The organism is Streptomyces sp. NPDC044063, assembly GCF_056434285.1.
Map to the genome: position 1 here is coordinate 1 of NZ_JBWKFM010000042.1, position 55,748 is coordinate 55,748.

Below are 55,748 nucleotides of genomic sequence, written 5' to 3' on the forward strand. Positions count from 1 at the left end.
CCCCCCCCCCCCCCCCCCCCCCCCCCCCCCCCCCCCCCCCCCCCCCCCCCCCCCCCCCCCCCCCCCCCCCCCCCCCCCCCCCCCCCCCCCCCCCCGCCACCGGCCGTTCGTCACCGGCCGTTCGTCACCGGCCGTTCGTCACCGGCCGTTCGTCACCGGCCGTTCGTCACCGGCCCGGCGGTGTCACCAGCCGCGCTCGCGCCACTCCGCGAGGTGGGGGCGCTCGGCGCCCAGCGTCGTGTCGTTGCCGTGGCCCGGGTAGACCCAGGTCTCGTCGGACAGCTCGCCGAAGATCTTGGTCTCGACGTCGTGGAGGAGGCTGGCGAAGGCCTTGGGGTCGTCGTGGGTGTTGCCCACGCCGCCCGGGAAGAGGCAGTCGCCGGTGAAGACGTGCGCGTGACCGTGCGGGTCGTCGTACACCAGGGCGATGCTGCCCGGGGTGTGGCCGACCAGGTGGCGGGCCGTCAGTTCCACATTGCCCACGCGGATCGTGTCCCCGTCGTCGACCAGTACGTCGGTCGGCACCGGGATGCCCTCGGCGTCGTGCCGGCCAGCGTACGTGCGCGCTCCGGTGGTGTCCACGACCTCGCGCAGCGCGCCCCAGTGGTCCGCGTGCTGATGGGTCGTGACCACCGAGGCGATGCCGCCGTCGCCGATCAGGGAGAGCAGGGTGTGCGGCTCGGCGGCGGCGTCGACGAGCAGCTGCTCGTCCGTCGCGCGGCAGCGCAGCAGATAGGCGTTGTTGTTCATCGGTCCGACCGCGACCTTGGAGATCATCAGATCGGCCAACTCGTGTACGTCCGCAGGTCCGCCGACCTCGACCGCTCCGCTGTACGTCATGGAGATCACCCTATAGCGCGGGCAGGACGGGCAGCGGAGCGCCACCCGTTTCCAGTCCCGCGCCGTCGCGCCGGCCCGCCAGCCAGCCCAGCAGGTCGGCCGGGGTGCCGCCGACCGTCACCGGGTCGCCCTCCGTGCCCCCGGTGCGCCACTGGTGGCCGTCGGTCGCGACCAGCCGGATCACGGGGAGGGAGGCGTCGCCGGAGAAGCGGTCGGCGAGGAACGCGATCTCGCGGCCGGTGAAGTCGGCCGGCAGGTCCTCCAGTTCGTAGCCGACGCCGAGGTCGACGTGGTGCAGCTCGACCTCGATGAGGCGGCGGAAGGGGATGCGGGAGGCGAGCTCGATCACGCCGTTGCGCATCTCGACGCGGCGGTCGGGGTCGCCGGGCCGGCCGGCCGTGCGCAGCAGGGCCTCGGTGCTCTCGCGCAGGTCGGCGACGTGCGTGGCGAGGGAGCGGGGGGCGTCGCGCTCGATGTCGGCCTCGCGGGCCTCGGCGCTCGCGTACATCGGGCGGCCCTCGAGGACGTTCACCAAGGCGTCGGCGTTGCGCGCGAGGTGGGCCAGGACGTGGCCACGGGTCCAGCCGGGAAGCCGTGACGGCCCGGCCACGACGGCGTTGTCCAGGTCGTCCACGCCGGCGAGCGAGGAGAGCAGCCGGTCCGTCGCCTCACGTACGGCGTTCAGGTCGTGCACATGATCACTCATGCCGCCGACGATAGCCCCGCCACTCCTTCGGGTGAAGGAGTCGGCTCACCGCCGTAAATCGAATATGCGTGCTATAGGCTCGTGAGTGGGCCTCGCCGCCGCCATCCGGGTGGCCCGTGGTTGTCAGAGGCTCCCCGTACTCTGGATCGAGGGGCGCGGCTCCACCCCCCAAGCGCTCTCCAGAGCCGACTCTCACGAAAGGTGCCGACCCGCGTGACCGACCGTCTCATCGTCCGTGGCGCTCGCGAGCACAACCTCAAGAACGTCTCGCTCGACCTCCCGCGCGACTCCCTGATCGTCTTCACGGGGCTCTCGGGATCGGGCAAGTCGTCGCTCGCGTTCGACACGATCTTCGCGGAGGGGCAGCGCCGTTACGTCGAGTCGCTCTCCTCCTACGCACGGCAGTTCCTCGGGCAGATGGACAAGCCCGACGTGGACTTCATCGAGGGCCTGTCCCCGGCCGTCTCCATCGACCAGAAGTCGACCTCGCGCAACCCGCGCTCGACGGTCGGCACGATCACCGAGGTCTACGACTACCTCCGCCTGCTCTTCGCCCGGATCGGCAAGCCGCACTGCCCCGAGTGCGCGCGGCCGATCTCCCGCCAGTCGCCGCAGGCCATCGTGGACCGGGTGCTGGAGCTGCCCGAGGGCAGCCGCTTCCAGGTGCTCTCCCCGCTGGTGCGCGAGCGCAAGGGCGAGTTCGTCGATCTCTTCGCCGACCTCCAGACCAAGGGGTACAGCCGGGCCCGGGTCGACGGTGAGACGATCCAGCTCACCGACCCGCCGAAGCTGAAGAAGCAGGAGAAGCACACCATCGAGGTGGTCGTCGACCGCCTCACCGTCAAGGAGAGCGCCAAGCGCCGGCTGACCGACTCGGTCGAGACCGCCCTGGGCCTGTCCGGCGGCATGGTCGTCCTCGACTTCGTCGACCTCCCCGAGGACGACCCCGAGCGTGAGCGGATGTTCTCCGAGCACCTCTACTGCCCGTACGACGACCTGTCCTTCGAGGAGCTCGAGCCGCGCTCGTTCTCCTTCAACTCGCCCTTCGGCGCCTGCCCCGACTGCACCGGCATCGGCACGCGCATGGAGGTCGACCCCGAGCTGATCGTCCCGGACGAGGACAAGTCCCTCGACGAGGGCGCGATCAGCCCCTGGTCGCACGGCCACACCAAGGACTACTTCGGCCGGCTGGTCGGCGCCCTCGCCGACGCGCTCGGCTTCCGCACCGACATCCCCTGGGCCGGGCTGCCCCAGCGGGCCAGGAAGGCCCTGCTCCACGGCCACAAGACCCAGATCGAGGTCCGCTACCGCAACCGCTACGGCCGCGAGCGCGCCTACACCACCGCCTTCGAGGGCGCGGTGCCCTTCGTCAAGCGGCGCCACTCCGAGGCCGAGAGCGACGCCAGCCGCGAGCGCTTCGAGGGCTACATGCGTGAGGTGAACTGCCCCACCTGCGAGGGCACCCGCCTCAAGCCGATCGTCCTCGCCGTCACCGTGCAGGGCCGCTCGATCGCGGAGGTCTCCGCGATGTCGATCAGCGACTGCGCCGACTTCCTGCGCGACATGAAGCTCACCGGCCGCGAGAAGAAGATCGCCGAGCGGGTGCTCAAGGAGGTCAACGAGCGGCTGCGCTTCCTGGTCGACGTCGGCCTGGACTACCTCTCGCTCAACCGCGCGGCCGGCACGCTCTCCGGCGGCGAGGCCCAGCGCATCCGCCTGGCCACCCAGATCGGCTCCGGCCTGGTGGGCGTGCTGTACGTCCTCGACGAGCCCTCCATCGGCCTCCACCAGCGCGACAACCACCGCCTGATCGAGACCCTCGTCCGGCTGCGCGACATGGGCAACACCCTGATCGTCGTCGAGCACGACGAGGACACCATCAAGGTCGCCGACTGGGTCGTCGACATCGGCCCCGGCGCCGGCGAGCACGGCGGCAAGGTCGTCCACAGCGGCCCCCTCACGGAGCTGCTGAGCAGCGAGGCCTCCATGACCGGGCAGTACCTGTCCGGCCGGAAGTCCATCGCCACGCCCGACGTGCGCCGCCCGGTGGACCCGACGCGCCGGCTGACCGTGCGCGGGGCCCGGGAGAACAACCTCCGCGACATCGACGTGTCCTTCCCCCTCGGGGTGCTCACGGCCGTCACGGGCGTCTCCGGTTCCGGCAAGTCGACGCTGGTCAACGACATCCTCTACACCCACCTCGCGCGGGAGCTCAACGCCGCCCGCGCCGTGCCCGGCCGGCACACCCGGGTGGACGGCGACGACCTGGTCGACAAGGTCGTCCACGTCGACCAGTCGCCCATCGGCCGCACCCCGCGCTCCAACCCGGCCACGTACACCGGCGTCTTCGACCACGTCCGCAAGCTGTTCGCCGAGACCATGGAGGCGAAGGTCCGGGGCTATCTGCCCGGTCGCTTCTCCTTCAACGTCAAGGGCGGCCGCTGCGAGAACTGCTCCGGCGACGGCACCATCAAGATCGAGATGAACTTCCTGCCGGACGTGTACGTCCCGTGCGAGGTCTGCCACGGAGCGCGCTACAACCGGGAGACCCTGGAGGTCCACTACAAGGGCAAGTCCATCGCCGAGGTGCTGGACATGCCGATCGAGGAGGCGCTCGAGTTCTTCGAGGCCGTGCCCACGATCGCCCGCCACCTGCGCACCCTCCACGAGGTCGGCCTGGGCTACGTCCGCCTCGGCCAGTCCGCGCCGACGCTCTCCGGCGGCGAGGCCCAGCGCGTCAAGCTCGCCAGCGAGCTGCAGAAGCGTTCGACCGGGCGGACGGTCTACGTCCTCGACGAGCCGACGACCGGTCTGCACTTCGAGGACATCAGCAAGCTGATCTCCGTGCTGTCCGGCCTGGTCGACAAGGGCAACACCGTGATCGTGATCGAGCACAACCTCGACGTGATCAAGACCGCCGACTGGGTCGTCGACATGGGCCCCGAGGGCGGCTCGGGCGGTGGCCTCGTCGTCGCCGAGGGCACACCGGAGGACGTCGCCTCGGTCCCCGCCAGCCACACCGGCAAGTTCCTGCGGGACATCCTGGGCGACCGCGTCAGCGACGCGGCCCCGGCCACGGTGCCGGCGGCGCGCAAGCCCGCCAGGAAGGCCGCCGCGACGAAGGCCGTGACGACGAAGGCCGTGACGGCCAAGTCCGCGACCGCGAAGTCCGGGGCCAAGGCGGCGGCGAAGAAGACCGTGGCGAAGAAGACGGCCGCCCCCGCCAAGAAGGCCACGGCGCGGGCACGCAAGGCCTAGCGGAAGCATCGCACCGGGGGCCGGGCCACCAGCGGCCCGGCCCCCGTCAGCCGGCCAGCTCGCTCGCGTACGGCGGTTCCGCCCCCGGGCGGGTGCAGGTCAGGGCGGCGGCGCGGGCCGCGAAGGCCAGGACGTCCGTCCAGGCGGCGCCGTCCAGGGCGGCCAGCCCGGCCCGGGAGAGCGCGCCCTCCGCCGCCAGCCGGTGCAGCAGCGCCGCGTTCACGGTGTCGCCCGCCCCGATGGTGTCCACCACGTCCACGGCCTCGGCCGGCACGGCGTGGGAGCGGCCCCCGGGAAGGTGCACCGACAGCCCCTCGCCGCCTCGGGTCACCACCACGGCCGCCGGGCCCCGCTCCGCCCACGCCTCGGCCGGCCCGCCCAGCCACGCGGCGTCCTCGGCCGACAGCTTCAGCAGGGTGACGTCCGGCAGCCAGGAGCGGAAGCGCTCGCGGTGGGCGGCGGCGTCCGGGATGATGCCCGGCCGGATGTTCGGGTCGAGCAGGGTGAAGACCCCGCGCCGGGCCTCCCGGCGCAGCAGCGCCTCGTAGGCGCCGGCACCCGGCTCCAGGACCAGCGAGCAGGTCCCCAGGCACAGGGCCGGGGCGGCCTCCGGCAGCGGGCCCGGCAGCTCGAAGAGGCGGTCGGCCGTGCCGCCCGCGTAGAAGCCGTAGCCCGCCGAACCGTCCGGGCCGACGGCCGCCACCGCGAGCGTCGTCGGCTCCGGGCCCCGCTGGACCAGCGAGACGTCCACCCCCGCGTCCCGCAGCCCGTCCAGCAGCGCCTCGCCGAAGCCGTCCGACGACACCCGGGAGCAGAACGCGGCCGGGGTGCCGAGCCGGCCCAGGGCCACCGCCGTGTTGTACGGGCCCCCGCCGCGCCGGGGCAGCAGCGCGGGCAGGCCGTCGTCACCCCCGGGGCCGCCGGGTACGAGGTCGATCAGTGCTTCACCGGCGACGACGATCACAGGAACGGTCCTTTCGACGGGCGAGGTGGGCGAGCGGACGAGGCGGGTCCGGCGGGCCGGACGGGGCGGTGGGCGGAACATGCCCTCCCGGTATTGTCGCTACGTCCTCGCGACGTCCGTGCGCCCGATCCACCCCGCTGGAGCTCCCCATGTCCTCGCCCGCTGTTCCCCCGGCTCCCTCGGCGTCCCGCCGCACCGTGCTGCGCGGTGCCGCCCTGGCCGGGGCCGCCGGGCTCGGCGCCACCGCCTGCGGCGGCGCGACGGGGGCCAAGGGCCCGGCCACCCCGACGGCGCCGGTGGACCTCGGCGCGGTGGGTGACGTACCGGTCGGCGGCGCGCGGCTCTACCGCGAGCAGAAGCTGATCGTCGCCCAGCCCGCCAAGGGCGAGTACAAGGCGTTCAGCGCCGTGTGCACCCACGCCGGCTGCGTGGTCGACAAGGTCGAGGACGGCAAGGTCGTCTGCCCCTGCCACAAGAGCATGTTCGAGGCCGCCACGGGCAAGGTCGTCCAGGGCCCGGCCGGCGCCCCGCTGCCGTCCGTGCCCGTCAAGGCCGAGGGCGGCAAGCTGATCGCCGGCCCCGACGCCTGACCCGCCGGCCCGGCGCGGCGCCGTCCGGCTCCTCAGCACCAGTCCCACGCGATCCCCAGGATTCCCGGCCGCACCCCCTGCTCCACCAGGTGCACCCCCCGGTGGTGCCCCGACAGGGTCAGCTCCTGCTGTCCGCACCGGGGCGCGCCCGCCCCGGCCCGGTGGAAGCGGCGGCAGCGCACCGGCAGGGCGTCGTCGTCGAAGCGCACCTGGAGCACGTACTGCCCGCCCGCGAAGCTGAAGCCCCGGACGTACTCGCTGCTGACGCCGCCCGTGCCGTCGTCGAAGCCGTAGCCGAAGACATAGGTCTCCCCGGCCCGCAGCCGGGTGTCGAAGAGCAGCTCGGTCACCAGCACCCCGGACGCCGTGTGCCACCGCACGCGCCCCACCCGGCAGTTCTCGCCCGCCCGCACGGTCACCCGGGCCGGGTCGCAGCCCGGGTCCCCGTGGTGGATGGCCACGTAGCGGTCCACGCCGTCGCGGTGGGCGCGCACCACGTGATGGGAGTCGCGGCCGCGCATCTCGCGCCCGGCGCCGATGGAGACGCGCTCCAGCTGGCAGACGGTGTGGAGCCCGCCGTCGGCCGGCGACTCCAGCTCGGCCAGCAGCCGTTCCACCGTGCCCGCCTCCTCCACCAGGGAGCGGAACGAGCGCGCGGCCGGCCGGTCCGGGCGGGTGCGGAGCGGCGCCTCGGGGAGTAACCGGGTCAGGGCCTGCGCGGGCAGGTCCAGCACCTCCTCCAGCACCCGTACGGCCCGCAGCGACTCCGCCCGCATGGGCCGCCGGACGCCCTGCTGCCAGTAACTCAGGCTCGTCACCCCGACCTTGACCCCGCGCTGGGCCAGCCGGTGCTGCACCCGGTGCAGGGCGAGGCCGCGCGCCGACAGCGCCGTGCGCAGGGCCAGGTGGAACGGGCCCGTGCGCAGCGCCTGGGCCAGTTCGGCCTCGGCGGCGCGAGTGCTGCTGCGTGCCATCCGCTCGCTCCTCTTGTGCGGGTGAATATTCACGAACGGTGGAAAGGGCCGGGGCGGCCGGGCGTGCCGCATTCCCTTCCGGGCGGGCACCGCGTGTTCACATCCGATTCGATCCGTTCACAGCGTGCTCTTACGCGGTATTGAAGCTGGTTGACCAGTCCCCGACAACACCCGATGCTCCTCACACGCGTCCGGACGCGCTCCTCCACCACAACCCCCCGCCACGGGAGGAACGCGATAATGACCCGTGCTTCGGCATCGGCTCCCACAGGAAAAACCCGCATACGGGGCAGACGGCTGTCCCTCGCGGCACTCGTCGCCTCCGTCCTGCTCTCCGTCCCCACCACGGCGAGCGCGGCCACCGGCGACCAGGCGCCTCTGCGTGCGGCGAAGCGCCTGAACATCACCATGCAGGCCCAGCAGAACAGCAATTGGTGCTGGGCCGCCTCCGGAAACACCATCGCGACCTGGTTCGGCCGCAATTACAGCCAGAACCAGTTCTGCAATGCCGCCTTCAACCGCCAGCAGGGCACCACGTGCCCCAACAACCAGGCCACGCTGGGCAATGTGCAGAACGCCCTCGGCTGGGCCGGTATCAACCAGGGCTCCTATGTGAGCGGATGGCTGCGCTACGCGACCGTGCAGAGTGAAATCAACGCGGGGCGCCCGATCGAGACCCGTATCCAGTGGTCCTCCGGCGGCGGCCACATGCACGTCGTCTACGGCTACGACGACGCGAACGGAATGGTCTACTGGGGCGATCCCTGGCCCTCCAGCAACCGCTACAACTGGGCGTCCCACAACTGGTACGTGAACAACAACGAGTTCGCGTGGACCCACTCGCTCTACCGGATCGGAGCGTGAGGGCGATGACCGACCGCCGTACCGTCTCCCGCGCGGCAGCCACGGGCGCCCTGACCGCCGCCCTCCTCGGGCTCGCGCCCCTCGCGCACGCCGCACCACCCCCGGTGGCCCCCACACCCCCGCCCGCCGCGGGCGTCGCCGCCGCCCACGAGGCGGCCGCCGCCCCCGGCACGCTCGACACCCTCTCCCGCTTCTTCGCCCGCGACGGCGCGCTCGCCGCGAACACGGCGCGCCCGCGGATCGAGGGCGACACGGTGCCCGTGTACACCCTCTCGCCGCGCTTCGTGGCGGGCGCCGAGGGCGCCGCGATCGCCGAGCTCGACTTCCTGGCCAGCGCGGCCGTCGCCGCCGACGGCGGCAAGGCGTCGGTGTGGACGGCGCGCACCGGGGACGCGTGGAAGGTCGTCAACATCGCCACCGGCGACGACGAGACCCGCTACGCCGCCGAGGGCGCGCGCCGGCTCGGCGGCGGCACGGTCTTCCGCGAGCCCCAGATCAACGCCTGGTACGTGCAGCGCGGCGAGCGGGTGCTGCCGCTCGACGAGGACGCCGTCCGCGCGATCGGCGACAAGGGCACCACCGTCGACGCGTACCGGGCCCGGGTGCGCAAGGCCTACGCCGACAAGCTGCCCGGCTCCGCCTACGCCAGGAAGGGCGCGGCCGGCGGCTTCGGCGAGGACGCCGCCGCGGCCGGCGGCGGGGCGGACCGTCCGGCGACCGCGGCGCCGTCGGGCGACGCCGGCCCGCCGGTCACCGCCACCACGGCGACGGCCGGCGGGGCGGCGGCCCTGGGCCTGGGTCTCGCGGTCGTGGCGGCCCGCAGGCTGCGGCGCCGCTGACCCCGGCCGGACCGGCCGCGGCCCCGGTGGGCGAGGAGCCCGCCGGGGCCGCGGTCACGCCCGGACCCCGCCCGGCTGGACGATGGAGTTGTCACTGCCCGCAAGTAGGGTGTGTGACATGGCCGACCCCAGCAGCTACCGACCCAAGCCGGGACAGATCCCCGACTCGCCGGGGGTCTACAGATTCCGGGACGAGCACGGCCGCGTGATCTACGTCGGGAAGGCGAAGAGCCTGCGCCAGCGGCTCTCCTCGTACTTCCAGGACCTCGCCGGCCTCCATCCCCGCACCCGGACCATGGTCACCACGGCCGCCTCCGTGGAGTGGACCGTGGTCTCCACCGAGGTCGAGGCGCTGCAGCTGGAGTACTCCTGGATCAAGGAGTACGACCCCCGCTTCAATGTGAAGTACCGCGACGACAAGAGCTACCCCTCGCTCGCCGTCACGCTGAACGAGGAGTTCCCGCGCGTCCAGGTCATGCGCGGCCCCAAGAAGAAGGGCGTGCGCTACTTCGGCCCGTACGCCCACGCCTGGGCCATCCGCGAGACCGTCGACCTGATGCTGCGCGTCTTCCCCGTCCGCACCTGCTCCGCCGGGGTGTTCAAGCGCTCCGCCCAGATCGGCCGTCCCTGCCTGCTGGGCTACATCGGCAAGTGCTCGGCGCCCTGCGTCGGCCGGGTCAGCGCCGAGGAGCACCGCGAACTCGCCGAAGAGTTCTGCGACTTCATGGCCGGCCGTACCGGCGCGTACATCCGCCGTTTGGAACGGGGGATGCACGATGCCGCCGAGGAGATGGAGTACGAGAAGGCGGCCCGGCTGCGTGACGACATAGAGGCGCTCAAGCGCGCCATGGAGAAGAACGCCGTCGTGCTGGCCGACGCCACCGACGCCGACCTGATCGCGGTCGCCGAGGACGAACTCGAGGCGGCCGTGCAGATCTTCCATGTCCGCGGCGGCCGGGTGCGCGGCCAGCGCGGCTGGGTCACCGACAAGGTCGAGGCCGTCGACACCGCCGGCCTCGTCGAGCACGCCCTGCAGCAGCTGTACGGCGAGGAGAGCGGCGACGCGGTCCCCAGGGAGGTCCTCGTCCCCGCGCTGCCCGAGCCGGTGGAGCCGGTCGTGCAGTGGCTCACCGGGCGCCGGGGCGCGCGGGTCGACCTGCGCATCCCGCAGCGCGGCGACAAGAAGGACCTGATGGCCACGGTCCAGCGCAACGCCCAGCAGGCCCTCGTCCTCCACAAGACGAAGCGCGCCTCCGACCTGACCACCCGCTCCCGCGCCCTGGAGGAGATCGCCGAGGCCCTCGACCTGGACTCCGCGCCGCTGCGCATCGAGTGCTTCGACATCTCCCACCTCCAGGGACAGGACGTCGTGGCGTCCATGGTCGTCTTCGAGGACGGCCTGGCCCGCAAGAGCGAGTACCGCCGCTTCCAGATCAAGAGCTTCGAGGGCCAGGACGACGTCCGCTCGATGCACGAGGTCGTCTCCCGCCGCTTCCGCCGCTATGTGCGGGAGAAGCTGAAGACGGGGGAGTGGGCCGAGGAGGCCCCGGGCGACGAGCACGGCGGCGAGGTCCCCGCCGAGGTCCCCGAGGGGAACGGCGACCGGCCCAAGCGCTTCGCCTACCCCCCGCAGCTGGTGGTCGTCGACGGCGGGCAGCCGCAGGTCGCCGCCGCCCAGCGGGCGCTGGACGAGCTCGGGATCACCGACGTGGCCGTCTGCGGCCTGGCCAAGCGCCTGGAGGAGGTCTGGCTGCCCGGCGAGGACGACCCCGTCGTCCTGCCCCGCACCAGCGAGGGCCTCTACCTCCTGCAGCGGGTCCGTGACGAGGCGCACCGCTTCGCGATCACCTACCAGCGCGGCAAGCGGAGCAAGGCGCTGCGGGCCGGGCCCCTCGACGCGGTCCCCGGCCTCGGCGAGACCCGCAAGCAGGCCCTGCTGAAGCACTTCGGCTCGCTGAAGAAGCTGCGGGCCGCCACCGTCGAGCAGATCTGCGAGACGCCCGGCATCGGCCGGAAGACGGCCGAGACGATCGCCGCGGCGCTGGCCGGCGCGGAGCGGCCCGCACCGGCTGTCAACATGGCCACGGGCGAGATCATGGACGACGCGGAGGAATGATGGACCTGGCCGAACGGGAAGCCGAACGGGAACCGGGCCCGCCGAGGCCGCAGTATGGAAGACGGGACGGCGCCCCGGGCGTCGTCGGCAGAACGGGGGAAAGCGCATGAACGTGACCGAGCGGGACGGAGCACAGGTGAGTACGGGCACGACGACGGCGGACGCCGGCGCCGAGGCGGCGGGCATCCCCGAGCTGGTGATCATCTCCGGCATGTCCGGGGCGGGGCGCAGCACCGCCGCGAAATGTCTGGAGGACCTCGGCTGGTTCGTGGTGGACAATCTGCCGCCCGCCCTGATCCCCACCATGGTGGACCTCGGCGCCCGCTCCCAGGGCAACGTGGCCCGCATCGCGGTCGTCGTGGACGTCCGCGGCCGGCGCTTCTTCGACAACCTCCGCGAGTCGCTCGCCGACCTGGAGGCCAAGAAGGTCAAGCGGCGGGTGATCTTCCTGGAGGCGTCCGACGACGCCCTCGTGCGCCGCTTCGAGTCGGTGCGCCGCCCCCACCCCCTCCAGGGCTCCGGGCGCATCGTCGACGGCATCGCCGCCGAGCGCGACCTGCTCCGCGAGCTGCGCGGCGACGCCGACCTGGTCATCGACACCTCCAGCCTCAACGTCCACGAGCTGCGCGCCAAGCTGGACGCCCAGTTCGCCGGCGAGGAGGAGCCCGAGCTGCGGGCCACCGTGATGTCCTTCGGCTTCAAGTACGGCCTGCCCGTCGACGCCGACCTCGTCGTGGACTGCCGCTTCCTGCCCAACCCGCACTGGGTGCCGGAGCTGCGCCCCTTCACGGGCCTCAACGAGGAGGTGTCCGGCTACGTCTTCAACCAGCCCGGCGCCAAGGAGTTCCTCGACCGCTACACCGAGCTGCTCCAGCTCATCGCCGCCGGCTACCGCCGCGAGGGCAAGCGCTACGTGACGATCGCGGTCGGCTGCACCGGCGGCAAGCACCGCTCCGTCGCCATGTCCGAGAAGCTCGCCCACCGCCTCGTCTCGGAGGGCGTCGAGACGGTCGTCGTGCACCGTGACATGGGGCGCGAGTGACCGGCCGCACCTTCCGGATGCGCCGCGTCCGCAAGCTGGTGCCCGGCCGTGGGAACGGCCGGGCCGCCGGCCGTGCGCGGCGCGGCGCACAGCCCAAGGTCGTGGCCCTCGGCGGCGGCCACGGGCTGTCCGCCTCGCTCGCGGCCCTGCGCCGCATCACCGGCGACCTCACCGCGGTCGTCACCGTCGCCGACGACGGCGGCTCCAGCGGCCGGCTCCGCGACGAGCTGGGCGTGCTGCCCCCCGGTGACCTGCGCAAGGCGCTGGCCGCGCTGTGCGGCGACGACGAGTGGGGCCAGACCTGGTCCCGAGTGATCAAGCACCGTTTCGAGAGCCGTGGCGACCTCCACGACCACGCCGTCGGCAATCTGCTGATCGTCGCCCTCTGGGAACAGCTGGGCGACCACGTCCAGGCCCTGGACCTGGTCGGCAAGCTGCTCGGCGCGCACGGCCGGGTGCTGCCCATGTCGGCGGTCCCGCTGGAGCTCCAGGCGCTCGTCAAGGGCCACGACCCGGCCGCCCCCGACGCCGTCGGCACCGTGCGCGGCCAGGCCACCGTGGCGCTCACCCCGGGCGAGGTGCAGTCCGTGCACGTCGTCCCCGAGGACCCGCCGGCCGTGCCGGAGGCCGTCGAGGCCGTGCTGGACGCGGACTGGGTGGTGCTCGGCCCCGGCTCCTGGTTCTCCTCCGTCATCCCCCACCTGCTCGTGCCCGAGCTCCTCCAGGCCCTGCAGGAGACCAAGGCGCGCCGGGTGCTGTCGTTGAATCTCGCGCCGCAGCCCGGGGAAACCGATGGGTTCTCTCCGCAGCGTCATTTGGAGGTTTTGGCCCGACACGCCCCTAAACTCGCCCTGGACGTGGTGCTGGCCGACGAGGCCGCCGTGCCCGACCGGCAGAGCCTCACCGACGCCGCCAAGCGGCTGGGGGCCACGGTCGAGCTGGCGCCGGTCGCCTCGCCCGACGGCTCCCCGACGCACGATCCGGAGCTGTTGGCCGCCGCGTACGACCGTATTTTTCGGATGCATGGAAGGATCGGCCCATGGCGATGACGGCAGCGGTGAAGGACGAGATCTCCCGGCTTCCCGTCACCCGGACCTGCTGCCGGAAAGCGGAGGTCTCGGCGATCCTGCGCTTCGCGGGCGGTCTGCACCTGGTCAGCGGACGCATCGTGATCGAGGCGGAGCTGGACACCGGGATCGCCGCCCGGAGGCTGCGCAAGGACATCCTGGAGATCTTCGGTCATGCCTCCGACCTGGTGGTGATGGCCCCCGGCGGGCTGCGCCGCGGCAGCAGGTACGTGGTGCGGGTGGTGGCGGGCGGTGACCAGCTGGCGCGCCAGACCGGCCTGGTCGACGGCCGCGGCCGGCCGATCCGCGGGCTGCCCCCGCAGGTCGTCTCGGGTGCCACCTGCGACGCGGAGGCCGCCTGGCGCGGGGCCTTCCTGGCGCACGGTTCGCTCACCGAGCCCGGCCGTTCCTCCTCCCTGGAGGTGACCTGCCCCGGCCCGGAGGCGGCGCTGGCGCTGGTCGGCGCGGCCCGCCGACTGCAGATCGCGGCCAAGGCCCGGGAGGTCCGCGGAGTGGACCGGGTCGTCGTCCGGGACGGTGATGCCATCGGCGCGCTGTTGACGCGCCTGGGTGCCCACGAGTCCGTGCTGGCCTGGGAGGAGCGGCGGATGCGCCGCGAGGTGCGGGCCACCGCCAACCGCCTGGCCAATTTCGACGACGCCAACCTCCGCCGCTCGGCGCGCGCCGCCGTCGCGGCGGGCGCGCGCGTGCAGCGGGCGCTGGAGATCCTCGGCGAGGAGGTCCCCGAGCACCTCGCGGCCGCCGGCCGGCTGCGCATGGAGCACAAGCAGGCCTCCCTGGAGGAGCTGGGCGCCCTCGCGGACCCGCCGCTGACCAAGGACGCCGTCGCCGGGCGGATCCGCCGCCTGCTGGCCATGGCCGACAAGCGGGCCCAGGACCTGGGCATCCCCGGCACCGAGTCCAACCTCTCCGACATCGCGGACCTCTCCGAGGAGATGGCCGAGAACATGGCCGGCTGAGCGCCGCCGTCCGCACCTCCCGTCCGCCCCCGTCGCCCGCTCCAGGGCGGCGGGGGCGTCGTCGTGCCGTACGGGCCGCCCGGCGCGAAAGGCGTCGTTGACATGATCATGATGGGTTACCAGGCTGGCGGCCACGCACGCACGTGGCAGACAACAGCAAGGGGGGCTCATGAGACGCAGAACGGGTTCCGTTCTCGCGGTGGCTTCGCTGTTCCTCGGCGGACTCGCCGCCACGCCGTACGCCCACGCGTCGCCGGCCGCTCCACCGGCCCGGCCGGCGGCCCCGCCGGCCGCCTCCGACGACGCCCTGTCCGTCTGGACCGCCGAGGTCACCGCGGCCCAGGTCCCGCTGCTGCTCAGGGCCGGCATCGACGGTCACGAACTGGGCGAGCGCGTCACCGGGGGCAGGACGGTCACCGTCGAACTCCACCTCACCGCCGGCCAGGCCCGGGAGCTGCGCGGCCAGGGCGTGGACCTCACCGAGAAGCGCCCCCGCCGCGGGCTCGCCGCCCAGCCCGCCGGCGACGGCGTCTTCCGCCCGTACAGCGGGCCGAAGGGGCTCCAGCGGGAGATCAGGGACACCGCCCGCGCCCACCCGGACCTGACCAAGGTCGTCAGCATCGGCAGGACCGTACGGGGCCAGGACATCCTCGCCCTGAAGGTGTCCCGGAACGCCGCGCGCGCCGCCGACGGCTCCCGGCCCGCCGTGCTCTACATGTCCAACCAGCACGCGCGCGAGTGGATCACGCCGGAGACGACCCGCCGGCTGATGCACCACTACCTCGACCGCTACGGCAAGGACGACCGCGTCACGCGGATCGTGGACTCCACCGAGCTGTGGTTCGTCCTCTCCGCCAACCCCGACGGCTACGACTACACCTTCACCGGCCCCGACACCCGGCTCTGGCGCAAGAACCTCCGCGACAACAACGGCGACGGCCGGATCACCCCCGGCGACGGCGTGGACCTCAACCGCAACTTCCCCTACAAGTGGGGCTACGACAACGAGGGTTCGTCCCCCCGGCCGGCCTCGGAGACCTACCGCGGACCGGCCCCCGCCTCCGAGCCGGAGACGAAGGCGCTGGACGCCTTCGAGAAGCGCGTCGGCTTCCGCTACGCCGTCAACTACCACTCCGCGGCCGAGCTGATCCTCTACGGCGTGGGCTGGCAGGTGGCCACCCCCACCCCCGACGACGTCCTCTACCGGGCGCTCGCCGGGACGCCCGACAAGCCCGCGATCCCCGGCTACCGCCCGCAGCTCTCCTCCGAGCTCTACACCACCAACGGCGAGGCCGACGGCCACGCGGGCAACGTCAACGGCGTCATGATGTTCACCCCCGAGATGTCGACCTGCCAGACCGCCTCCAAGGCCGACCCGAACGACCGCTGGGACCCCGCCGACTGCCGTTCCTCGTTCATCTTCCCCGACGACGAGAAACTGATCCGGCAGGAGTTCGAGAAGAACATCCCCTTCGCCCTCTCCGTCGCCGAGACCGCGGCCCGGGGCGACGTCCCCGTCTCCTCCGTCGGCCTGAGCGCCCCCGACTTCACCCCGCACGCGTTCCCCACCTCCTCCGCGCGCGGCGGGGCGCAGACCGTGGCCGTCACCGCCCGCAAGAGCGTCCGCGACAAGCGTCTCAACTACCGGATCGACGGCGGGCGCACGCGCACCGAGGAACTGCGGGCCTGGGACGGCGGCGACCGCTTCGGCGGCGAGGACAACATCCGCTTCGACCAGTACCGCGCCAGGGTCGAGGGCGCCCGCCCCGGCTCCACCGTCACCGTCTGGTTCACCGGCCGCACCCGCGAGGGCCGGGCGACCGCGAGCGAGCCCTTCACCTACACCGTGGCCACGACGCCCCGCGCCGACACCCTGGTGATCGCCGACGAGGGCGGCAAGGCGCCCGCGCGCGACGCCGCCGCCTACACCAAGGCGCTCGCCGACAACGGCCGCAGGGCCGCCGTCTGGGACGTGGCACGGCAGGGCGCGCCCTCCGCGCTGGGCGTGCTCTCCCACTACGACACCGTGCTGTGGTACTCCGGCACCGCCGCCCCCGACGGCGCCACCCTGCTGGCCGTCCGCGACTTCGTCAACGAGGGCGGCAAGCTGATCACCGCCGGCACCAGGGCGGGCGGCGACGTACGGATCGGCGAGGCCGACACCGACGACTTCGCCCAGTACTACCTGGGCGCGGGCGCCCGTACCTCGTTCGCCCGGGCCGCGCGCTTCACCGGCACGGGAGAGCTCACGGGCACCACGGCCGCCCTCGGCGCCGGTGGAGCCCCGCTGGCGCTCGCCGGGGCCTACCGCCCGATCTCGGACGAACTGCCACCCGGGACCTTCCCGCGGTTCCGCAGCGCAGCCGCCGGCGAGTACCGCGCGCCGGTGACGCAGGGTGACGACGGCGGGGCGCCGCGAGCCCCCACCGCCGCGGCCGTCACCACCCGGGACACCGTCCTTCTGGGCTTCGGTCTCGAGCACGTGTCCGACCCCCGCGAGCGGGCCGGGCTGGTCGGTGCCGCATTGCGCGCGATCGGCGGCTGACCTGCAGCTGAGCGCGTCCGAGCACGGCTGAGCGCGCCCAAGAAGCCCCCGCCGCCAATGTCACGTACCTCCCTTGTTAGAGGTAGGGTCGGTGGTGGTCGGGGACATCCCAATACAGCCGCCGGCGGACAGCCCGGCACACCAACGAGGAGATCGGTTCGTGACGATCCGCGTAGGCATCAACGGCTTTGGCCGTATCGGTCGTAACTACTTCCGTGCGCTCCTGGAGCAGGGTGCGGACATCGAGATCGTCGGTGTCAACGACCTGACCGACAACGCCACCCTGGTGCACCTGCTGAAGTACGACTCGATCCTGGGTCGTCTGAAGCAGGAGGTCAGCCACACCGACGACACGATCACCGTCGGCAACATGACCTTCAGGACGATGGCCGAGCGCGACCCGGCCGCCCTTCCGTGGGGCGAGCTCGGTGCCGACATCGTCATCGAGTCCACGGGTATCTTCACCAAGCGTGAGGACGCGGCCAAGCACCTGGCCGCGGGTGCCAAGAAGGTCCTCATCTCGGCTCCGGCCAAGAACGAGGACATCACCATCGTGATGGGCGTCAACCAGGACAAGTACGACGCGGCCAACCACCACGTCATCTCCAACGCCTCCTGCACCACCAACTGCGTGGCGCCGATGGCCAAGGTCCTCGACGAGACCTTCGGCATCGTCAAGGGCATGATGACGACGGTCCACGCGTACACCAACGACCAGCGCATCCTGGACTTCCCGCACTCCGACCTGCGTCGCGCCCGCGCCGCCGCGGAGAACATCATCCCGACCTCCACCGGTGCCGCCAAGGCCACCGCCCTGGTCCTCCCGCAGCTGAAGGGCAAGCTGGACGGCATCGCCATGCGCGTCCCGGTCCCGACCGGCTCGGTCACCGACCTGGTCCTGGAGCTCGAGCGCGAGACGACCAGGGAAGAGATCAACGCCGCCTTCCAGAAGGCCGCGGAGAGCCAGCTGAAGGGCATCCTCGAGTACACCGAGGACCCGATCGTCTCCTCGGACATCGTCAACTGGCCGGCCTCCTGCACCTTCGACTCGCAGCTGACGATGGTCCAGGGCAAGCAGGTCAAGGTCGTCGGCTGGTACGACAACGAGTGGGGCTACTCCAACCGCCTGGTCGACCTGACGGTTTTCGTCGGCGGCCAGCTCTGATCGCTGCCTGACGCGACGGTCGCAGCAGGTATCGAGATGCAGGGGACGGGGCTCGTACGACGCGAAGAAGCGTTGTACGGGCCCCGTCCCGTGACCATCTCCCAGCCCCCGCTGGGAGAGGCCCCCACCACGGAAGTCCACCGGAGAGTCACTGCATGAAGACGATCGACGAACTCATCGAGGACGGCATCGAGGGCAAGCGGGTCTTCGTCCGCGCCGACCTGAACGTCCCGCTCGACGGCACCACCATCACCGACGACGGCCGCATCCGCGCCGTCGCGCCGACGATCGCCAAGCTCGCCGCGGCGGGCGCCAAGGTGATCGTCGCCTCCCACCTGGGCCGTCCCAAGGGCGCGCCGGACCCGAAGTTCTCCCTCGCCCCCGCCGCGAAGCGGCTCGGCGAGATCCTGGGCAGGAACGTCTCGTTCGCCACCGACACGGTCGGTGACAGCGCGAAGGCCACCGTCGCCGCACTGGCGAACGGCGAGGTCACGCTGCTGGAGAACCTCCGTTTCAACGCGGGCGAGACCAGCAAGGACGACGCCGAGCGCGGCGCGTTCGCCGATGCCCTCGCGTCGCTCGCCGACCTCTACGTCGGCGACGGCTTCGGCGCGGTGCACCGCAAGCACGCCTCGGTCTTCGACCTCCCGGCGCGCCTGCCGCACGCCGCCGGCGACCTGATCGCCACCGAGGTCGGCGTCCTGAGGAAGCTCACCGACGACGTCCAGCGCCCCTACGTGGTGGTGCTCGGCGGCGCCAAGGTCTCCGACAAGCTGGGTGTCATCGACAACCTGCTCAAGAAGGCCGACCGCATCCTCATCGGCGGCGGCATGTCGTACACCTTCCTGGCCGCCAAGGGCCACGAGGTCGGCATCTCGCTGCTGCAGGAGGACCAGAAGGGGAAGTGCCTGGAGTACCTGGCCGAGGCGGAGAAGCGGGGCGTCGAGTTCGTCCTGCCCGTCGACGTCCTGGTCTCCGCCGACTTCCCGGACCTGAAGACCAAGGCCCCGGCCAACCCCGACACCGTCTCCTCGGACGCCATCCCGGCGGACAAGGAGGGTCTCGACATCGGCCCGAAGACCCGTGAGCTCTACGCCGCGAAGCTCGCCGACGCGGGCACGGTCTTCTGGAACGGCCCCATGGGCGTCTTCGAGCACCCCGACTACGCGAACGGCACCAAGGCCGTCGCGCAGGCCCTGCTGGACTCGCCGGGCTTCACCGTCGTCGGTGGTGGCGACTCGGCCGCGGCCGTGCGCACCCTGGGCTTCGACGAGAACGCTTTCGGCCACATTTCGACCGGCGGTGGCGCCAGCCTCGAGTACCTCGAGGGCAAGACGCTCCCCGGCCTCGCCGCACTGGAGGACTGAACCACTGTGAGTGCACGCACCCCGCTGATGGCGGGCAACTGGAAGATGAACCTCAACCACCTCGAGGCCATCGCCCACGTCCAGAAGCTCGCCTTCGCGCTCGCCGACAAGGACTACGAGGGCACCGAGGTCGCGGTCCTGGTGCCCTTCACCGACCTGCGCTCGGTGCAGACCCTGGTCGACGGCGACAAGCTGAAGATCAAGTACGGCGCCCAGGACATCTCGGCGTACGACTCCGGCGCCTACACCGGCGAGATCTCCGGCCTGATGCTCTCCAAGCTGAAGTGCTCCTACGTGGCCGTCGGCCACTCCGAGCGCCGCCAGTACCACGGCGAGACGGACGAGCTCTGCAACGCCAAGGTCAAGGCCGCCTTCAAGCACGGCATCACCCCGATCCTGTGCGTCGGCGAGGGCTTGGACGTCCGCAAGGCCGGCAACCAGGTCGCGTACACCCTCGCCCAGGTCGAGGGCGGTCTGCAGGGCCTCCCGGCCGACCAGGCCGAGACCATCGTGATCGCCTACGAGCCCGTGTGGGCCATCGGCACCGGCGAGGTCGCCACCCCCGAGGACGCCCAGGAGGTCTGCGGGGCCATCCGCGGCAAGCTGGCCGAGCTCTACGGCCAGGAGGTCGCCGACAAGGTCCGCATCCAGTACGGCGGCTCGGTCAAGTCCGGCAACATCGCGGCGATCATGGCCCAGCCCGACGTGGACGGCGCCCTGATCGGCGGCGCCGCGCTGGACGCGGACGACTTCGTCAAGATCGTCCGCTTCCGCGACCAGTAGCAACTATGACGACGGCCCCGCGCCGTCGTACCCTGTCGGGGCCGGGACCGGCGTGAACGCGCCCCCCGGCCCCGCAGCATTGTCCATCCGAGTCAGTCCGAGAGAGTTGGTCCAGCCGTGGTCATCGGGTTCTCGATCGCCCTCATCGTCTTCAGCCTGCTGATGATGATGCTGGTGCTCATGCACAAGGGGAAGGGCGGCGGTCTCTCCGACATGTTCGGCGGCGGCATGCAGTCCTCCGTCGGCGGTTCCTCGGTCGCCGAGCGCAACCTGGACCGGATCACGATCGTGATCGGCCTGCTCTGGTTCGCCTGCATCATCGTGCTCGGCCTGCTGATGAAGCTCGACAGCTGACGTACCGTCGTATCAGCCGCCTATGATGGAGGCTTGCGTCCGGTCGGCCGGTCTGTAACTCCTGCCACTGGACGCGCGTTGGGCCTTACGTAGACTGGGGCGCCCGCGGCGGAGCCGAGCGACGACTCCCGCGGCGCAGCCGCTATCCGGCACAGTGCAGCACCATCACGCAGGGAGTTACGACCGTGGCAAGTGGCAACGCGATCCGGGGAAGCCGGGTCGGGGCGGGGCCGATGGGTGAGGCCGAGCGGGGCGAGTCAGCGCCGCGCCTGCGCATCTCCTTCTGGTGCTCCAACGGGCACGAGACGCAGCCGAGCTTCGCCAGTGACGCACAGGTGCCGGACACCTGGGACTGCCCGCGCTGCGGCTTCCCGGCCGGCCAGGACCGGGACAATCCGCCGGACCCGCCGCGTACCGAGCCCTACAAGACGCACCTGGCGTACGTCCGTGAGCGGCGCAGCGACGCGGACGGCGAGGCCATCCTCGCCGAGGCGCTCGCCAAGCTCCGCGGGGAGATCTGAGCGCGGGACGACAACGACACACCGTCAGCGGCCCGGCCGCGCACCCTTTCCGGGGTGTGCGGCCGGGCCGTCGCGCTGCCCGCCGGTACCCGGAATCGACGGCGGCTCCATTAGGTTGTAGATCAGCGGGGCCGTTATACGAGAAGAAGTGGGCTGATGTCCGAGATGAACGCAGAGGGCCGCACCCGGCTGGACCGGACTCCCGAGTGGAACGCGCTCGCCAAGCACCGGGACGAACTGGGGGAGGTGCGCCTGCGGGAGCTGTTCGCCGCCGACCCGGACCGGGCCGGGAAGTACGCCCTCACGGTCGGCGACCTCCACCTCGACTACTCCAAGCACCTCGTCACCGACGAGACGCTGCGCCTGCTGCGCGAGCTGGCCGCCTCCACCGGCGTGGCGGCGCTGCGGGACGCCATGTTCCGCGGCGAGCGGATCAACACCACCGAGGACCGCGCCGTGCTGCACACCGCGCTGCGCGCCCCCGAGTCGGCGGTGGTCGAGGTGGACGGCGAGAACGTCGTGCCCGCCGTCCACGCGGTGCTGCGCAAGATGCAGGTCTTCAGCGACCGCGTCCGTTCGGGTGATTGGAAGGGCCACACCGGACGGCGTATCAGGAACGTCGTCAACATCGGCATCGGCGGGTCCGACCTGGGCCCCGCGATGGCCTACGAGGCGTTGCGCGCCTACACCGAGCGCGACATGACGTTCCGTTTCGTCTCCAACGTGGACGGCGCCGACCTCCACGAGGCGCTGCGCGACCTGGACCCCGCCGAGACGCTCTTCATCGTGGCCTCGAAGACATTCACCACCATCGAGACCATCACCAACGCCACCTCGGCCCGCACCTGGCTGCTGGCCGGGCTGGGCGCCGGCGAGGAGGCGGTGGCCAAGCACTTCGTGGCGCTGTCCACCAATGAGGTGAAGGTCGCCGACTTCGGCATCGACACCGCCAACATGTTCGAGTTCTGGGACTGGGTCGGCGGCCGCTACTCCTTCGACTCGGCCATCGGGCTCTCCCTGATGATCGCCATCGGCCCGGACCGCTTCCGCGAGATGCTGGCCGGCTTCCACCTCGTCGACGAGCACTTCCGCACGGCGCCCTTCGAGGAGAACGCGCCGGTCCTGCTCGGCCTGCTCGGCATCTGGTACGGCGACTTCCACGACGCCCAGTCGCACGCCGTGCTGCCCTACAGCCACTACCTGTCGAAGTTCGCGGCCTACCTGCAGCAGCTGGACATGGAGTCCAACGGCAAGTCGGTCGACCGTGACGGACACCCCGTCGGCTGGCAGACCGGCCCGGTGGTCTGGGGCACCCCGGGCACGAACGGGCAGCACGCCTACTACCAGTTGATCCACCAGGGCACCAAGCTGATCCCGGCGGACCTGCTCGGCTTCGCCCGGCCGGTCGACGACCTGGAGCCGGGCCTGGTGGCCCAGCACGACCTGCTGATGGCCAACCTCTTCGCCCAGGGCCAGGCGCTCGCGTTCGGCAAGACGGCCGAGGAGGTGGCGGCCGAGGGCGTCCCGGCGGAGCTGGTCCCGCACAAGACGTTCCGCGGCGACCGCCCGACGACGACGATCCTGGCGAGCGAGCTGACCCCCTCGGTGCTCGGCCAGCTCATCGCCCTGTACGAGCACAAGGTCTTCGTCCAGGGCGCGATCTGGAACATCGACTCCTTCGACCAGTGGGGCGTCGAGCTCGGCAAGGTCCTCGCCAAGCGGGTCGAGCCGGCCCTGACGGAGGGCGCCGACGTGCCCGGGCTGGACGCGTCGACGGCGGCCCTCGTCGCGCGGTACCGCGCGCTGCGCGGCCGCTGACGGCACCACCGCCTCCGTACGACGACGGCCCGCCTCCCGGAAGGGAGGCGGGCCGTCGCGTCGTGCGCGGGCACCCGTCAGGGTGACGCCGGCGGGTAGAGGTCGCGCGGCAGGCGCGCCGCCGCGGCCTGGTCCAGCAGCCACAGCGTGCGCTGCCGGCCGGTCGCGCCGGCCGCCGGGGCCTGGACCTCACCGGCACCGCTCAGCGCGAGCGCCACGGCGTTGGCCTTGTCCTCGCCGGCCGCCAGCAGCCACACCTCGCGTGCCGCGCGGATCGCCGGGAGGGTCAGCGAGACCCGGGTCGGCGGCGGCTTGGGCGCGCCGTGGACGCCGACGACGGTCCGCTCGGTCTCCCGGACGCCCGGGAGCTCCGGGAAGAGCGACGCCACGTGGGTGTCGGGCCCGACGCCCAGGAGGAGGACGTCGAAGGACGGTACGGGACCGTGGTCCTCGGGGCGGGCCGCGGCGGCCAGCTCGGCCGCGTACGCCTCCGCCGCCGCGTCCGCGTCGTCGTGCTCGCCGTACGCCGCGGGCATGTAGTGCACGCGGGCGGGGTCGAGGTCCACGGCGTCCAGCAGCGCCTCGCGGGCCTGTGTGGCGTTGCGCTCCGGGTCCCCCTCGGGGAGGAAGCGCTCGTCGCCCCACCACAGGTCCAGGCGCGACCAGTCGACCGCGTCCCGGGCGGGCGCGGCGGCGAGGGCCGCGAGCAGCCCGTTGCCGTTGCGCCCGCCGGTGAGGACGACGGAGGCCGAGCCGCGCGCGGCCTGGGCGTCCACGATCTTCGTGATCAGCCGGGCCGCCGCGGCCTGGGCCATCAGCTCCTTGTCCCGGTGGACGACGATCTGCGGCGTGCTCACTTGCCCGCCTTCCGGCCCGAGGACTTCTTGGCCGGGGCCGGCTTGGCGCCGGCCTCCTCCGCCGCCTCGCCGGCCGGGGCCGGCTCGTCGGCGGCCTTCTTGTCCGCGGTCGGCTCCTCCGCGGCCCGCTCGTCCGCGGTGGCGGCCGCGGCGGACGGAGCCGGGGTGGCCGGGGCCGGCTCGGCGAGCCGCTCCACGCCGTACTTCAGCGCGGAACCGTAGATGTCGTCCGGGTCGAGCCGCCGCAGCTCCTCGGCGAGGAGCTCGGAGGTGTCGCGCCGCTTGAGCGCCACGGCCCGGTCCGGCTGGCCGCGCATGGCGAGCGTGGCCAGGGAGCCGTCCGCGCGGTCCAGGGTGATGACGCCGTGCTCGGTCTCCAGGCGGACGGCGGTGAGGCCGGGCCCCTCGGAGACCGTGCGGCGGGCGGGCACGCCCAGGCGGTCGCCGAGCCACATGGCCAGCAGCTCCGCGCTGGGGTTGTAGGCCTCGCCCGCCACCTCGGCCGAGCTGATCCGCACGTCCGGCTGCTGGTCCAGGGCGGCCGCGAGCATCGAGCGCCACGGCGTGATGCGGGCCCAGGCCAGGTCGGTGTCGCCCGGCGCGTAGTTCGCGGCACGCGCCGCGAGCTCCGCGAGGGGGTCCTCGGCGGCGTAGGTGTCGGTGACGCGGCGCTGGGCGAGCGCGCCCAGCGGGTCCTTCTCCGGGTTGAGCGGGGAGGACACCGGCCACCAGGCGACCACGGGGGCGTCCGGCAGCAGCAGCGGCAGGACGACCGACTGGGCGTGGTCTATCACGTCGCCGTAGAGGCGCAGCACGACCGTCTCGCCGGCGCCGGCGTCCGCGCCCACCCGGACCTCGGCGTCGAGCCGGGCCTGGGCGCGGTCGCGCGGGGAGCGGCTGACGCGCTTGATGACGACGAGCTTGCGCGAGGGGTGCTCGCGGGAGGCGTTGTTGGCCGCCTTGAGCGCGTCGTAGGCGTGCTCCTCGTCGGTGACGATGACAAGGGTGAGCACCATGCCGACGGCGGGGGCGCCCAGGGCCCGGCGGCCCTGGACCAGCGCGTTGTTGATCTTGCTGGCCGTGGTGTCCGTGAGATCGATCTTCATGGCCGACGCCAGCTCCGTCCGTCTCGTGCGAGCATCTCGTCCGCCTCGGCCGGACCCCAGGTGCCGGCCGCGTACTGTGCGGGCTTGCCGTGGTTGTCCCAGTACTCCTCGATCGGGTCGAGGATCTCCCAGGAGAGCTCCACCTCGCGCAGGCGCGGGAAGAGGTTGGCGTCGCCGAGCAGGACATCGAGGATGAGCCGCTCGTACGCCTCGGGGCTGGACTCGGTGAAGGACTCGCCGTAGGCGAAGTCCATCGAGACGTCCCGCACCTCCATCGAGGTGCCGGGCACCTTCGAGCCGAACCGCATGGTGACGCCCTCGTCCGGCTGCACCCGGATGACCAGGGCGTTCTGCCCCAGCTCCTCGGTGGCGGTGTGGTCGAAGGGCGAGTGCGGGGCGCGCTGGAAGACGACCGCGATCTCGGTGACGCGGCGGCCGAGGCGCTTGCCGGTCCGCAGGTAGAAGGGGACGCCCGCCCAGCGGCGGTTGTCGATCGACAGCTTGATCGCGGCGTAGGTGTCGGTCTTGGACTCGGGGTCGATCCCCTCCTCCTCCAGATAGCCGACGACCTCCTCGCCGCCCTGCCAGCCGTGGGCGTACTGGGCGCGCACGGTCTCCGAGCCGAGGTCCTTGGGCAGCCGTACGGCGCCCAGCACCTTGGTCTTCTCCGCGACGAGCGCGTCGGCGTCGAAGGAGGCGGGCTCCTCCATCGCGGTCAGAGCCAGCAGCTGGAGCAGGTGGTTCTGGATGACGTCACGGGCGGCGCCGATGCCGTCGTAGTAGCCGGCGCGGCCGCCGATGCCGATGTCCTCGGCCATGGTGATCTGTACGTGGTCGACGTAGGACCGGTTCCAGATCGGCTCGAAGAGGGTGTTGGCGAACCGGAGGGCCAGGATGTTCTGGACCGTCTCCTTGCCGAGGTAGTGGTCGATGCGGAAGACCGACTCGGCGGGGAAGACGTCGTGGACGATCCGGTTGAGCTCCTGGGCGCTCTTCAGGTCGTGGCCGAAGGGCTTCTCGATGACGGCGCGCCGCCAGGAGCCCTCCTTCTGCTCGGCCAGGCCGTGCTTCTTGAGCTGCTGGACGACCGTGGGGAAGAACTTCGGCGGCACCGAGAGGTAGAAGGCGAAGTTGCCGCCCGTGCCCTGGGCCGCGTCGAGCTCCTCGATGGTGTGCTTGAGGGTCTCGAAGGCCACGTCGTCGTCGAAGTCGCCCTGGACGAACCGGCAACCCTGCACCAGTTGCTGCCAGACCTCCTCGCGGAAGGGGGTGCGGGCGTGCTGCTTGACCGCCTCGTAGACGACCTGGGCGAAGTCCTCGTCCTCCCACTGCCGGCGGGCGAAGCCGATCAGCGAGAAGCCCGGCGGCAGCAGGCCGCGGTTGGCCAGGTCATACACGGCGGGCATCAGCTTTTTACGGGACAAATCGCCCGTGACGCCAAAGATGACCAGGCCCGACGGCCCCGCGATACGCGGGAGCCGTCGGTCCAGAGCGTCACGCAGCGGATTGCTGCTGCTCAATTCACGCCTCCGGAGCGAGGCGCTTGAGCTCCGCCTCAGTGGACTTCAGCAGGTCGTTCCACGACGCCTCGAACTTCTCGACGCCCTCGTCCTCCAGCAGCTGGACGACCTCGTCGTACGAGACGCCCAGCTTCGCGAGCGCGTCGAGCTCGGCCTTGGCCTGCTCGTACGTGCCGCGCACCGTGTCACCGGTGATCTGCCCGTGGTCGGCGGTGGCCTCCAGGGTGGCCTCCGGCATGGTGTTCACCGTGTTCGGCGCCACCAGGTCGTCCACGTACAGGGTGTCCTTGTAGGCCGGGTCCTTGACGCCGGTCGAGGCCCACAGCGCACGCTGCTTGTTGGCGCCGGCCTTCTCCAGGGCGGCCCAGCGGTCCGAGGAGAAGACCTCCTCGTACGCCTGGTAGGCCAGGCGGGCGTTGGCGAGGGCGGCCTTGCCGCGCATCGCCTTGGCCTCGTCGGTGCCCATCGCGTCCAGGCGCTTGTCGATCTCGGTGTCCACGCGGGACACGAAGAACGAGGCGACCGAGTGGATCAGGGACAGGTCCAGGCCGGCGGCCTTGGCCTGCTCCAGGCCGGACAGGTAGGCGTCCATCACCGCGCGGTAGCGCTCGAGGGAGAAGATCAGCGTGACGTTGACGCTGATGCCGCGGCCGATCACGTCGGTGATGGCCGGCAGGCCCGCCTGGGTGGCCGGGATCTTGATCAGGGTGTTGGGGCGGTCCACCAGCCAGGCCAGCTGCTTGGCCTCGGCCACCGTGGCGGCCGTGTTGTGGGCCAGGCGGGGGTCGACCTCGATGGAGACCCGGCCGTCCTGGCCGTCCGTCGCGTCGAAGACCGGGCGCAGGATGTCGGCGGCGTCACGCACGTCGGCCGTCGTGATCATGCGGATGGCCTCGTCGACGGTGACCTTGCGGGCCGCGAGGTCGGTGAGCTGCTGCTCGTAGCCCTCGCCGCCGGAGATCGCCTTCTGGAAGATCGACGGGTTGGTGGTGACGCCGACGACGTGGCTCTGGTCGATCAGCTCGGCCAGGTTGCCGGAGGTGATGCGCTTGCGGGACAGGTCGTCCAGCCAGATCGCGACGCCTTCGTCGGAGAGGCGCTTGAGTGCGTCCGTCATGGGTTTGGCTCCTACGGGAATGGTGTGCGGGCCGCGTCAGCGGCGGTTGGCGTCGGCGATCGACTCGCGGGCGGCCTCGACGACGGCGTCGGAGGTCAGACCGAACTCGCGGTAGAGCACCTTGTAGTCGGCGGAGGCGCCGAAGTGCTCCAGCGAGACGATCCGGCCGGCCTCGCCGACGTAGCGGTGCCAGGTCAGGCCGATGCCGGCCTCGACGGCCACGCGGGCCTTGACGTCCGGCAGCAGGACGCCGTCGCGGTACGCCTGGTCCTGCTCCTCGAACCACTCGACGGACGGCATCGAGACCACACGGGTCGGGATGCCCTCGGCCTGGAGGACCTCGCGGGCCTCGACGGCCAGCTGGACCTCGGAGCCGGTGCCCACGAGGATCACCTGCGGGCGGCCGCCCTCGGCCTCGAACAGGACGTAGCCGCCCTTGGCGACGCCCTCGTTGGCCTCGTACGTCGGGACGTTCTGGCGGGTGAGGGCCAGACCGTGCGGCGCGGGCTTGGCGGTGTGGCGCTTGACGATCTCGCGCCAGGCGATGGCCGTCTCGTTGGCGTCGGCCGGGCGGACCATGTTCAGGCCCGGGATGGCGCGCAGGGCGGCCATGTGCTCGACCGGCTGGTGGGTCGGGCCGTCCTCGCCGAGACCGATGGAGTCGTGCGTCCAGACATACGTGACCGGCAGCTTCATCAGCGCGGCCAGGCGCACGGCCGGGCGCATGTAGTCGGAGAACACCAGGAAGGTGCCGCCGTAGACGCGGGTGTTGCCGTGCAGCGCGATGCCGTTCATGGTCGAACCCATGGCGTGCTCGCGGATGCCGAAGTGGATCGTGCGGCCGTACGGGTTCGCCTCCGGGAGGGGGTTGCCCTCGGGGAGGAAGGACGACGACGCGTCGATCGTGGTGTTGTTCGAGCCGGCGAGGTCGGCGGAACCGCCCCACAGCTCGGGGATCACGCCGCCCAGCGCCTTGAGGACCTCACCGGAGGCCTTGCGGGTGGCGACGTCCTTGCCGGCCGGGAAGACCGGGACGGCCTTCTCCCAGCCGTCGGGCAGCTCGCCCGCGGAGATGCGGTCGAAGTCGGCGGCGCGCTCCGGGTTGGCCTCGCGCCACTCCTGGATCCGCTTGTCCCAGGCGGCGTGCGCCTCGCGGCCGCGGTCGACGACCTTGCGGGCGTGGGCCAGGACCTCGTCCTCGACCGGGAAGTGCTGCTCGGGGTCGAAGCCCAGCACGCGCTTGGTGGCGGCCACCTCGGCGTCGCCGAGCGCCGAGCCGTGGGAGGCCTCGGTGTTCTGGGCGTTCGGGGCCGGCCAGGCGATGATCGTGCGCGCCGCGATGATCGAGGGGCGCTCGGTCTCGGCCTTGGCGGCCTGGAAGGCGGCGTGGAGGGCCTGGATGTCGAAGTCGCCGCTGGCGGCCTGCTCGATGCGCTGGACGTGCCAGCCGTAGGCCTCGTAGCGCTTGAGCACGTCCTCGGAGAAGGCGGTCTCGGTGTCGCCCTCGATCGAGATGTGGTTGTCGTCGTACAGGGCGACGATGTTGCCCAGCTTCTGGTGGCCGGCCAGCGAGGACGCCTCGGCGGAGATGCCCTCCTCCAGGTCGCCGTCGGAGACGATCGCCCAGATGGTGTGGTCGAACGGGGACTCGCCCTTCGGCGCCTCCGGGTCGAACAGGCCGCGCTCGTAGCGGGCGGCCATGGCCATGCCCACCGCGTTGGCGATGCCCTGGCCCAGCGGACCGGTGGTGGTCTCCACGCCCCGGGTGTGGCCGTGCTCCGGGTGGCCCGGCGTCTTGCTGTCCCAGGTGCGGAACGCCTTGAGGTCCGCGAGCTCCAGGCCGTAGCCGGACAGGAAGAGCTGGACGTACAGCGTCAGGCTGGTGTGGCCGGGGGAGAGGACGAACCGGTCACGGCCGGTCCAGTCGGCGTCGCTCGGGTCGTGCCGCATCAGCTTCTGGAACAGCAGATAGGCGGCGGGCGCCAGGCTCATGGCCGTGCCCGGATGGCCGTTGCCGACCTTCTGCACGGAGTCCATGGCCAGGACACGGGCGGTATCGACGGCCCGCTGGTCCAGTTCGGTCCATTCGAGGTCTGTGGTGGTCGGCTTGGTGCTCACCCTCGGATCAGGGCTCCTCTCCACATGTTCAATCTGCCGGGGGCGGTATTGCCCGCCACGACGCGGCGAAGTCGAGCCTACCCCCGCCTGGACACGCATTTTTTCGACGAACAGTCGGGCTCCGGGGCACTCAAATGAGTGCCCGCATTCGATCGTCGCCCCCGGCAACCTCCTCGGCGCGGCAGGAATTCCCGCCACGGCGTGGCGGTCCTCGTCCCAGCCTGCCGGGCCCGGCGCCGGACCGCCTGTCGAGCGCCGCCGTCCCGCCGCACCGGGGCCCGCGCGACGCCGCGGCGCGCCGTCCCAACACGACACCACCCCGGCGGAGGACGGGCTCACCCCTGCGTCTAGAGTGGCTTGGTACGCGCAAGCCTTCACCCGGGACACTCCGCCCGGACGCGCTTGCTGGCCTTATCTCTGTCAGGGGTGTGCGTGACGGCCGTCGAATCCCGTCCTGCGGGGGTGCTCGCCGAGACCCCCGGTCACCGGCCGTTCGGGGCCCGTGTCAAGGCGTTCGTGGCGCTGACGAAGCCGCGCGTCATCGAGTTGCTGCTGATGACGACGGTGCCGGTGATGTTCCTGGCGGCCGAGGGCGTGCCGGACCTGTGGCTGGTGCTGGCCACCTGCCTCGGTGGCTACCTCTCCGCCGGCGGCGCGGGCGCGTTCAACATGTACTACGACCGTGACATCGACGCGATGATGGACCGTACGTCCCAGCGTCCGCTGGTCACGGGCATGGTCTCGCCCGCCGAGTGCCTGGTCTTCGCCACCGCGCTGACCGTCGGCTCGACGGTGTGGTTCTGGTATCTGGTCAACCCCCTGTCGGCGATGCTCTCGCTCGGCGCCAACGCCTTCTACGTCGTCGTCTACACGATGATCCTCAAGCGCCGTACCGCGCAGAACATCGTCTGGGGCGGCATCGCCGGCTGCCTGCCGGTCCTCATCGGCTGGTCCGCGGTGAAGAACGAGGTCTCCTGGGCCTCCCTGATCCTCTTCCTCGTCATCTTCTTCTGGACGCCGCCGCACTACTGGCCGCTGTCGATGAAGGTGAAGGACGACTACGAGCGCGTCGGCGTGCCGATGCTGCCGGTCATCGCGGGCAACAAGGCCGTGGCCAAGCAGATCGTCCTCTACAGCTGGGTGATGGTCGGCGTGTCGCTGCTGCTCACCCCGCTGGGCTACACCGGCTGGTTCTACACGCTGGTCGCCCTGGTGTGCGGCGGCTTTTGGCTCAAGGAGGCGCACGCGCTCCAGGCGCGCGCCAAGGCGGGCGTCACGGGCGCGAAGCTCAAGGAGATGCGCCTGTTCCACTGGTCGATCACCTATGTGTCGCTGCTGTTCACGGCCGTCGCGATCGATCCGTTCCTGCGTTAGACACACCGTCCTGGGGATGGGCGGCGGGGGTGGTCAAGGCCACCCGCGCCGCCCATCGCCGTTTGTGCTACTCGTCGGTAGCATCCTGGCCATGGCAGACACCAAGCAGGCAGCGGCCGACCCCCAGCAGCCGGCGGCCGACCCCAAGCGGGCGGCGAAGCTGGCGAAGCAGATCACCGCGTTCGCCAGGAGCCACGGCGGCGACGCCGAGGGCCAGCTCGCGCACATCGCCCGCGGCACCACCCGGATCGCCCTCGTCGGCGCCAACGGCGAGTGGGGCAACCTCGTCGCCCGCGACTTCGAGACCGCGCGGGAGGCGGTCCGGCTCGCCGGCATCACCCTCCACGACGACTTCGACGGCGAGTTCGCCGCCAAGGTCCGCACCGGCCCGTACGAGTGGACACGCATGGCCGGCATCCAGATCGGCGGCCCCGCCAACCCGCCCGCCGATAACTGACGGCTCCCTCGCCCGTTAGACCCACCGGGAGCGGCGCCGCGCGCCGCGCGGTGGGGGACGGGCGAGGAGGCGGCATGGACGGCCTGACCGAGGGCATACCGCCCCTCGTCGACCAGCACAGCCACGGCGCCGTCCACGGTGACCTGGGCCTGGGGGAGTTCGAGACACGGCTCGCCGAAGCGGCCGGGGCCACCGGCCCCGCCCCGCCCGGCACCACCTTCTTCGACAGCCGCGCCGGCCTGGCCGTCCGCCGCTGGTGCCCGCCCCTGCTGGGCCTCGAACCGCACTGCGCGCCCGTGCGCTACCTCGCCCGCCGCCGTGAACTGGGCGCCTACCGCCGGCCGGCTGCTGCTGCGCGGCACCGGCATCGGCACCTTCCTGCTGGAGTCGGGGACGACCGGCGGCCTCACCTCGCCCGCCGAGCTCGCCCGCGTCGCGGACGGCCGGGCCCACGCGGTCGTCCGGCTCGAACCCCTCGCCGCGCGCCTCGCCGACACCGCCGACGGCCCGGACGCCTTCCTCGCCGACGCCGCCGAGGCGCTCTACACCGCCGCCGGCACCGCCACCGCCTTCGCCTCCGGCGTCGGGAGCTGCGCCGACACCCCGCCCCCGGCCGCCGACGTCCGCGAGGCCGCCGGGCACTGGCTGCGCACCCGCCGCCCGGGCGACGCGCTCACCGATCCGGTGCTCGGCCGCTATCTGCTGTGGTGCGCGGCCGCCACGGGCCTGCCCGTGCAGCTCCACTGCTCCGACCCCCGGCACCTGACGGGCTTCCTGCGCGCCACCGCGGGCCGCGGCATCGACCTGGTGCTGCTGCCGGACCCCTGGCACCGGCGGCAGGCGGCCCAGCTGGCCGCCGCCTTCCCGCACGTCTACGCCGACGCCGGCGTGGACCCGGAGGAGGCCCTCCGCGAGGCCCCCTTCGGCAAGCTGCTGTTCTCCACGGGCGCGCGGGGACTGCTGGAGCTCTACGTGGTCGCCGCCCGGCTGTTCCTGCGGGCCCTGGAGCGGCTCATGGGCGACTGGGTCGCCGACGGCTGGTGCCGGGCGACGGAGGCGGGGCGCATCGCCTCGCTCGTCGCCGCCGGCACCGCGCGCCGGGTCTACCGGCTGGACGCCGCCACGGGCTGACCGCTCGCCGAGACCTCCGGCGCGCCGGACGGACCCGGCAGTGCCACGGCCTCGCCGCGGTCGCGCAGCGACAGGAAGACCCGCAGCACCGCGATCCAGACCAGGCAGGAGCCGAACATGTGGGTGCCCACCACGATCTCGGGCGAGTCGTTGAAGTACTGCACGTAGCCGACGACGCCCTGGAGCATCAGCACGGCGAACAGCTCCACCACCCGCCGCCGCGGCGCGGCGGGCGCCTTGACGGCCCGCAGCACGAACCACAGGGCCACGGTGAGGCCGATGACGATGTAGACGAAGTCGACGTGCAGCTGGGTGACCTCGTGCCAGTCCAGCGGGATGCGGTGGACGTCCTTCTTCGCGTCGCCCGCGTGCCGGCCGGAGCCCGTGACGATCGTGCCGGCCACGATCAGCGCGGCGCTCGCGGCGAGGAGCACCCAGCTCAGCTGACGCACCGGGCGGGCCACCAGGTCGCGCGGCTCGTCGTCGCCCTCGCCCGCGCGGTGCCACATCACCACGGCCACCGTCAGCAGCGTGTTCGCCGCCAGGAAGTGGGCCGCCACGATGTACGGGTTGAGGCCCGTCAGCACGGTGATGCCGCCGATGATGCCGTTGCTCGCGACGATCCAGAACTGGGCCCAGCCCAGGCGGGTCAGCGGCCGGCGGCGCGGGGCACGCGCGCGTGCCGCGACGATCGCCACGCCGACCACCGCGCACAGCACGTAGGTCAGCATGCGGTTGGTGAACTCGATGATGCCGTTGATGCCCATCGCCGGGGTGGGCGTCAGGCTGTCCTCGGTGCACGTCGGCCACGTCGGGCAGCCGAGGCCGGACTGGGTCAGCCGGACCGCGCCGCCCGTCACGACGATGATCACGGCCATGACGACGCAGGCCAGCGTCGCTCGCCGGACGAAACGGTCGGTGGGCTGCCAGCGGTCGGCGACGAGCTGGAGGGGGTTCAGCGTTTTCGGCACGGAAGTCATCGTAAGGGTGGGCTTGTGCACGGATTCACGAGGGTCCGGTTCGCCCCGGCCGCGTTCTGCTCCCGGCGGACTACTCCCAGCGGAAGAAACGGCCCGCGGCGCCCAGGCCCAGCACGGCCCACGCGGCCAGCACGCCCAGATCGGCCCACGGCACGCCCGCGCCGTCCCGCAGGACGTCCCGCAGGCCGTCCGAGAGCGCGGCGATGGGCAGCAGGGACAGCACCTGCTGGGCGGCGTCCGGGAACTTCTCCAGCGGCACGATCACCCCGCCGCCGACCAGCAGCAGCAGGAAGACCAGGTTGGCGGCGGCCAGCGTCGCCTCCGCCCGGAGCGTGCCGGCCATCAGCAGGCCCAGCCCGGAGAACGCCGCGGTGCCCAGGAGCAGCAGCAGGAGCACGGACAGCGGATTCCCGTGCGGCGACCAGCCGAGCGCGAAGGCGATGGCCGTCAGCAGCGCGACCTGGAGGAGCTCGGTGACCAGCACCGAGCAGGTCTTGGCCGTCATCAGCCCCCACCGCGGCAGCGGCGAGGCGCCGAGCCGCTTGAGGACGCCGTAGCGCCGCTCGAACCCGGTGGCGATGGCCTGCCCGGTGAACGCCGTGGACAGCACGGCCAGCGCCAGCACGCCGGGCGCCAGGAAGTCGACGGCCTTCCCCTCACCCCCCGTCTTTCCGGCCGGCACAGTGACGATGTCGACGGTGCCGAAGAGGAGCAGCAGGAGGCTGGGGATGATCACGGTGAGCAGCAGCTGCTCGCCGTTGCGCAGCAGCATCCGGGTCTCCAGCGCGGCCTGCGCCCGGATCATCCGGCCGAGCGGCGCGGCACCGGGGCGGGGGGTGAAGGCGCCGGTGGCGGTCGTACCGGTCGCGGTCGAATCGGCGCTCATCCGCGCAGCTCCTTGCCGGTCAATTCGAGAAAGACGTCCTCGAGGGTGTGCCGCTCGACCGTTATCCGGTCCGGCATCACGCCGTGCTGGGCGCACCAGGCGGTCACCGTGGCGAGCAGCTGGGGGTCGACCCTGCCGTTGACGCGGTACGTGCCCGGGGTCGGCTCCACGGCGGCGGAGTCCGCCGGCAGGGCCTTGAGCAGCGAGGCGAGGTCCAGGCCGGGGCGGCCGCTGAAGCGCAGGGTGTTCTCGGCACCGCCGCGGCACAGCTTCTCGGGGCTGCCCTGGGCGATGACCCTGCCGCCGTCGATGATCGCGACGTCGTCGGCGAGCTGCTCGGCCTCGTCCATGTAGTGGGTGGTCAGCACGACCGTCACGCCGTCCGCGCGCAGCTCGCGCACCAGCGCCCAGGTGGCGTGGCGGGCCTGCGGGTCGAGGCCGGCGGTCGGCTCGTCGAGGAAGACCAGCTCGGGGCGGCCGACCACGGCCATGGCGAGCGAGAGGCGCTGCTGCTGGCCGCCGGAGAGCCTGCGGTAGGTCGTGCGGCCGCAGTCGCCGAGCCCGAGGCGTTCGATCAGCGCGCCGACGTCCAGCGGGTGGGCGTGGAGGGACGCGGTGTGGCGGAGCATCTCCTCCGCGCGGGCGCCCGCGTAGATCCCGCCGCTCTGCAGCATCACGCCGACGCGCGGACGCAGCGCGGCGGCGTCGGCGACGGGGTCGAGGCCGAGGACGCGGACGGTGCCGGCGTCGGGGCGGCGGTAGCCCTCGCAGGTCTCGATGGTGGTGGTCTTGCCGGCCCCGTTGGGGCCGAGGACGGCGGTGACGCCGCCGGTCGCGACGGTCAGATCGAGACCGTCGACCGCGGTTTTCGTCCCGTACCGCTTGACCAGGCCGTGGACCTCGACCGCGGGCTCTTCATGCATGCGGGAAGTGTACGGAGGCGCCGGGCGCGGCGGACCCGCCGGGGTGGGCGCTTAGGTGACCCTAAGTGACCAAAGCCACCGTTCCGTGATCCGTTCGGCGCTTGTCGGCTCTCGGGCAATTACGCAACAATGGTGTTGTGAAATACGCGGGCGAGGCTCCACAGGGCCCCGTGGCCGGGCCGGCCGACGGGTCCCGCGCAGGCGTGCCCGCGCCCGAGCGGCCCGAGCAGCGCGCCCACGACGAGCAGCGCGGCACCCGCAACCGCGTCGCCCGCTCCATCCTGGACCACGGCCCCTCCACGGCGGCCGAGCTGGCCGTCCGGCTGGAGCTGACCTCCGCGGCCGTCCGCCGCCACCTGGACACCCTGGTGGCCGAGGGCGTCGTGGAGCCCCGCGAGAAGCGCGTCTACGGCGCCCGTACGCGCGGCCGTCCCGCCAAGGTCTTCGCCCTGACCGACTGCGGCCGGGACGCCTTCGACCAGGCCTACGACAAGCTCGCCGAGGACGCCCTGCGCTGGATCGCCCAGGCCGCCGGCGGCGGCGAGATGGGCGAGGCCGCGGTCGCCGCCTTCGCCCGGGCCCGGATGGCCGCCCAGGCCGACGCCTATCGCGCCGCCCTGGCCGACGTGGCCCCCGAGGACCGCGCCGAGGTGCTCGCCAGGGCATTGACCGCGGACGGGTACGCTGCTACGGCGCGCAGCGCACCGGTCGGCGAACAGCTTTGCCAGCACCACTGCCCGGTCGCCCATGTCGCCGAGCAGTTCCCGCAGCTGTGCGAGGCGGAGACCGAGGTCTTCTCCCGCCTGCTCGGGACTCACGTGCAGCGTCTTGCCACCATCGCCCACGGCGACGGGGTGTGTACGACGTTCATCCCCAAGAGCAGCACCCCCAAGACCACCACCGCATCCACCAGCACGGCCGGGAGGAACCCCGCATGACTCTCCCCACGGAGACTGCCCACCCTGAGCTCGAGGGCCTGGGCACGTACGAATACGGCTGGGCCGACTCCGACGAGGCCGGTGCCGCGGCCAAGCGCGGCCTCTCCGAGGAGGTCGTCCGCGATATCTCGGCGAAGAAGTCCGAGCCCGAGTGGATGCTCAAGCTCCGTCTCAAGGGCCTGCGGCTCTTCGACAAGAAGCCCATGCCGACCTGGGGCTCCGACCTCTCCGGCATCGACTTCGACAACATCAAGTACTTCGTCCGGTCCACCGAGAAGGCCGCGGCCTCCTGGGAGGAGCTGCCGGAGGACATCAAGAACACCTACGACAAGCTGGGTATCCCGGAGGCGGAGAAGCAGCGCCTGGTCGCCGGTGTCGCCGCCCAGTACGAGTCCGAGGTCGTCTACCACCAGATCCGTGAGGACCTGGAGGAGCAGGGCGTCATCTTCCTGGACACCGACACCGCCCTGAAGGAGCACCCGGAGCTCTTCCAGGAGTACTTCGGCACGGTGATCCCGGTCGGCGACAACAAGTTCGCCTCGCTGAACTCCGCCGTGTGGTCCGGTGGCTCGTTCATCTACGTGCCGAAGGGTGTCCACGTCGACATCCCGCTGCAGGCCTACTTCCGTATCAACACGGAGAACATGGGTCAGTTCGAGCGGACGCTGATCATCGTCGACGAGGACGCCTACGTCCACTACGTCGAGGGCTGCACGGCTCCGATCTACTCCTCCGACTCGCTGCACAGCGCGGTCGTGGAGATCATCGTCAAGAAGGGCGGCCGCTGCCGCTACACGACGATCCAGAACTGGTCGAACAACGTCTACAACCTGGTCACCAAGCGGGCCGTGGCCTACGAGGGCGCGACCATGGAGTGGGTCGACGGCAACATCGGCTCCAAGGTGACGATGAAGTACCCGGCCGTCTACCTGATGGGCGAGCACGCCAAGGGCGAGACCCTGTCCATCGCCTTCTCCGGCGAGGGCCAGCACCAGGACGCCGGCGCCAAGATGGTCCACATGGCGCCGAACACCTCCTCCAACATCGTCTCCAAGTCGGTGGCGCGAGGCGGCGGCCGCACCTCCTACCGCGGTCTGATCGAGATCGGCGAGGGTGCCCACGGCTCCAAGTCGAACGTGCTCTGCGACGCCCTGCTGGTGGACACCATCTCCCGGTCGGACACCTACCCCTACGTCGACGTCCGTGAGGACGACGTCTCCATGGGCCACGAGGCGACCGTCTCCAAGGTCAGCGACGACCAGCTCTTCTACCTGATGAGCCGCGGTCTGTCCGAGGACGAGGCCATGGCCATGATCGTCCGCGGCTTCGTCGAGCCGATCGCCCGCGAGCTGCCCATGGAGTACGCCCTGGAGCTCAACCGGCTGATCGAGCTGCAGATGGAAGGCGCCGTCGGCTGACGACCCCGCCCCCGACCGCAGCGAACCCTTTGTGACAGGAAGAGAGCACGACGACAGCCATGGCTGACAACACTCCCGCCGGCAGCACGACCGACGGCGCCATCCAGGTGGGCGGGCCGAAGCAGCCCATCGACGCGCGGGTCAGCGCCCCCGCCTCGTACGACGTCGCGGACTTCCCCGTGCCGCACGGCCGCGAGGAGGAGTGGCGGTTCACGCCCCTGGAGCGCCTCCGCGGCCTGCACGACGGCACCGCCGTCGCGGACGGCGCCGGCGTCAAGGTCGAGGTGACCGCCCCCGAGGGCGTGACCGTGGAGACCGTCGGCCGCGACGACGCCCGCCTGGGCCGGGCCGGCAAGCCGGTCGACCGGGTCGCGGCGCAGGCGTACAGCTCCTTCGAGAAGGCCTCGGTCGTCTCGGTGCCCAAGGACACGGTGCTCACCGAGCCCGTCCGGATCTCCGTGCGCGGCGAGGGCGGGGTCGCCTTCGGTCACCAGGTCATCGAGGTCGGGGCCTTCGCCGAGGCCGTCGTCGTCCTCGACCACACCGGCGACGCCACGCTCGCCGCCAACGTCGAGTACCTCCTCGGCGACGGCGCCAAGCTCACCGTCGTCTCCGTCCAGGACTGGGACGCCACCGCGGTGCACGCCGCCCAGCACACGGCGCTGATCGGCCGCGACGCCTCCTTCAAGTCCGTGATCGTCACCTTCGGCGGCGACCTCGTCCGCCTCCACCCGCGGGTCGTCTACGGCGGTCCCGGCGGCGAGGCCGAGCTGTACGGCCTGTACTTCACCGACGAGGGCCAGCACCAGGAGCACCGCCTCCTCGTCGACCACGACACCCCGCACTGCCGCAGCAACGTCGCCTACAAGGGCGCTCTGCAGGGCAAGGACGCGCACGCGGTCTGGATCGGCGACGTGCTCATCCGCGCGGCGGCCGAGGGCACCGACACCTACGAGCTCAACCGCAACCTGGTGCTCACCGACGGCGCCCGCGTCGACTCGGTCCCCAACCTGGAGATCGAGACCGGTGAGATCGTCGGCGCCGGCCACGCCTCGGCGACCGGCCGCTTCGACGACGAGCAGCTCTTCTACCTGATGGCCCGCGGCATCCCGGCCGACGAGGCCCGCCGGCTGGTCGTCCGCGGCTTCTTCGCCGAGCTGGTCCAGCAGATCGGTCTTCCCGACCTGGAGGAGCGCCTCATCGCCAAGATCGAGGCCGAGCTGGAGGCGTCGGTCGCATGAGCGAGTTCGTCAAGGTGGCCGCCCTGAGCGAGCTGGAGGAGGACACCCCCAAGCGGGTCGAGATCGACGGCACGCCGGTCTCCCTGGTCCGCACCGAGGGCGAGGTGTTCGCGATCAACGACATCTGCTCGCACGCCAACGTCTCGCTGTCCGAGGGCGAGGTGGAGAACTGCCACATCGAGTGCTGGCTGCACGGCTCCAGCTTCGACCTGCGCACCGGTAAGCCCGACGGTCTCCCCGCCACGCGCCCCGTCCCCGTATACCCCGTCAAGATCGAAGGGGACGACGTGCTCGTCTCCGTCACCCAGGAGTCCTGAGTTCCCCATGGCAACGCTTGAGATCCACGACCTGCACGTCTCCGTCGAGGCCGAGAACGGCCCCCGGGAGATCCTGCGCGGCGTCGACCTGACCGTGAAGCAGGGCGAGACCCACGCCATCATGGGCCCGAACGGCTCCGGCAAGTCCACCCTGGCCTACTCCCTGGCCGGTCACCCCAAGTACACGGTCACCGGCGGTACGGTCACCCTCGACGGCGAGGACGTCCTGGCGATGTCCGTCGACGAGCGCGCCCGCGCCGGCGTCTTCCTCGCCATGCAGTACCCGGTCGAGGTCCCCGGTGTCTCGGTCTCCAACTTCCTGCGCACCTCCGCCACCGCCATCCGCGGCGAGGCCCCCAAGCTGCGTACCTGGGTGAAGGAGGTCAAGTCCGCCATGGAGCAGCTCCAGATGGACCCCGCCTTCGCCGAGCGCAACGTCAACGAGGGCTTCTCCGGCGGTGAGAAGAAGCGCCACGAGATCCTCCAGCTCGAGCTGCTCAAGCCGAAGATCGCGATCCTCGACGAGACCGACTCGGGCCTGGACGTCGACGCCCTGCGCATCGTCTCCGAGGGCGTCAACCGCGTCCGCGAGACCGGTGAGGTCGGCACCCTGCTGATCACCCACTACACCCGCATCCTGCGCTACATCAAGCCCGACTTCGTCCACGTCTTCGCCAATGGCCGCGTGGTCGAGTCCGGTGGCGCCGAGCTCGCGGACAAGCTGGAGAACGAGGGCTACGAGGCGTACGTGAAGGGTGGCGTAACCGCGTGACGATACTGCTGCCGGGCCTCCTCGACACCGAGGCGATCCGTAAGGACTTCCCCATCCTGGACCGTGTGGTCCATGACGGGAAGAAGCTCGTCTACCTGGACAACGCGGCCACCTCGCAGAAGCCGCGCCAGGTGCTCGACGTGCTCAACGAGCACTACGAGCAGCACAACGCCAACGTCCACCGCGGCGTGCACGTGCTCGCCGAGGAGGCCACGGCACTGTACGAGGGCGCGCGTGACAAGATCGCCGCCTTCATCAACGCGCCCAGCCGCGACGAGGTGATCTTCACCAAGAACGCCTCGGAGTCGCTGAACCTGGTCGCCAACATGCTCGGCTGGGCGGATGAGCCCTACCGCGTGGACCGCGACACCGAGATCGTCATCACGGAGATGGAGCACCACTCCAACATCGTCCCGTGGCAGCTGCTGGCGCAGCGCACCGGTGCGAAGCTGAAGTGGTTCGGGCTGACCGACGACGGCCGCCTCGACCTCTCCAACATCGACGAGATCATCACGGAGAAGACCAAGGTCGTCTCCTTCGTCCTCGTCTCCAACATCCTGGGCACCGTCAACCCGGTCGAGGCGATCGTCCGCCGCGCCCAGCAGGTCGGCGCGCTCGTCGTCATCGACGCCTCCCAGGCCGCCCCGCACATGCCGCTGGACGTCCAGGCGCTCCAGGCCGACTTCGTGGCCTTCACCGGCCACAAGATGTGCGGCCCGGACGGCATCGGCGTCCTGTGGGGCCGCCAGGAGCTCCTCGAGGACCTGCCGCCGTTCCTCGGCGGCGGCGAGATGATCGAGACCGTCTCGATGCACTCCTCGACCTACGCCCCCGCGCCGCACAAGTTCGAGGCCGGTACGCCCCCGATCGCCCAGGCCGTCGGCCTCGGCGCCGCGGTGGACTACCTCACCTCGATCGGCATGGAGAACATCGCCCGCCACGAGCACGCGATCACCGAGTACGCGATCCGCAGGCTCCAGGAGGTCCCGGACCTGCGCATCATCGGCCCCACCACGGCCGAGGACCGCGGCGCCGCCGTCTCCTTCACCCTGGGCGACATCCACCCCCACGACGTGGGCCAGGTCCTCGACGAGCAGGGCATCGCCGTGCGCGTCGGCCACCACTGCGCACGCCCCGTCTGCCTGCGGTACGGAATTCCCGCGACCACGCGGGCGTCGTTCTACCTGTACTCCACCCCCGGCGAGGTCGACGCCTTGATCGAGGGCCTGGAGCACGTACGGAACTTCTTCGGCTGACGGACGAGGCTGCCACTGTGAAGCTTGATTCGATGTACCAGGACGTCATCCTGGACCACTACAAGCACCCGCACGGGCGGGGCTTGCGGGACGGCGACGCCGAGGTGCACCACGTCAACCCGACCTGTGGCGACGAGATCACGCTGCGGGTGCGGCTGGCCGGCGAGACCGTCGAGGACGTCTCCTACGAGGGTCAGGGCTGCTCCATCAGCCAGGCCAGCGCCTCGGTGCTCAACGAGCTGCTGGTCGGCAAGGAGATCGACGAGGCCCGCCGGATCCAGGAGACCTTCCTGGAGCTGATGCAGTCCAAGGGCCGCATCGAGCCGGACGACGCGATGGAGGAGGTGCTGGAGGACGCGGTCGCGTTCGCCGGCGTCTCCAAGTACCCGGCACGCGTGAAGTGTGCTCTGCTGAGCTGGATGGCGTGGAAGGACGCGACCGCCCAGGCACTGGGCGAGGGCGCTGAAGGGAAGACCGTATGAGCGAGAACGCCGAGACCACCGAGCAGGCGGCCGGTGCCACCATCAAGCCGGCCACCGAGGAGGAGGTCCGCGAGGCCCTCTACGACGTCGTCGACCCCGAGCTGGGCATCGACGTCGTCAACCTGGGCCTGATCTACGGCATCCACATCGACGACGCCAACATCGCCACCCTCGACATGACCCTGACGTCCGCGGCCTGCCCGCTGACCGACGTCATCGAGGACCAGGCGAAGTCGGCCACCGACGGCATCGTCAACGAGCTCCGGATCAACTGGGTCTGGATGCCGCCGTGGGGCCCCGACAAGATCACCGACGAGGGCCGCGAGCAGCTCCGGGCGCTGGGCTTCAACGTCTGATACAGCTGCACCGTCGAGGCCCCCGGCGTCATGCCGGGGGCCTCGACTCGTCAGCGGCGTCGTTTGGTCACCGCGTCCGCGAGGATGCGGTAGACGTCGACGCGCTGGTCGCCGCGCAGGCCGCGCAGAGTGGCGAGGTGCCCCACGAGGAGGACGGCGGCGGTCAGCGCGAGGGGGACACAGGCCAGGACCAGGAGCTCGGGGCCGAAGGACATGGCGTTCCTTTCCATGGTGGAGCGGGACGGGAGCGATCGCGGGACCACACAACCGTGGAACGGCGTCCCGATGCCCGTCTTTCCACGTGCCGACGGCCGTTCGCGCAGGTCGGACCCCTCGGGCGGGAATTCCCGGCGGGACGCGGGATCAGCGCCGAAAGCCCCGGGCCGGATCGCGTTCCCTGTCCTCGTAGAACGTGTCGAACCAGTCGTCCGCCTGGAGGTTGACGATGCCGGCGATTTGGTTCACGCGATGGTCGGGGTCCGCGATCCCGTCGGACCACGGCTCGTAGAGGAACAGGACGTCGGTGTCCTCCAGAAATATGAACATGCAGAAGCCCCAGTCGTAGTCCTTGGGATCCTCCGGAAGCCCCTCCACGAGGGACGTGACCAGCTCAGGCTCTTCGGCGACCATGACGGAGGCGTATTCAAGCGCCAGATGCATGGCCATTTCCTCACCCGTGCAGTTGGGGAGGGGCCAATTGCCCGCCCGGATGTCGTCGGCGAGGTCGTCGAAGCAGCGGGCCATCCGACGCCGCCATTCAGTGTTCTGCCCCCATGTCAGTACCGGCATGGCGCTGAACACCTCGGCGTAGTTGTCCCGCAGGTCGACGCGGGCGTCGCCGATCTCCTCCAGGGCGTCGTAGGCCGAGTCGGCCAGCATGTCGAAGGCGGCTTCGAGGAGACGCAAGGTGCGCGGTGTGGGCTCCCGCTCCTCTTCCTCCTCGTCCCACTCCTCGTCCTCCTCGACGCCGTCCGGCCTAGTGGGCGTGGGCTCGGCGGCGGACACCTGAGGGGCGCGAGCGCGTACGATGCCGGGTTCGTTGTAATACGACTCCGACAACTCGTCACCGGCTTCGGCCGCTCTGCGGTACCACTCGTGCGCGCCGTCCCTGTCCCGGCGGCGGAAGTGGAGGTTGCCCATGAGCCGCAGGGCCAGGGTGTCGCCGGCATCGATCGCGAGCTGGAGCCATCGCGCGGCTTCGTCGCGATCCTCGCGCTCGCAGAGCACTCCGAGCGCACGCAGGCCCTCGATGTCCTGGGCGTCGGCCAGCGGGTGAAGAGCCCGGCGTCCGACGTCCATGCGGCTATTGGCATGGGCCGCGATGGCGATGTTGAAGCGCTGGTGCCGCTCGGTCCCCGACGTGAGGACGCTCTCCCAGATCCTTTCCGGGATCAGGTCGGGAGAAGGGCTCTTCTCCCGTAGGTGGGCGTCCAAGAGGTAATCGAAGGGACGTAGCCCGTCCTCCTCGGGGATCAGTAACCGGGTCACGGCGTCAGGGGGAGTTGTTGCCCAGGCCAATGCGGCGTCGAGTGGCTCGGGGCCGATCAGCTGCTTGTTACGACCGGGAAGGTAGTCCTCGTGGAGTTCCGTGATCAGGTCGAGGGGGAGGGGGTCGGTCAAGCCGGCCAACGTCAGGTCGATGGCCGCCCACACGAGGGCAGCGCCCCGCGGGTTTCCGTTGACGACCGAGGCGCCGCGGAGGCGTCGCCAGAGCTGTGGGCCCGTCGCGAGGGTCTCCGCGATGCCGAAGTCGTCCGATTGTTCGAGTGCCAGGCGTAGCCGGGGATCCCGGTTGCGTCGCAGTTGCTCCTGTGCCCGCTGGATCTCGGTGGGCGACCAGAGCCGGTTCACTTCGAATTCCTCCGCGACCCCCATGAGTTCGTCCGTGGGCATATTGCGACGGAAGCGCGTACGCATGGTGCCCAGAACGGTGGCCTTGGCAGCTCGCAACGCCCGGATGCCATGCAGATCAAGGCCTCCGGGGCCGAGGTGGCGTTCCATGTCGTTGAGCCAGAGAACGCAGCGTTCTCCCGAAGCGGTGAACCGCGCGACGGCTGTCACCGCCTCCGATACGTCGTTCGCGCTTCGCGGTACGACGAGCAGATGGTCCGGGAGGACAGCGGTCATCGCCTCGTAGGCGCACCGCGTCTTGCCCGCTGTCGAATCTCCGACGAGCAGAATCACGCCGCCGTGCTGTCCGGCACGGGACAGGGCACGGCGGACCGCGGGGTCCACGTCACGCGGTACGTAGTCGGGCACTGCATTGCCGTCGTCGGTCGTGCGGGCGCGGTGCACTCTCAGTTCGAGTGGATCGGCATCCCGCACACGGAGCGAGACTGTTGTCTCAGCGTATGCGGGTGCTGGCTCCGCGCGGGACCGTTCGTAGAGCCGTGACCACCGGTCGCGGTCGAACCGGCCTTTCGGGAGCGATGCCGTTCTCTCGAGGGCGGTCAGGAAGGAGTCCAGAGCGGCCCACGAGTCGGGCAGCCTCCTGCCATTGCGCCAAGCGCTGATGGCCGTCGTGCTCACGGTGCGGAGGTTCTTATCACGTCGGGTGAATGCGGCGATCTGCGCTTGAGTAGGCTTCCTGCCGCCTCCGTTTGCGATCTCGTCCATGACGGTCCGTATGGCCCGGGCCAGCTCTTCCCGAGCGCCAGCCGGGTGGGAGGAGTGGTTCATGGAGTGATCCTGCCTGACGGCGCGGCTCGGGCATGGCCGGAGCGTCGGTTTGTCCCAGGCGCCTGCCGGACCTCATGGAGAGGCGGGCTGTTGCTGTGTGGCGCAGTGGATGCCGCCGCCGCCCTCGGCGAGGGTGGGGATGTCCACGGGGCGGACCGCGCGGCCCGGGTGGAGGGCGGCCAGGAGGGCCGCCGCCTCCTCGTCGGCGCGGGGGTCGCCGAAGCGGGGGACGAGCACGGCGCCGTTGACGACGTAGTAGTTGACGTAGCTGCCCAGGAAGTCCGGGCCGCGGTCGCCGAGGCGGTCCGGGTCGGGTTCGGGGATCTCGACGATCTCCAGGGTGCGGCCCTCGGCGTCGGTGGCGGCCTCCAGGGCCGTACGGGCGCGTTCGTACACCCCGGTCCAGACGTCGCCGGGGGCCGCCGGGGCCGACGGCCTGCTGAGGACGACCATGGCGGGGCCGGCGAACCGGGCCAGGGCGTCGACGTGGCAGTCGGTGACGTCCTCGCCGCGCACGCCCTCGAGCCAGATCACCGTGCGCGCCCCGAGCAGGTCCTTCAGGGCCCGCTCGATGTCGTCGCGGGACCGGCCGGGGTTGCGGTTGTCGTTGACCAGCGAGCTCTCGGTGACCAGGAGCGTGCCCGCGCCGTCGGTGTCCAGGGAGCCGCCCTCGGCCACGATCGGGGCCTCGATCCGCTCCACGCCGAGCAGGTCCAGCAGGCGGGCGGCGAGCCGGGCGTCGTTCGGGTGGGCCTGCTTGCCGCCCCAGCCGTTGAAGCCGAAGTCGACGCCGGCCACCTCGCCGCCCGGGCCCGTGACGAACGTGGGGCCGGAGTCGCGCAGCCACAGGTCGTCCAGTGGCATCGGGACCACCTCGACCGCCCCGCCGCACGCCCGCCGCGCCGCCGCCGCGTCCGCGGGCGAGGCCGCCATCAGCACCGGCTCGTGTTCCGCGACCGTGCGCGCGACGGCGGCCACGTCCCGGCGCACGTCCTCGACGTACCTGCCCCAGACCGGTCCGGCGGGGGGCCAGCCCATCAGCGTCCGGACGTGCGGCAGTGACTCGGACGGCAGATGACGCATCGTCGGCATCCCTCGGGCTGGGCGGTGGGGGCGTGGTGCCCCCACCGTAACCGGGGCCCCGCGGACGGCCGGGTCACAGGCCGCCCGTGTACAGCAGGCGGTTGGGGGTGCCGGGCTTGAGGTCCGCCACCGCGTTCCGCGTCGACTGCTGGACCAGCCAGTCGGCCACCTGGGTGGCCGACGCCGAGGGGTTCCGGGATGTGTAGAGCGCCGCCACCCCGGTGGCGAACGGTGCTGCCTGCGACGTCCCGCTCTTCGTCGTCGTGCCGCCGCCCATCCGGGCCGAGACGATGTCCGCGCCGGGGGCGAGCAGCCGTACGCAGGGCCCGTAGCTGCTGAAGTCCGTCATCTGGTCCGACTGGTTCACCGCCCCGACCGCGAGGGCCGACATCGCGCCCGAGGGGGAGTGGTCGCAGGCGTTGTCGTTCTCGTTGCCCGCCGCCACCACGGGCAGGGCGCCCCGGGCGGCCACCCCGGCCGCCGCCCGGTCGACGGCCCGTGAGGCCGGGCCGACGATGGACGCGTTGACGACGGACGGGCCGGAGGCGACGCGGGCGACGTAGTCGAAGCCCGCGACGAAGCGGGCGACGGTGGTGCGGCCGTCGCAGTTGAGGACCCGCACGCTGACCAGTTTCACCGAGCGCGCCACGCCGTGCTCCGCGCCGCCGATCACCCCGGCCACATGGGTGCCGTGGCCGCTGCCGGTGCGGCAGTCGCTGCCGTCGCCGCCGACGGTGACGAGGTCGGTGCCGCTCCGCGCGCGGCCGCCGAACTCGGGGTGGGCGTAGTCGATCCCGGTGTCGATCACATAGGCGGTGACGCCCTCGCCGGTGGCCGCCACGTCGAACCGGTTGTCGAGCGGCGGGTTGTGCTGGTCGATGCGGTCGAGGCCGTACGAGTCGGTGACGACCCGGGAGGACGGGCGGGGCGCGGGCCCGGCGGCGGCCGCGGCGGGGGAGCCGGGCCCGTGGGCGGGGCCTGGGCGGCGACCAGGACCGGGACCGGGGGCCGCGGGCACGGGGGCCGGGCCGGGGCCCGCCGCGCCGGGCGCCCTGCCACCGCCCGCGGGCCCGTCGGCCTGGTTGAGGACCGTGTCCTGCTCGACCGCCTCGACGTCGGGGGCGCTGCGCACGGCCAGCAGCTGCTCGGGGGTGAGCGTGGCGGCGAAGCCGGTGAAGGCGTGGGTGTAGACGTAGTCCGGGTTCACGCCCAGCCGGCGGCTCAGGGCGCGCGGGGCGGCCCCCTTGCGCAGGGTGACGATGTAGTGGTCGGGCACCGGGACGCCCCAGGTGCCGCGGAGCGGGGCGAGGCGGGGGGTGCGCCCGGGACCGGGAGCGGGGTCGGGGTCGGCGGAGGCGGCGGGGCCGACGGCCAGCGGGAGGAGCGCGGTGATCAGTGCTGCGGGCAGGGCGAGCCGGGCCATTCTCATGCGGGTTCCGTTCTCATGCGCGTTCTCACACGGGGTCCGTTCCGGGCGGTCGTGGTGATCAACATCCCAGTCAATGGATATGTCGACTTATCGGGGACCGCGATCCGGACTGGGCCATCCGGCGCCGGTTCGCCTTGAGCGGCCCGGTCCGGTTAGGTTTTCGGGCATGACCGATGCTGTTGCCCCCGCTTCCCCCACCACCGGCGCCGTCGCCGCCGGCCTCGCCACGATCGCCGCCGACGGCACCGTGCTCGACACCTGGTTCCCGGCCCCCGAGCTGGCCGACGCGCCCGGCCCGGCCGGCACCGAGCGGCTGACCGACGAGCGCGCCGCCGAGCTGCTGGGCGAGGCCGCCCTCAAGGCCGTCGGCCCGGACCCGCGCCGCGGCGTCACGGTCGTGGCCGTCCGCACGGTCATCGGCTCGCTCCAGGACAAGCCGCTCGACGCGCACGACGCCTACCTCCGCCTCCACCTGCTCTCCCACCGCCTGGTGAAGCCGCATGGCCAGAACCTCGACGGCATCTTCGGCCTGCTCGCCAACGTCGCCTGGACCTCGCTGGGCCCCGTCGCCGTCGACCAGGTCGAGACCGCGCGCCTGAACGCCCGTGCCGAGGGCCTGCACCTGGCGGTCACCAGCATCGACAAGTTCCCGCGCATGACCGACTACGTCGCCCCCTCCGGCGTCCGCATCGCCGACGCCGACCGGGTCCGCCTGGGCGCCCACCTGGGCTCCGGCACCACCGTCATGCACGAGGGCTTCGTCAACTTCAACGCCGGCACCCTGGGCACCTCCATGGTCGAGGGCCGCATCAGCGCGGGCGTCGTCGTCGGCGACGGCAGCGACATCGGCGGCGGCGCCTCCACCATGGGCACCCTGTCGGGCGGCGGCAAGCAGATCATCTCCATCGGCGAGCGCTGCCTGCTCGGCGCCGAGTCCGGCATCGGCATCGCGCTCGGCGACGAGTGCGTCGTCGAGGCCGGCCTCTACGTCACCGCCGGCACCCGCGTCACCCTGCCGGACGGCCAGGTCGTCAAGGCCCTGGAGCTCTCCGGAGCCGACAACATCCTCTTCCGCCGCAACTCCACCACCGGCGCCGTCGAGGCCATGCCCCACAAGAGCAGCTGGGGCGGCCTCAACGAGATCCTGCACAGCCACAACTGAGCGGGAACCGCACGCCCGGAGCGGCCGTGCGGCGGGGAAGCCCGCCGCCCGGCCGCTCTGGCGATCTCGGGACAAACTGCGTCACCATGAGGGCCGTGCAGCGGAACCGACCCCAGCGGGAGGCGTCATGAGGCTCGGGAAACCACTGGCCGTCGGCATCGCCGAGGAGGAGCCGGTGAGCGGCGAGGCGGACGGGACGCGGGAGTGCGAGGAGGCACGGGAGCCGGTGGCGCGCCAGGAAGCCGCCGCCGAGGCCACGGCCGCCGCGCTGTGAGGCCGCGGCTGCCGCGGGAACGGCCCGCCACCCCGCCCACCGGCTACAAGATCGCGTATCCGGTGCTCTCCCAGGACGGCGGCCGGGCCGGATTCACCGGGGTCTCCCTCGGCGGCGGCAGCCCCTACGGGGTCCTGGCCGACGCGCGCTGCGTCTACGGGCGGCGGCACACCGCCCCCGCCCGCCGCTGCGACTGCGGCTTCCACTGCCTCCACTCTCTCGCCGAGACCCTCGGCCTCACCTGCGTCGGGGCGCACCGCCGCGCCGTGGTGCTGGAGGTGGCCGTGCTTGGCGCGTACATCCGCTACGAGCTCGGCATGCGCTACGCGCGCCAGCGGGTGCGCGGCGTGCGCGTCGGGCGGTGCGCCTGCGGCCGGACCGCCATGCGGTTCGTCGACGCGGGCTGGGGGCGGCCCGGATGGCGGGCGGTGGTCGCCGACTGCGGTGGCTGTGCCCCGGTCCACCGGGGCGTGACGTTCGCGGAGTTCGGCGAGCTGGCCGGCGGAGCGCTGACCATCACGGCGGAGGAGGGCGGGGCCCCGCGGGACACGTCGGCGGAGGCGGACGCCGCGGTCGTCACCGAATTGATGGCGGAGGCCGCGCTGTTGCAGGCCCGGCTGGACTGGTTCCAGGGCCGGCTGGCGAAGCTGACCGGCCAGGATCAGAGGGAGAGCGAGTTGTAGGCCGCGAGGAGGGCAGCGGTCCGCTCCGCGGCCGCCGGGCGCAGGGGCGCCCGTACCGGCCCGCCGGGCAGGCCGAGGGCACCCAGCAGCGCCTTGGCGGTGACCGTGCCCGGCAGGCCGGCGCCCATCATCAGGTCGGACAGCGGCAGCGCGCGCTGGTGGTGGGCGGTCGCGCCGGCGTGGTCGCCGCGGTCGAAGGCGTCGAGGACGGCGGCCAGCAGCGGGCCCGCGACGTTCGCGACCGTGCTGACGTAGCCGGTGCCGCCCACCGCGCGCAGCGGGAGGTTGAGCTCCTCCACGCCCGAGTAGTAGGCGAGGTCGGTCTCCGCGATGACGCGCGAGCTGCCCGCCAGGTCGTAGGCGCAGTCCTTGACCCCGGCGATGCGCGGGTGCGCGGCCAGCCGCAGCATGGTCTCCGGCTCGATCCGGGTGCCGGTGCGGCCGGGGATGTCGTAGAGCATGACCGGGACGCCGATCGCGTCGGCGACGGTCCGGAAGTGCTCGGCGACGTCCTCCTGCGGGGGCTTGCTGTAGTACGGGGTCACCACCAGCACGCCGTGCGCGCCGGCGCGTTCGGCCGCCCGGGCCAGTTCGACGGTGTGCCGGGTGTCGGAGCTGCCGACGCCGGCGGTGATCCGCGCGCGGTCGCCGACGGCCTCGGCCACGGCCCGGATCAGCGCGGTCTTCTCCGCGTCGCTCGTGGTGGGGGACTCGCCCGTGGTGCCGTTGAGAACGAGCCCGTCGCAGCCGCCCTCGCGGGTGAGCCGGTCGGCGAGGGCCTGGGCCCCGTCGAGGTCGAGCTCTCCTCCGGGGGTGAAGGGGGTGACCATCGCGCAGACGGTACGGCCGAAGGGACGGGTGGGCGACATGCGTTCACGCTCCAGGGTGGTGAGGCTGCACAAGGTGCCGTCACCGGATTCTGGGCCCCTTCGACCGTACAGGTCTATTTAAATGTTCTGCCCGACACCGCTAAGCATTGCTACGGCTTCCAGCGGAGCACCTGCGGGTCGTGGTCGCTGGCCTGGTCGGCGAACTCGGCGTTGACGTGCACGATGTCGTAGTCGACGCGGCCGACGTGGCGGCTGGTCAGGATGTGGTCCAGCACCTGGGAGTTGCCCTGGAAGACGTAGCCGTAGCGCTCCTTGCGCGGGAGCTCGCCGACCAGGTCGGTGAGGACGCCGCCCGAGGTGAGCGTCGTGAGCGCGGGCGAGAACTGGTAGTCGTTGAGGTCGCCGGCGACGATCACGTTCGCCTTGCGGTCGGCGGCCAGCAGCTGCTTGACGAAGGCGTTGACGGCCCGCGCCTGCTGGGTGCGCTGGGTCTCCGAGGTGCGGGCCGGGGGCTGGAAGCGGCCCTCGACGGCCTGGTCGCCGCCCTTGGAGTTGAAGTGGTTGGCGACGACGAAGACGTCCTGGCCGCGGAAGGAGAACTGGCCCGCCAGCGGCTTGCGGCTGTTCGCCCAGGCCGCGTTCGCCGGGTCGATCCGGCCGGGGGAGGCGGACAGGGTGGCCTTGCCGCCGTCACGGACGACCTTCACCGGCGTGGTGGAGTCGCCGCCCGGGACGTCCTTGAACGTCACGCGCGCGGGGTTGAAGAGGAAGGCGGTACGGATGTTGCCGCCCGGCTGGCCGCCGTCCTGGCCGTCGACCGGGTTGACCTGGCGCCACTGGTACGCCGGTCCGCCGGCCGCCGAGATCGCGTCGGTGAGCTTCTTGAGCGTCTGGTCGGCGTCCACCACACCGTTGTTGGCGGTGCCGTCGTTGTCCTGCACCTCTTCGAGGGCCACGACGTCGGGCGAGGCGAGGTTGGTCACCAGCGCGGCGGCCAGCCGGTCGAACTTCGCCTGCGGCGTCTTCGGGGAGAGGTTCTCCACGTTGTACGTGGCGACCGCCAGCTCGTCGTTCCGCTGCTTGCGCGTGGTCTCGCGGGCGAGCTTGTTGTCCTTGAGCGCGCCCAGCTCGGTGGCCTGGATCGTGTAGCCGCCGAAGTTGTCGTAGTCCAGCGGGCCGGTGGTGGCGCCGGTGAGCTCGTCACCGACGTTGGCCACGGGGAAGGGGTGCTGGGCGTAGGGGAGCAGCGACGCGACCTTCACCCGGCCGGCGTTGGGGTCGGCGTACGCGCCGTAGAGCGTGCCGCCGCGGCCGGTGCGGTTGTGGCGCGGCTCGGCGGTCACCCACAGGTCCTTGTAGGGGCTCGTCGCGCCGACGACCGGGGCGTCGCGGACCTCGACCCGCATGCCCTCCAGGGACTCGTAGCGGTCGAGGGCGTAGCGGCCGGGCCGCAGCGGGAGCTTCTCGATGGAGCCGCCGCGGGCGTCGGGGGCGTACCGGTCGGGGATGAGCGACGGGCGCAGCCGGACGGGCGCGGGCAGGGCGTTGCCGGAGGACCGTACGGTCACGGTGGCCTTGCCGATCTGGGTGACGGACTGGAGGCCGGCCGGCTCGCCGCCGGGGTAGTACTCGCTCACCGTGCCCGAGACGAGCACGGCGTCGCCGACGTGCACCGGGGGCGGGGTCTTGCCGGTGAAGACGAAGACCGCCTCGCTGGTCGCGTCGTCGTGGTCCGGGTCGGTGTCCTGGAACCAGAAGCCGCGCGCCGAGCCGAAGTCGCGCACAGCCGTGACGACGCCCGGAACGTCGCTCACCTGCGCGCCGTTGTACGGGGATATCCGGGTGGTGCCCTGGATGTCGTGGATGCGGACGGCGGGGCCGCCGTCGGCGCTCGCGTGGGCGGGGGCGAGCAGGCCGGCCGCGAGCGCGCCGGCGACGAGGGTGCCGACGGTCGCGGCGCGGCGGCGCGGGCGCGGGGAACGGCGGTTGGGCAGCACGGAATCCTCCGGAAGGGGAGTGATGAGGGGGGTGGATCGAAAGACCGCGGTCTCGTGATCTTGAGTGGTGCTGGGTGATTACACGGTGTGCACGGGCGATATGCAATCTACGCGCGTCAATTTCTGGTCTGAGCAGGGTCGTTGTCAAGGGTTCCGGGGTAAGCGGTGGCCGTCGTTCCGATGACGGGTCCATGAACCGGGCGGCTCGGGACGAAACACGTCTAGGCTGGGACCCCGCGCGCCGGCGACCGCGCGCGGCGCCCCACGACGATCCGTGCGGCCGGCCCGGCCGTCACGACGAGGAGATGACTCCCCTGATGTCCGCAGACCGCCCGACCATGCCGCCGGTGCGGCTCCCCTCCGACGCGGAGCTCGCCCGCGAAGCCCTCGGCGCCCCGCTGTTCGCGCGCGCCGCGCGGCTCGCCCGCTGGGCCGGCGAGGGCACCCCGGTCGGCGCGGGCGGCGAACTGCTCGCCGGTCAGCTCACCACCGCCACCGCCCTGCTGGGGCTCGCGGACGACGAGGACGGCACCACGTACGCGGCCGAGGCCTGGCAGCTCGCCCTCGACACCGGGATGGTGGAGTTCACCGAGGAGGAGGAGCCGGCGGAGGGGGAGCCGGCGGCGGAGGGGGCGGAGCCCGGCGACGACGAGACGGCCGGCGTCGCCCGGGCCGGCGAGGAGCTCGCCACGCTCACCTCCGGCAGCCCCCAGGACGTCCTCGACCTGTGGCTCACCGGCCTGGAGACCGTGCTCGCCGACGCCGCCGCGCCCGACCTCGGCGACCTCGTCGACCAGCTCTCCGAGACCGGGGACATCGACCTCGACGCGATCGACTGGAACCCCGAGGAGGAGGCCGACTTCCTCGACGGCATCCTCGGCAACCTCTACCTCCTCACCGCCCTCGACGAGGGCGAGGCCGGCCGCACCGTGCCGCTGCCCGCGCTCGCCGCCTCCCTCATCGTCCCCGACGACATGGACGAGCCCACGGACGACGTCCTGGAGGAGGTCTCCGAGGCGATGATGCGCCTCGACGACCAGTTCCGGCTGCTGGAGCCCACCGGCCTGGTGCGCTACCGGCCCGTCGACGAGTCCCTCATCGAGGAGATCGACGGCGAGGGCCACATCCGCGAGTCCGTCGACGGCGTGACCTCCGACCTCCCCGAGGACGAGGACGTCGCCCGCTACGGCATGGTCGCCCTCACCCCGCTCGGCCTCTACGGCGTGCGCGCCCGCATGCTCGACGCCGGCGTCGAGGCCCCGGTCGTCGGCGACCTCGCCGAGGCCGGCGCGAGCGACCTCCTCATGGCCCTGCCGCACTACCCCGAGGCGCTGGTCCGCACCGAGACCGACCTCTGGCTCGCCCGCCGCACCCCGCTGGACGCGGCCCGCGAGCTCCTCGCCGCCGCGCACGGCGCCGACGAGGAGGCGCCCCGCCGCCGCCTCGTCTGCCAGCAGACGCTGGCCCTCCTGGGCCCCGAGGCGGAGCCCGCCCTGCGCGAGGTCCTCGACGACCCGCAGCTCGGCGGCCTCGCCCGGGTCTGGCTCGCCGAGCGCGGCGCCGCCGACATCCCCGAGCCGGGCGAGGCCATGGTCTTCTGGCTCACCATCGACACGATCGCCGCCCAGCTGGCGGCGCGCGGCGACGACGCCGTGGCCGGCTCGGAGGAGCTCCGGGGCCTGGTCGTCGGCCTGGTCGGCGGGCACAGCGGCTTCTTCGACGCCGCGTGGCGGGTGGACCACCCCGCCACGGCGGAGGTCCTGGAGGCGATGGGGCGCCTCCACCCGGACAAGAAGGTGGCGAAGGACGCCCGGAAGGCGGCGTTCAAGGCCCGCTCCCGCCGCTGATCCCCGCCGCGGGGGCGGCGTGGCGAAGGGGTCCCGGGGCCCCGCCGGGGCGCACGGCCGGCACGTGCCGGCCGCCGGGCGCTCGTCGCACCCCCGTAGAAGTGTGTTCATCGTCTGTTCCACGGGCACGGGAAGCCTGGCGGCGGAGTCCCGGGTGGTCCGGGCCGTGTCGCCCTTGGAGATGACGATGAGCACCGGCTTCAGTCGAAGAGAGTTCGCCGCGCGGTCCGCCCTCGCCGGGGCCGGGGTGGCCCTGACCGGCAGCGTCGGAGCGCTGGCGAGCGCCCCCGGGGCGCTGGCCGCCGGACCGGAGGCCGCCGCGGGCCCCGGCCGGCCCGGGTACGGGCCGCTGCGGCCCGACCCGGCGGGCCTCCTCGCGCTGCCCGCCGGCTTCTCCTACCGCGTCGTGACGCGCGCCGGCGTCACCCGCCTGGAGTCGGGCCGGCCCACGCCCTCCCACCACGACGGCACCGCCGCGTTCGAGGGGACGCGCGGCAGGACGCTGCTGGTCAACAATCACGAGCTCAAGGGCCCGCGCGCCGGCTGGAAGTACCCGGTGCCGCTCGAGGAGGGGCTCGTCTACGATCCCGCGGCCGCCGGCGGCTGTACGGTCGTCGAGGTCGCCCGGCACGGCGAGCACGTGGCCGAGTGGGTCGGCGTCGCGGGCACCTCCACCAACTGCGCGGGCGGCAGCACCCCCTGGGGCACCTGGCTGACCTGCGAGGAGACCGAGGACAAGGCCGGTCAGAACGGTATGACCAAGGACCACGGCTACGTCTTCGAGGTCGACCCGCACGACCGGCGGGCGAACCGCGCCCCCCGGCCCGTCAAGGCGCTGGGCCGGTACGCCCACGAGGCCGTCGTCACCGACCCCCGCCGCGGCCACCTCTACCTCACCGAGGACGCCGCCGGGCCCAACGGGCTCCTCTATCGCTGGACCCCGCCGGCCGGATTCCGGCACGGCCGGGGCCGGCTCCGCACACTCGCGGACGACGCGGGCGTACTGCAGGCCTTCAAGTGCTTCGACTCCGGCGGCCGGTTCGTGGACGACCTGTCCCGGGCCGTACGCGTGGGCACGGTCTACGGGGTGGACTGGGTGACCGTGCCCGACCGCGACGCGCGGACCGTCTCCGTCCGCCGGCAGTTCGGGGCCGGCGCGGTCACCCGGGCGCGCAAGCTCGAAGGCATGTGGTGGGGCGACGGTGGCGCCTATGTGGTGTCCTCCTACGCGCGCGAGGAGAGCCCCGTCCAGCACGACGGCCAGGTGTGGTTCTACGACCCGCGCCGCCGGACCCTGACGCTGAAGGTGCTGCTCGGCGTCAACAAGGACCCGGGACGCGACGGCGCCTTCGACGGCCCGGACAACATCACCGTCTCCCCCTACGGCGGCCTGGTCATAGCCGAGGACGGCGAGGGCGTCCAGCACCTGTTCGGGGCCCTCGACGACGGGCGCACGTATCCGATCGCGCGGAACGAGCTCAACCTGGGCACCCCGGCGAAGCCGGAGTACAGCGAGTTCACGGGGGTGACCTTCTCGCCCGACGGACGGACGCTGTTCGCCAACATCCAGGACCCCGGGATCATGCTCGCGATCACCGGCCCGTGGCGCCGCCAGGGCCACCGCGCGGCCTGAGCCGCCCGCGGGGCGGGGGGGGAGGGGGGGGGGGGGGGGGGGGGGGGGGGAGGGGGGGGGGGGGGGGGGGGGGGGGGGGGGGGGGGGAG

General features: G+C 72.1%; 47 protein-coding genes and 2 pseudogenes. 31 read left to right on the top strand and 18 right to left on the bottom strand.

Annotated elements, in window-relative coordinates; all coding sequences use genetic code 11:
• Positions 1-183 precede the first annotated feature (183 nt).
• Positions 184-840, bottom strand: coding sequence for an MBL fold metallo-hydrolase (locus AC07BS_RS32575; RefSeq protein WP_478935294.1), 657 nt, complete (start codon positions 838-840; stop codon positions 184-186).
• A 10-nt stretch (positions 841-850) separates the two neighbouring features.
• Positions 851-1,546, bottom strand: coding sequence for a maleylpyruvate isomerase family mycothiol-dependent enzyme (locus AC07BS_RS32580; protein WP_478935295.1), 696 nt, complete (start codon positions 1,544-1,546; stop codon positions 851-853).
• Between the two features lie 213 nt (positions 1,547-1,759).
• Between AC07BS_RS32580 and uvrA the strand changes: the two genes are divergently transcribed.
• Positions 1,760-4,804, top strand: coding sequence for an excinuclease ABC subunit UvrA (gene uvrA, locus AC07BS_RS32585; protein WP_478648473.1), 3,045 nt, complete (start codon positions 1,760-1,762; stop codon positions 4,802-4,804).
• Positions 4,805-4,850: 46 nt separating this feature from the next.
• Here the strand turns inward: uvrA and AC07BS_RS32590 are convergent, their stop codons facing one another.
• Positions 4,851-5,768, bottom strand: a complete 918-nt coding sequence (locus AC07BS_RS32590) for a carbohydrate kinase family protein (protein WP_478935296.1) — start codon at positions 5,766-5,768, stop codon at positions 4,851-4,853.
• Between the two features lie 149 nt (positions 5,769-5,917).
• Here AC07BS_RS32590 and AC07BS_RS32595 point away from each other — a divergent pair, with 149 nt between their 5' ends.
• Positions 5,918-6,358 (top strand): Rieske (2Fe-2S) protein, encoded by a 441-nt coding sequence (locus AC07BS_RS32595; protein ID WP_478648477.1) that lies wholly within the window; start codon positions 5,918-5,920, stop codon positions 6,356-6,358.
• Positions 6,359-6,390: 32 nt separating this feature from the next.
• Here the strand turns inward: AC07BS_RS32595 and AC07BS_RS32600 are convergent, their stop codons facing one another.
• Positions 6,391-7,332, bottom strand: a complete 942-nt coding sequence (locus AC07BS_RS32600; protein WP_478648479.1) for a hypothetical protein — start codon at positions 7,330-7,332, stop codon at positions 6,391-6,393.
• Between the two features lie 240 nt (positions 7,333-7,572).
• On the opposite strand from AC07BS_RS32600, the gene AC07BS_RS32605 reads away from it, so the two are divergent.
• From AC07BS_RS32605 to pgi, 13 genes and pseudogenes are all read left to right on the top strand, one after another.
• Positions 7,573-8,196: a papain-like cysteine protease family protein gene (locus tag AC07BS_RS32605; RefSeq protein WP_478648481.1), complete on the top strand. Its 624-nt coding sequence runs from the start codon at positions 7,573-7,575 to the stop codon at positions 8,194-8,196.
• Between the two features lie 5 nt (positions 8,197-8,201).
• Positions 8,202-9,035, top strand: coding sequence for a hypothetical protein (locus AC07BS_RS32610; protein ID WP_478935297.1), 834 nt, complete (start codon positions 8,202-8,204; stop codon positions 9,033-9,035).
• Positions 9,036-9,153: 118 nt separating this feature from the next.
• A complete protein-coding gene (uvrC, locus tag AC07BS_RS32615; RefSeq protein ID WP_478935298.1) occupies positions 9,154-11,151 on the top strand; it encodes an excinuclease ABC subunit UvrC in 1,998 nt (665 codons plus the stop codon).
• Positions 11,152-11,257: 106 nt separating this feature from the next.
• On the top strand, positions 11,258-12,193 hold the full coding sequence (gene rapZ, locus AC07BS_RS32620) for an RNase adapter RapZ (protein ID WP_478648487.1): 936 nt from the start codon (positions 11,258-11,260) through the stop codon (positions 12,191-12,193).
• Positions 12,190-13,242, top strand: a complete 1,053-nt coding sequence (locus AC07BS_RS32625; protein WP_478648489.1) for a gluconeogenesis factor YvcK family protein — start codon at positions 12,190-12,192, stop codon at positions 13,240-13,242. The genes rapZ and AC07BS_RS32625 overlap by 4 nt, the downstream gene beginning before the upstream one ends.
• Positions 13,233-14,240 carry a DNA-binding protein WhiA gene (gene whiA, locus AC07BS_RS32630; protein WP_478648492.1) on the top strand — a complete coding sequence of 336 codons (1,008 nt, stop codon included), beginning with the start codon at positions 13,233-13,235 and terminating at the stop codon, positions 14,238-14,240. Before AC07BS_RS32625 ends, whiA begins: the two co-directional genes overlap by 10 nt.
• A 169-nt stretch (positions 14,241-14,409) precedes the next feature.
• A pseudogene (locus AC07BS_RS32635) lies at positions 14,410-16,617 on the top strand (M14 family metallopeptidase); the annotation flags it as partial.
• Between the two features lie 328 nt (positions 16,618-16,945).
• Complete coding sequence (gene gap / locus AC07BS_RS32640; protein WP_478648497.1) at positions 16,946-17,950, top strand: type I glyceraldehyde-3-phosphate dehydrogenase; 1,005 nt, start codon at positions 16,946-16,948, stop codon at positions 17,948-17,950.
• A gap of 155 nt (positions 17,951-18,105) precedes the next feature.
• Positions 18,106-19,317: a phosphoglycerate kinase gene (locus AC07BS_RS32645; protein WP_478648500.1), complete on the top strand. Its 1,212-nt coding sequence runs from the start codon at positions 18,106-18,108 to the stop codon at positions 19,315-19,317.
• 6 nt (positions 19,318-19,323) lie between these two features.
• Complete coding sequence (gene tpiA / locus AC07BS_RS32650) at positions 19,324-20,100, top strand: triose-phosphate isomerase (RefSeq protein WP_478648503.1); 777 nt, start codon at positions 19,324-19,326, stop codon at positions 20,098-20,100.
• Between the two features lie 117 nt (positions 20,101-20,217).
• Positions 20,218-20,454, top strand: a complete 237-nt coding sequence (secG, locus tag AC07BS_RS32655; RefSeq protein WP_107431054.1) for a preprotein translocase subunit SecG — start codon at positions 20,218-20,220, stop codon at positions 20,452-20,454.
• A gap of 185 nt (positions 20,455-20,639) precedes the next feature.
• Positions 20,640-20,975, top strand: coding sequence for an RNA polymerase-binding protein RbpA (locus AC07BS_RS32660; protein WP_003957010.1), 336 nt, complete (start codon positions 20,640-20,642; stop codon positions 20,973-20,975).
• Positions 20,976-21,140: 165 nt separating this feature from the next.
• Positions 21,141-22,793 carry a glucose-6-phosphate isomerase gene (gene pgi, locus AC07BS_RS32665; RefSeq protein ID WP_478648752.1) on the top strand — a complete coding sequence of 551 codons (1,653 nt, stop codon included), beginning with the start codon at positions 21,141-21,143 and terminating at the stop codon, positions 22,791-22,793.
• Positions 22,794-22,870: 77 nt separating this feature from the next.
• Here the strand turns inward: pgi and pgl are convergent, their stop codons facing one another.
• Genes pgl through tkt form a run of 5 tightly spaced genes read right to left on the bottom strand, consistent with a single transcriptional unit; the run spans position 22,871 to position 29,511 of the window.
• Positions 22,871-23,650, bottom strand: coding sequence for a 6-phosphogluconolactonase (gene pgl, locus AC07BS_RS32670; protein ID WP_478648506.1), 780 nt, complete (start codon positions 23,648-23,650; stop codon positions 22,871-22,873).
• Positions 23,647-24,756, bottom strand: coding sequence for a glucose-6-phosphate dehydrogenase assembly protein OpcA (opcA, locus tag AC07BS_RS32675; RefSeq protein WP_478648508.1), 1,110 nt, complete (start codon positions 24,754-24,756; stop codon positions 23,647-23,649). The genes pgl and opcA overlap by 4 nt, the downstream gene beginning before the upstream one ends.
• The gene (gene zwf, locus AC07BS_RS32680; RefSeq protein WP_478648511.1) at positions 24,753-26,276 is read right to left on the bottom strand and encodes a glucose-6-phosphate dehydrogenase; all 1,524 of its coding nucleotides are present in this window, start codon (positions 26,274-26,276) and stop codon (positions 24,753-24,755) included. The genes opcA and zwf overlap by 4 nt, the downstream gene beginning before the upstream one ends.
• Position 26,277: 1 nt before the next feature.
• Entirely contained in the window at positions 26,278-27,393 is a 1,116-nt protein-coding gene (gene tal / locus AC07BS_RS32685; RefSeq protein ID WP_478935299.1) for a transaldolase, read from the bottom strand.
• Positions 27,394-27,429: 36 nt separating this feature from the next.
• On the bottom strand, positions 27,430-29,511 hold the full coding sequence (tkt, locus tag AC07BS_RS32690) for a transketolase (RefSeq protein ID WP_478648516.1): 2,082 nt from the start codon (positions 29,509-29,511) through the stop codon (positions 27,430-27,432).
• A gap of 432 nt (positions 29,512-29,943) precedes the next feature.
• On the opposite strand from tkt, the gene AC07BS_RS32695 reads away from it, so the two are divergent.
• From AC07BS_RS32695 to AC07BS_RS32705, 3 genes and pseudogenes are all read left to right on the top strand, one after another.
• Complete coding sequence (locus AC07BS_RS32695; protein ID WP_478648518.1) at positions 29,944-30,885, top strand: heme o synthase; 942 nt, start codon at positions 29,944-29,946, stop codon at positions 30,883-30,885.
• Positions 30,886-30,976: 91 nt separating this feature from the next.
• Complete coding sequence (locus AC07BS_RS32700; protein WP_478648521.1) at positions 30,977-31,342, top strand: hypothetical protein; 366 nt, start codon at positions 30,977-30,979, stop codon at positions 31,340-31,342.
• A gap of 74 nt (positions 31,343-31,416) precedes the next feature.
• Positions 31,417-32,473: pseudogene (locus AC07BS_RS32705) on the top strand (amidohydrolase).
• Here AC07BS_RS32705 and AC07BS_RS32710 read toward each other — a convergent pair.
• The 3 genes from AC07BS_RS32710 to AC07BS_RS32720 form a co-directional block, all read right to left on the bottom strand.
• Positions 32,446-33,444 (bottom strand): COX15/CtaA family protein, encoded by a 999-nt coding sequence (locus AC07BS_RS32710; RefSeq protein WP_478935300.1) that lies wholly within the window; start codon positions 33,442-33,444, stop codon positions 32,446-32,448. The pseudogene AC07BS_RS32705 and the gene AC07BS_RS32710 sit on opposite strands and share 28 nt — an antisense overlap.
• Before the next feature lie 79 nt (positions 33,445-33,523).
• Complete coding sequence (locus AC07BS_RS32715) at positions 33,524-34,339, bottom strand: ABC transporter permease (protein WP_478648528.1); 816 nt, start codon at positions 34,337-34,339, stop codon at positions 33,524-33,526.
• Positions 34,336-35,262 (bottom strand): ABC transporter ATP-binding protein, encoded by a 927-nt coding sequence (locus tag AC07BS_RS32720; protein ID WP_478648531.1) that lies wholly within the window; start codon positions 35,260-35,262, stop codon positions 34,336-34,338. Before AC07BS_RS32720 ends, AC07BS_RS32715 begins: the two co-directional genes overlap by 4 nt.
• Before the next feature lie 137 nt (positions 35,263-35,399).
• On the opposite strand from AC07BS_RS32720, the gene AC07BS_RS32725 reads away from it, so the two are divergent.
• Genes AC07BS_RS32725 through AC07BS_RS32760 form a run of 8 tightly spaced genes read left to right on the top strand, consistent with a single transcriptional unit; the run spans position 35,400 to position 42,042 of the window.
• Entirely contained in the window at positions 35,400-36,200 is an 801-nt protein-coding gene (locus AC07BS_RS32725) for a helix-turn-helix transcriptional regulator (protein WP_478648534.1), read from the top strand.
• Positions 36,197-37,618, top strand: coding sequence for a Fe-S cluster assembly protein SufB (gene sufB, locus AC07BS_RS32730; protein WP_478648536.1), 1,422 nt, complete (start codon positions 36,197-36,199; stop codon positions 37,616-37,618). The genes AC07BS_RS32725 and sufB overlap by 4 nt, the downstream gene beginning before the upstream one ends.
• 59 nt (positions 37,619-37,677) lie before the next feature.
• A complete protein-coding gene (gene sufD, locus AC07BS_RS32735) occupies positions 37,678-38,859 on the top strand; it encodes a Fe-S cluster assembly protein SufD (RefSeq protein ID WP_478648539.1) in 1,182 nt (393 codons plus the stop codon).
• Positions 38,856-39,176 (top strand): non-heme iron oxygenase ferredoxin subunit, encoded by a 321-nt coding sequence (locus tag AC07BS_RS32740; RefSeq protein ID WP_478648541.1) that lies wholly within the window; start codon positions 38,856-38,858, stop codon positions 39,174-39,176. Before sufD ends, AC07BS_RS32740 begins: the two co-directional genes overlap by 4 nt.
• A gap of 7 nt (positions 39,177-39,183) precedes the next feature.
• Positions 39,184-39,948, top strand: a complete 765-nt coding sequence (gene sufC / locus AC07BS_RS32745; protein ID WP_478648544.1) for a Fe-S cluster assembly ATPase SufC — start codon at positions 39,184-39,186, stop codon at positions 39,946-39,948.
• 2 nt (positions 39,949-39,950) lie between these two features.
• On the top strand, positions 39,951-41,204 hold the full coding sequence (locus AC07BS_RS32750; protein ID WP_478648755.1) for a cysteine desulfurase: 1,254 nt from the start codon (positions 39,951-39,953) through the stop codon (positions 41,202-41,204).
• Positions 41,205-41,221: 17 nt separating this feature from the next.
• Positions 41,222-41,686, top strand: coding sequence for a Fe-S cluster assembly sulfur transfer protein SufU (gene sufU / locus AC07BS_RS32755; protein WP_478648546.1), 465 nt, complete (start codon positions 41,222-41,224; stop codon positions 41,684-41,686).
• A complete protein-coding gene (locus AC07BS_RS32760; protein ID WP_478648549.1) occupies positions 41,683-42,042 on the top strand; it encodes a metal-sulfur cluster assembly factor in 360 nt (119 codons plus the stop codon). The genes sufU and AC07BS_RS32760 overlap by 4 nt, the downstream gene beginning before the upstream one ends.
• Before the next feature lie 50 nt (positions 42,043-42,092).
• Here the strand turns inward: AC07BS_RS32760 and AC07BS_RS32765 are convergent, their stop codons facing one another.
• The 4 genes from AC07BS_RS32765 to AC07BS_RS32780 all read right to left on the bottom strand — a co-directional run bounded on the left by AC07BS_RS32765 (position 42,093) and on the right by AC07BS_RS32780 (position 47,233).
• A complete protein-coding gene (locus AC07BS_RS32765) occupies positions 42,093-42,257 on the bottom strand; it encodes a hypothetical protein (RefSeq protein ID WP_190065520.1) in 165 nt (54 codons plus the stop codon).
• 148 nt (positions 42,258-42,405) lie between these two features.
• Entirely contained in the window at positions 42,406-44,721 is a 2,316-nt protein-coding gene (locus tag AC07BS_RS32770; protein WP_478935301.1) for a hypothetical protein, read from the bottom strand.
• A 72-nt stretch (positions 44,722-44,793) separates the two neighbouring features.
• Complete coding sequence (locus AC07BS_RS32775) at positions 44,794-45,804, bottom strand: agmatine deiminase family protein (protein WP_478935302.1); 1,011 nt, start codon at positions 45,802-45,804, stop codon at positions 44,794-44,796.
• 73 nt (positions 45,805-45,877) lie between these two features.
• Entirely contained in the window at positions 45,878-47,233 is a 1,356-nt protein-coding gene (locus AC07BS_RS32780; protein WP_478935303.1) for a S8 family peptidase, read from the bottom strand.
• 166 nt (positions 47,234-47,399) lie between these two features.
• Here AC07BS_RS32780 and dapD point away from each other — a divergent pair, with 166 nt between their 5' ends.
• The 3 genes from dapD to AC07BS_RS32795 all read left to right on the top strand — a co-directional run bounded on the left by dapD (position 47,400) and on the right by AC07BS_RS32795 (position 49,352).
• Positions 47,400-48,395: a 2,3,4,5-tetrahydropyridine-2,6-dicarboxylate N-succinyltransferase gene (dapD, locus tag AC07BS_RS32785; RefSeq protein ID WP_478648556.1), complete on the top strand. Its 996-nt coding sequence runs from the start codon at positions 47,400-47,402 to the stop codon at positions 48,393-48,395.
• A gap of 127 nt (positions 48,396-48,522) precedes the next feature.
• On the top strand, positions 48,523-48,669 hold the full coding sequence (locus AC07BS_RS32790) for a hypothetical protein (protein WP_478648558.1): 147 nt from the start codon (positions 48,523-48,525) through the stop codon (positions 48,667-48,669).
• The gene (locus tag AC07BS_RS32795) at positions 48,666-49,352 is read left to right on the top strand and encodes a hypothetical protein (RefSeq protein ID WP_478935304.1); all 687 of its coding nucleotides are present in this window, start codon (positions 48,666-48,668) and stop codon (positions 49,350-49,352) included. The genes AC07BS_RS32790 and AC07BS_RS32795 overlap by 4 nt, the downstream gene beginning before the upstream one ends.
• Here the strand turns inward: AC07BS_RS32795 and dapA are convergent.
• Both dapA and AC07BS_RS32805 read right to left on the bottom strand, forming a co-directional pair.
• Entirely contained in the window at positions 49,331-50,221 is an 891-nt protein-coding gene (gene dapA / locus AC07BS_RS32800) for a 4-hydroxy-tetrahydrodipicolinate synthase (protein ID WP_478935305.1), read from the bottom strand. The two genes, AC07BS_RS32795 and dapA, sit on opposite strands and share 22 nt — an antisense overlap.
• Before the next feature lie 110 nt (positions 50,222-50,331).
• Complete coding sequence (locus AC07BS_RS32805; protein ID WP_478648758.1) at positions 50,332-52,176, bottom strand: endonuclease/exonuclease/phosphatase family protein; 1,845 nt, start codon at positions 52,174-52,176, stop codon at positions 50,332-50,334.
• Between the two features lie 320 nt (positions 52,177-52,496).
• Between AC07BS_RS32805 and AC07BS_RS32810 the strand changes: the two genes are divergently transcribed.
• Together AC07BS_RS32810 and AC07BS_RS32815 are read left to right on the top strand one after the other, a co-directional pair.
• A complete protein-coding gene (locus AC07BS_RS32810; protein ID WP_478935306.1) occupies positions 52,497-54,026 on the top strand; it encodes a hypothetical protein in 1,530 nt (509 codons plus the stop codon).
• Positions 54,027-54,213: 187 nt separating this feature from the next.
• Positions 54,214-55,659: an alkaline phosphatase PhoX gene (locus AC07BS_RS32815; protein WP_478935307.1), complete on the top strand. Its 1,446-nt coding sequence runs from the start codon at positions 54,214-54,216 to the stop codon at positions 55,657-55,659.
• Positions 55,660-55,748 lie beyond the last annotated feature (89 nt).

Coding starts and splice junctions, on each gene's coding strand:
- AC07BS_RS32595 (WP_478648477.1), top strand. CDS start 5,918: ATGTCCTCGCCCGCTGTTCCCCCGGCTCCCTCGGCGTCCCGCCGCACC.
- sufC (WP_478648544.1), top strand. CDS start 39,184: ATGGCAACGCTTGAGATCCACGACCTGCACGTCTCCGTCGAGGCCGAG.
- sufB (WP_478648536.1), top strand. CDS start 36,197: ATGACTCTCCCCACGGAGACTGCCCACCCTGAGCTCGAGGGCCTGGGC.
- AC07BS_RS32810 (WP_478935306.1), top strand. CDS start 52,497: ATGTCCGCAGACCGCCCGACCATGCCGCCGGTGCGGCTCCCCTCCGAC.
- AC07BS_RS32715 (WP_478648528.1), bottom strand. CDS start 34,339: ATGAGCGCCGATTCGACCGCGACCGGTACGACCGCCACCGGCGCCTTC.
- AC07BS_RS32610 (WP_478935297.1), top strand. CDS start 8,202: ATGACCGACCGCCGTACCGTCTCCCGCGCGGCAGCCACGGGCGCCCTG.
- AC07BS_RS32775 (WP_478935302.1), bottom strand. CDS start 45,804: ATGCGTCATCTGCCGTCCGAGTCACTGCCGCACGTCCGGACGCTGATG.
- AC07BS_RS32790 (WP_478648558.1), top strand. CDS start 48,523: ATGAGGCTCGGGAAACCACTGGCCGTCGGCATCGCCGAGGAGGAGCCG.
- AC07BS_RS32575 (WP_478935294.1), bottom strand. CDS start 840: ATGACGTACAGCGGAGCGGTCGAGGTCGGCGGACCTGCGGACGTACAC.
- AC07BS_RS32740 (WP_478648541.1), top strand. CDS start 38,856: ATGAGCGAGTTCGTCAAGGTGGCCGCCCTGAGCGAGCTGGAGGAGGAC.
- AC07BS_RS32700 (WP_478648521.1), top strand. CDS start 30,977: ATGGCAGACACCAAGCAGGCAGCGGCCGACCCCCAGCAGCCGGCGGCC.
- sufD (WP_478648539.1), top strand. CDS start 37,678: ATGGCTGACAACACTCCCGCCGGCAGCACGACCGACGGCGCCATCCAG.
- whiA (WP_478648492.1), top strand. CDS start 13,233: ATGGCGATGACGGCAGCGGTGAAGGACGAGATCTCCCGGCTTCCCGTC.
- tal (WP_478935299.1), bottom strand. CDS start 27,393: ATGACGGACGCACTCAAGCGCCTCTCCGACGAAGGCGTCGCGATCTGG.
- AC07BS_RS32780 (WP_478935303.1), bottom strand. CDS start 47,233: ATGAGAATGGCCCGGCTCGCCCTGCCCGCAGCACTGATCACCGCGCTC.
- AC07BS_RS32580 (WP_478935295.1), bottom strand. CDS start 1,546: ATGAGTGATCATGTGCACGACCTGAACGCCGTACGTGAGGCGACGGAC.
- dapD (WP_478648556.1), top strand. CDS start 47,400: ATGACCGATGCTGTTGCCCCCGCTTCCCCCACCACCGGCGCCGTCGCC.
- AC07BS_RS32720 (WP_478648531.1), bottom strand. CDS start 35,262: ATGCATGAAGAGCCCGCGGTCGAGGTCCACGGCCTGGTCAAGCGGTAC.
- dapA (WP_478935305.1), bottom strand. CDS start 50,221: ATGTCGCCCACCCGTCCCTTCGGCCGTACCGTCTGCGCGATGGTCACC.
- AC07BS_RS32600 (WP_478648479.1), bottom strand. CDS start 7,332: ATGGCACGCAGCAGCACTCGCGCCGCCGAGGCCGAACTGGCCCAGGCG.
- AC07BS_RS32760 (WP_478648549.1), top strand. CDS start 41,683: ATGAGCGAGAACGCCGAGACCACCGAGCAGGCGGCCGGTGCCACCATC.
- opcA (WP_478648508.1), bottom strand. CDS start 24,756: ATGAAGATCGATCTCACGGACACCACGGCCAGCAAGATCAACAACGCG.
- uvrC (WP_478935298.1), top strand. CDS start 9,154: ATGGCCGACCCCAGCAGCTACCGACCCAAGCCGGGACAGATCCCCGAC.
- AC07BS_RS32605 (WP_478648481.1), top strand. CDS start 7,573: ATGACCCGTGCTTCGGCATCGGCTCCCACAGGAAAAACCCGCATACGG.
- pgi (WP_478648752.1), top strand. CDS start 21,141: ATGAACGCAGAGGGCCGCACCCGGCTGGACCGGACTCCCGAGTGGAAC.
- AC07BS_RS32815 (WP_478935307.1), top strand. CDS start 54,214: ATGAGCACCGGCTTCAGTCGAAGAGAGTTCGCCGCGCGGTCCGCCCTC.
- rapZ (WP_478648487.1), top strand. CDS start 11,258: ATGAACGTGACCGAGCGGGACGGAGCACAGGTGAGTACGGGCACGACG.
- AC07BS_RS32645 (WP_478648500.1), top strand. CDS start 18,106: ATGAAGACGATCGACGAACTCATCGAGGACGGCATCGAGGGCAAGCGG.
- AC07BS_RS32765 (WP_190065520.1), bottom strand. CDS start 42,257: ATGTCCTTCGGCCCCGAGCTCCTGGTCCTGGCCTGTGTCCCCCTCGCG.
- AC07BS_RS32770 (WP_478935301.1), bottom strand. CDS start 44,721: ATGAACCACTCCTCCCACCCGGCTGGCGCTCGGGAAGAGCTGGCCCGG.